The sequence below is a fragment of the Actinotignum sp. usb-actsch-213 genome (genome assembly GCF_059085665.1).
This window is the reverse complement of record NZ_JBHNSQ010000006.1, coordinates 1-46,639: the sequence shown is the minus strand read 5'-3', so window position 1 is coordinate 46,639 and position 46,639 is coordinate 1. Positions and strand designations below refer to the sequence as shown.

39 protein-coding genes and 1 tRNA gene are annotated in these 46,639 nt (G+C 57.7%); 30 read left to right on the top strand and 10 right to left on the bottom strand.

The annotated features are described in order from the left end of the window. Positions 1 to 61: 61 nt before the first annotated feature. Together AC5RK6_RS00705 and AC5RK6_RS00700 are read right to left on the bottom strand one after the other, a co-directional pair. Positions 62 to 1,441, bottom strand: a complete 1,380-nt coding sequence (locus AC5RK6_RS00705) for a sugar porter family MFS transporter (RefSeq protein WP_320755949.1) — start codon at positions 1,439 to 1,441, stop codon at positions 62 to 64. A gap of 212 nt (positions 1,442 to 1,653) precedes the next feature. Next, a complete protein-coding gene (locus AC5RK6_RS00700) occupies positions 1,654 to 2,682 on the bottom strand; it encodes a LacI family DNA-binding transcriptional regulator (protein WP_320755948.1) in 1,029 nt (342 codons plus the stop codon). Between the two features lie 314 nt (positions 2,683 to 2,996). Here AC5RK6_RS00700 and AC5RK6_RS00695 point away from each other — a divergent pair, with 314 nt between their 5' ends. The 3 genes from AC5RK6_RS00695 to araA all read left to right on the top strand — a co-directional run bounded on the left by AC5RK6_RS00695 (position 2,997) and on the right by araA (position 6,937). Beyond that, positions 2,997 to 4,655, top strand: coding sequence for a xylulokinase (locus tag AC5RK6_RS00695; RefSeq protein WP_320755955.1), 1,659 nt, complete (start codon positions 2,997 to 2,999; stop codon positions 4,653 to 4,655). Beyond that, positions 4,652 to 5,347, top strand: a complete 696-nt coding sequence (locus AC5RK6_RS00690) for an L-ribulose-5-phosphate 4-epimerase (RefSeq protein ID WP_320755947.1) — start codon at positions 4,652 to 4,654, stop codon at positions 5,345 to 5,347. Before AC5RK6_RS00695 ends, AC5RK6_RS00690 begins: the two co-directional genes overlap by 4 nt. 75 nt (positions 5,348 to 5,422) lie before the next feature. Further along, on the top strand, positions 5,423 to 6,937 hold the full coding sequence (gene araA / locus AC5RK6_RS00685; protein ID WP_320755946.1) for an L-arabinose isomerase: 1,515 nt from the start codon (positions 5,423 to 5,425) through the stop codon (positions 6,935 to 6,937). Positions 6,938 to 7,175: 238 nt separating this feature from the next. Here araA and AC5RK6_RS00680 read toward each other — a convergent pair whose 3' ends face one another. Next, on the bottom strand, positions 7,176 to 7,949 hold the full coding sequence (locus tag AC5RK6_RS00680) for a DeoR/GlpR family DNA-binding transcription regulator (protein WP_435716004.1): 774 nt from the start codon (positions 7,947 to 7,949) through the stop codon (positions 7,176 to 7,178). Positions 7,950 to 8,282: 333 nt separating this feature from the next. Here AC5RK6_RS00680 and AC5RK6_RS00675 point away from each other — a divergent pair, with 333 nt between their 5' ends. The 18 genes from AC5RK6_RS00675 to AC5RK6_RS00590 all read left to right on the top strand — a co-directional run bounded on the left by AC5RK6_RS00675 (position 8,283) and on the right by AC5RK6_RS00590 (position 28,513). Then, entirely contained in the window at positions 8,283 to 9,317 is a 1,035-nt protein-coding gene (locus tag AC5RK6_RS00675) for an autoinducer 2 ABC transporter substrate-binding protein (RefSeq protein WP_320755944.1), read from the top strand. Between the two features lie 132 nt (positions 9,318 to 9,449). After that, entirely contained in the window at positions 9,450 to 10,904 is a 1,455-nt protein-coding gene (locus AC5RK6_RS00670) for a sugar ABC transporter ATP-binding protein (RefSeq protein WP_320755943.1), read from the top strand. After that, positions 10,901 to 11,950 carry an ABC transporter permease gene (locus AC5RK6_RS00665; RefSeq protein WP_274733482.1) on the top strand — a complete coding sequence of 350 codons (1,050 nt, stop codon included), beginning with the start codon at positions 10,901 to 10,903 and terminating at the stop codon, positions 11,948 to 11,950. The genes AC5RK6_RS00670 and AC5RK6_RS00665 overlap by 4 nt, the downstream gene beginning before the upstream one ends. Further along, on the top strand, positions 11,947 to 13,017 hold the full coding sequence (locus AC5RK6_RS00660) for an ABC transporter permease (RefSeq protein ID WP_320757938.1): 1,071 nt from the start codon (positions 11,947 to 11,949) through the stop codon (positions 13,015 to 13,017). The genes AC5RK6_RS00665 and AC5RK6_RS00660 overlap by 4 nt, the downstream gene beginning before the upstream one ends. A gap of 26 nt (positions 13,018 to 13,043) precedes the next feature. Further along, a complete protein-coding gene (locus AC5RK6_RS00655; RefSeq protein WP_026428449.1) occupies positions 13,044 to 14,051 on the top strand; it encodes a dihydroxyacetone kinase subunit DhaK in 1,008 nt (335 codons plus the stop codon). Then, the gene (locus tag AC5RK6_RS00650) at positions 14,051 to 14,698 is read left to right on the top strand and encodes a DAK2 domain-containing protein (protein ID WP_320755941.1); all 648 of its coding nucleotides are present in this window, start codon (positions 14,051 to 14,053) and stop codon (positions 14,696 to 14,698) included. The genes AC5RK6_RS00655 and AC5RK6_RS00650 overlap by 1 nt, the downstream gene beginning before the upstream one ends. 289 nt (positions 14,699 to 14,987) lie before the next feature. After that, positions 14,988 to 15,968 (top strand): mevalonate kinase, encoded by a 981-nt coding sequence (mvk, locus tag AC5RK6_RS00645; RefSeq protein ID WP_016442369.1) that lies wholly within the window; start codon positions 14,988 to 14,990, stop codon positions 15,966 to 15,968. Next, positions 15,965 to 16,939: a diphosphomevalonate decarboxylase gene (gene mvaD, locus AC5RK6_RS00640; protein WP_320755940.1), complete on the top strand. Its 975-nt coding sequence runs from the start codon at positions 15,965 to 15,967 to the stop codon at positions 16,937 to 16,939. Before mvk ends, mvaD begins: the two co-directional genes overlap by 4 nt. Continuing rightward, the gene (locus tag AC5RK6_RS00635) at positions 16,936 to 18,039 is read left to right on the top strand and encodes a phosphomevalonate kinase (protein WP_320757939.1); all 1,104 of its coding nucleotides are present in this window, start codon (positions 16,936 to 16,938) and stop codon (positions 18,037 to 18,039) included. Before mvaD ends, AC5RK6_RS00635 begins: the two co-directional genes overlap by 4 nt. After that, positions 18,036 to 19,181 carry a type 2 isopentenyl-diphosphate Delta-isomerase gene (gene fni / locus AC5RK6_RS00630; RefSeq protein ID WP_320757940.1) on the top strand — a complete coding sequence of 382 codons (1,146 nt, stop codon included), beginning with the start codon at positions 18,036 to 18,038 and terminating at the stop codon, positions 19,179 to 19,181. The genes AC5RK6_RS00635 and fni overlap by 4 nt, the downstream gene beginning before the upstream one ends. Positions 19,182 to 20,517: 1,336 nt before the next feature. After that, positions 20,518 to 21,441 carry a transporter substrate-binding domain-containing protein gene (locus AC5RK6_RS00625; protein WP_016442376.1) on the top strand — a complete coding sequence of 308 codons (924 nt, stop codon included), beginning with the start codon at positions 20,518 to 20,520 and terminating at the stop codon, positions 21,439 to 21,441. Between the two features lie 95 nt (positions 21,442 to 21,536). Continuing rightward, positions 21,537 to 22,196 (top strand): amino acid ABC transporter permease, encoded by a 660-nt coding sequence (locus tag AC5RK6_RS00620; RefSeq protein WP_320757941.1) that lies wholly within the window; start codon positions 21,537 to 21,539, stop codon positions 22,194 to 22,196. Next, the gene (locus tag AC5RK6_RS00615) at positions 22,180 to 22,977 is read left to right on the top strand and encodes an amino acid ABC transporter permease (protein ID WP_320757942.1); all 798 of its coding nucleotides are present in this window, start codon (positions 22,180 to 22,182) and stop codon (positions 22,975 to 22,977) included. Before AC5RK6_RS00620 ends, AC5RK6_RS00615 begins: the two co-directional genes overlap by 17 nt. After that, the gene (locus tag AC5RK6_RS00610; protein ID WP_435730877.1) at positions 22,974 to 23,867 is read left to right on the top strand and encodes an amino acid ABC transporter ATP-binding protein; all 894 of its coding nucleotides are present in this window, start codon (positions 22,974 to 22,976) and stop codon (positions 23,865 to 23,867) included. The genes AC5RK6_RS00615 and AC5RK6_RS00610 overlap by 4 nt, the downstream gene beginning before the upstream one ends. Before the next feature lie 5 nt (positions 23,868 to 23,872). Further along, entirely contained in the window at positions 23,873 to 24,976 is a 1,104-nt protein-coding gene (locus AC5RK6_RS00605; RefSeq protein WP_274735112.1) for a hydroxymethylglutaryl-coenzyme A reductase family protein, read from the top strand. Beyond that, positions 24,977 to 26,152, top strand: a complete 1,176-nt coding sequence (locus AC5RK6_RS00600) for a hydroxymethylglutaryl-CoA synthase (RefSeq protein ID WP_320757944.1) — start codon at positions 24,977 to 24,979, stop codon at positions 26,150 to 26,152. A gap of 289 nt (positions 26,153 to 26,441) precedes the next feature. After that, on the top strand, positions 26,442 to 27,170 hold the full coding sequence (hemQ, locus tag AC5RK6_RS00595) for a hydrogen peroxide-dependent heme synthase (protein ID WP_155875828.1): 729 nt from the start codon (positions 26,442 to 26,444) through the stop codon (positions 27,168 to 27,170). A 74-nt stretch (positions 27,171 to 27,244) separates the two neighbouring features. Further along, positions 27,245 to 28,513, top strand: coding sequence for a ferrochelatase (locus AC5RK6_RS00590; protein ID WP_320757945.1), 1,269 nt, complete (start codon positions 27,245 to 27,247; stop codon positions 28,511 to 28,513). Here the strand turns inward: AC5RK6_RS00590 and orn are convergent, their stop codons facing one another. Next, a complete protein-coding gene (gene orn / locus AC5RK6_RS00585; RefSeq protein ID WP_320757946.1) occupies positions 28,514 to 29,179 on the bottom strand; it encodes an oligoribonuclease in 666 nt (221 codons plus the stop codon). 173 nt (positions 29,180 to 29,352) lie between these two features. Next, positions 29,353 to 29,425: transfer RNA gene (locus AC5RK6_RS00580), tRNA-Arg, on the bottom strand. A 102-nt stretch (positions 29,426 to 29,527) separates the two neighbouring features. Here AC5RK6_RS00580 and AC5RK6_RS00575 point away from each other — a divergent pair. The 6 genes from AC5RK6_RS00575 to ettA all read left to right on the top strand — a co-directional run bounded on the left by AC5RK6_RS00575 (position 29,528) and on the right by ettA (position 39,319). Next, complete coding sequence (locus AC5RK6_RS00575; RefSeq protein WP_320757947.1) at positions 29,528 to 31,072, top strand: GTPase domain-containing protein; 1,545 nt, start codon at positions 29,528 to 29,530, stop codon at positions 31,070 to 31,072. A gap of 20 nt (positions 31,073 to 31,092) precedes the next feature. After that, positions 31,093 to 32,508 (top strand): GTP-binding protein, encoded by a 1,416-nt coding sequence (locus AC5RK6_RS00570; protein WP_435730874.1) that lies wholly within the window; start codon positions 31,093 to 31,095, stop codon positions 32,506 to 32,508. A 60-nt stretch (positions 32,509 to 32,568) separates the two neighbouring features. Beyond that, positions 32,569 to 32,769: a hypothetical protein gene (locus AC5RK6_RS00565; protein WP_320758243.1), complete on the top strand. Its 201-nt coding sequence runs from the start codon at positions 32,569 to 32,571 to the stop codon at positions 32,767 to 32,769. Positions 32,770 to 33,026: 257 nt separating this feature from the next. Continuing rightward, a complete protein-coding gene (locus AC5RK6_RS00560) occupies positions 33,027 to 36,749 on the top strand; it encodes a YobI family P-loop NTPase (protein ID WP_320758244.1) in 3,723 nt (1,240 codons plus the stop codon). A 187-nt stretch (positions 36,750 to 36,936) separates the two neighbouring features. Further along, positions 36,937 to 37,506, top strand: a complete 570-nt coding sequence (locus AC5RK6_RS00555) for a single-stranded DNA-binding protein (RefSeq protein WP_320758245.1) — start codon at positions 36,937 to 36,939, stop codon at positions 37,504 to 37,506. A gap of 133 nt (positions 37,507 to 37,639) precedes the next feature. Next, positions 37,640 to 39,319, top strand: a complete 1,680-nt coding sequence (ettA, locus tag AC5RK6_RS00550) for an energy-dependent translational throttle protein EttA (protein WP_016442389.1) — start codon at positions 37,640 to 37,642, stop codon at positions 39,317 to 39,319. 226 nt (positions 39,320 to 39,545) lie between these two features. Here ettA and AC5RK6_RS00545 read toward each other — a convergent pair whose 3' ends face one another. The 3 genes from AC5RK6_RS00545 to AC5RK6_RS00535 are packed head-to-tail and all read right to left on the bottom strand — an operon-like array spanning position 39,546 to position 40,658. After that, positions 39,546 to 40,187 carry a hypothetical protein gene (locus AC5RK6_RS00545; protein WP_016442390.1) on the bottom strand — a complete coding sequence of 214 codons (642 nt, stop codon included), beginning with the start codon at positions 40,185 to 40,187 and terminating at the stop codon, positions 39,546 to 39,548. Beyond that, positions 40,165 to 40,395 (bottom strand): hypothetical protein, encoded by a 231-nt coding sequence (locus tag AC5RK6_RS00540; RefSeq protein WP_016442391.1) that lies wholly within the window; start codon positions 40,393 to 40,395, stop codon positions 40,165 to 40,167. Before AC5RK6_RS00540 ends, AC5RK6_RS00545 begins: the two co-directional genes overlap by 23 nt. Positions 40,396 to 40,430: 35 nt before the next feature. Then, a complete protein-coding gene (locus AC5RK6_RS00535; RefSeq protein ID WP_320758247.1) occupies positions 40,431 to 40,658 on the bottom strand; it encodes a hypothetical protein in 228 nt (75 codons plus the stop codon). Here AC5RK6_RS00535 and AC5RK6_RS00530 point away from each other — a divergent pair. The 3 genes from AC5RK6_RS00530 to istB are packed head-to-tail and all read left to right on the top strand — an operon-like array spanning position 40,561 to position 42,522. After that, a complete protein-coding gene (locus tag AC5RK6_RS00530; RefSeq protein WP_435730885.1) occupies positions 40,561 to 41,127 on the top strand; it encodes a hypothetical protein in 567 nt (188 codons plus the stop codon). The two genes, AC5RK6_RS00535 and AC5RK6_RS00530, sit on opposite strands and share 98 nt — an antisense overlap. Before the next feature lie 41 nt (positions 41,128 to 41,168). Then, on the top strand, positions 41,169 to 41,729 hold the full coding sequence (locus AC5RK6_RS00525) for a Mu transposase domain-containing protein (protein WP_320758249.1): 561 nt from the start codon (positions 41,169 to 41,171) through the stop codon (positions 41,727 to 41,729). Between the two features lie 10 nt (positions 41,730 to 41,739). Continuing rightward, positions 41,740 to 42,522 (top strand): IS21-like element helper ATPase IstB, encoded by a 783-nt coding sequence (istB, locus tag AC5RK6_RS00520; protein WP_435730871.1) that lies wholly within the window; start codon positions 41,740 to 41,742, stop codon positions 42,520 to 42,522. Positions 42,523 to 42,812: 290 nt separating this feature from the next. Here the strand turns inward: istB and AC5RK6_RS00515 are convergent, their stop codons facing one another. Both AC5RK6_RS00515 and AC5RK6_RS00510 read right to left on the bottom strand, forming a co-directional pair. Continuing rightward, positions 42,813 to 43,727, bottom strand: a complete 915-nt coding sequence (locus tag AC5RK6_RS00515) for an acyl-CoA thioesterase (RefSeq protein ID WP_039898682.1) — start codon at positions 43,725 to 43,727, stop codon at positions 42,813 to 42,815. A gap of 31 nt (positions 43,728 to 43,758) precedes the next feature. Further along, positions 43,759 to 46,509, bottom strand: a complete 2,751-nt coding sequence (locus tag AC5RK6_RS00510; RefSeq protein ID WP_320757885.1) for a class I SAM-dependent DNA methyltransferase — start codon at positions 46,507 to 46,509, stop codon at positions 43,759 to 43,761. Between the last annotated feature and the right edge of the window lie 130 nt (positions 46,510 to 46,639).

The window sequence follows — 46,639 nt, the reverse complement described above, 5'->3', positions numbered from 1 at the left end:
CTACTGCCAGTATGGGTGAGATTAGTCTCACTGCTAGGCAGGCGGTTTTACACAGGCAAATTTAGCGGCTGTGCTGGACTGTTGATTCATTTTCGATCTCTTCGAGCGACTTACCACGGGTCTCGGGGACGCAGAATCGCACGAAGAGAACACCAAAGACGCAGATAATTCCAAAGACGAGGAACACATATTCCTGCGCCATCTTGGCGGTCATAATCGGGAAGATGAGACCAACGACAAAAGATCCGATCCAGTTGAAGGAAGAAGCTAGTCCGGATGCCCGGCCGCGCACGGCCAAGGGGAAGATCTCGCCGACGAGAACCCAGGTCAACGGCGCCCAGGTAAATGAATAGAACGCAACGTACAAGCTCAGGAACGCGACGATGATCATGGGATGCGCACCTGGCGCGATCCAGTTAATGACGGCCGGCATGATGAACGAGAGCGCCATGAGCGTGCCACCCAGCGTGAGAAGGGTACGGCGGTTAAACCGCTCCGCGATGGCGATGAATACCAGGGAACCGGCGACCAAGATCACGCCTTGCACGATTGCCCACATTAACGCATCAGAAGCGGCCACTCCCGTAGCTTCTTCGACAATGAGCGGAATGTAGTAGAAGATCGCATTGGCACCTTGGAACTGCTGGAACGCCGCGACACCAACGCCGGCCATGACGAGGTAACGATAACGCGAGCTGAATAGCGTTCCCCAGCTCGAAGCTGCTGCATTAGCGCTTTCGATGGTTGCGGTATTCTTGATTTGCTCAATTTCCGCGTCGATTTCGTCGGCGTTGCGAACGTAGCTAAGGACTTGCCGTGCTTCTTCGATTTTTCCGCGGCGGACAAGGAAGCGGGGCGATTCGGGAAGGCGTAAGACACCGAAGAAAAGGATGACTGCGGGGACTGCTGCCGCGGTGAGCATAAGCCGCCAGGCGAGAGAGTGTTCCAGCCCCTTGAGTAAGTAATCCACGATGTAGGACAGGAGCATTCCAGAAACGATCATCGTCTGGTTCAATCCTGAGAGATTGCCGCGCAATTTAGCCGGGGCGAGCTCGGACATGTATGCCGGGACAAGTGCGGAGGCCGCGCCGACCGCGAGTCCCAAGAGAATCCGCATGATGATGAGGTAAACGGCGCCTTCATCCGGTGCGATACCGCAGAGGATTGAGCCCACACAGAAGATAACGGCAGCGGCGAGAATCATATTGCGGCGGCCAAATCGATCTGAAAGTTGACCGGCCAAAGCTCCACCAAAAATGGCACCAAACATAACGCCGGAGGTAATCCATCCCACGATAGAAGCGGAATCGGCCAGTTCCCAATCTGTAAGGAGGAATGGCAAAGCGCCGGTCATAACGCCTATGTCATATCCAAAGAGAATCCCGCCGAATGCTCCGAAGAAATAAATGAAGCGTCCAGAAATCTTTTTATCTGTAGTCATAACAGTCCCTCCGAGACTACGCAGTCTCCCTACGTCCCGCTCATGTCTTATGGCGAGAGGAATGCAGAATGTTAGCGCTAACGTCTACGCTGGTTTCAGCCTAAGAGAGTAGGGGATGCTTCGTCAAGGGCTTAAGGTCTTTTGGCGTAACGGAGGCTAGCTATCGTCGGTCCGCGTCGAGCAGTATTGATTCGGACTCCGTTTCGCATTGATTAGTCCGTCTGGGATACTACCGATGAAGTGGAGTCCCGCACGATGAGTCGTGCGGGAACCGGAGAAACATCGGGTTCTTTCCCGGAAATCAGGTCCAGGACTGCGTCGATGACGCGTTGGCCGAGCGTGGCGAAGTCCTGGCCGACTGTAGTGAGCGCCGGGGTGTAGTACTCTGTTCCGGATACGTTATCGAATCCGACCACTGATATATCTCGTGGGACGTTTATGCCACATTTATGCAAGGCTGCCAGGAGTCCTAGAGCCATCTCGTCATTTGCGGAAAAGACCGCGGTGGGGCGGTTTGCTGGTTCTTGGGTGGCGAGAGCGATTCCTGCTTGGAAGCCTGATTTGGCGCTCCAATCCCCTTCGGTTTCCTGGATTTTCACTCCGAGTTCGCTTGCCTGCGAAAGCGCGGCGCGACGCCGAAGTTGGGCATCTGTCCAGTCCTCGGGGCCGTTGAGGAGGAGGATGTGGTTGTGGCCAAGCTGAGCCAGGTGGCGGATAGCCGCCCGGGCGCCACCGCTTTGATCAACGCTCAAGGCTGATAGTGAATCAGTGCCTTCGACTTCGGGGCCGACCATGATGATGGGGACGTTGTTCTCAAATTGTTCGGCATAGCGTGACATGGATTCCCGTGCGGCAATAACAATAATGGCGTCAACTGAGCGTTCGAGGAATTGGTCGATGACTTCGCCGAATTCCTTCTCGTTGGCAGTGCGGATGGTGCCAAGCAGTGTGGTGTAGCCATGGTGGCGTGCGGCTTGTTCGAGGGAGGCGAGGGTGTGGGTGGGGCCGAAGAGGAAGGAGCCAACGGCGATAACCCCGATGAGGAAGGATTGGTTGGTGGCTAGAGTGCGTGCGGAGTTGTTCCTGCGGTAGCCGAGTGTGGTGATAGCGTCCTGGACGCGCTGGCGTGTTTCTGGGCGAACCCCGGGGAAATCGTTGACCACGCGGGAAACGGTTTGGTGAGAGACTCCCGCGATTTGGGCAACTTCTGCCATTGATGGCGCCCGTTTGATCTGAGCCACGAGGTTCTCCTTCGCATGTTGATAGGTGAATTCGCCATTACTGGTCGTGTCTTACGTTGTCACCCCGGCAGGCGGGGTGACGTCCGAAGATCAATGGAATGGCGAGTAATCGCACTTATGCAGTTTATATCGCCGCCAGAGTATTATCGCCCTTGCTATTTTTGAGTGTGCGACGTTAGACTAGCCGCAAGATGTTAGCGATAACATTCAGTGGTGGCAGATAGATGACACCCCGGATAGGCTCGTGCTGGATTTACTTGTGTGAAGTAAATCCGTAGACAATCTCGACTGCGTACTCGAAGGAGAGTGGCGTGATGGAACAACGTGATACCCAGGACTTGTTGCGTGGTGGCAAGGTTGGGCTTGGTATTGAGCTTGGTTCTACCAGGATTAAAGCGTGTGCTGTGTTGCCTGATGGGCGTCAGATCGCGCAGGGTGTTTTTGCTTGGGAGAACCATTTCAAGGATGGGCATTGGACGTACCCGCTTGCTTCTGTGTGGGAGGGGATTGCGGGTGCTTACGCGATGCTTGCTGGTGAGTGTGAGCGGAAATTTGGGGTGCGGCCACAGCGGTTTGTGGCTATTGGTATTTCAGCGATGATGCATGGATACCTCGCCTTTGATAAAAACGATCAGCTCTTGGTTCCTTTCCGGACCTGGCGGGATACCACGACGGGGCGGGCAGCACAAAAGCTGACGGGTCTTTTCGGTGTGACGGTGCCGTTGCGGTGGTCGATTTCTCACTATTATCAAGCCCTCCTCGATAAGGAAGAACATGTTGACCGGGTTGCGTTTTTGACGACGCTTGCGGGTTATGTGCATTGGCGCTTGACTGGTGAGAAAGTATTGGGTGTTGGAGATGCTTCGGGAATGTTTCCTATCACCGGCAGCGAGGATGCAGGCAAGGCAGATAGGCCTGGTTATGACCGGCGGTGTTTGGGCTTGTTTGAGGACGCGACCGGTGTTGATGTAGCGGGCTTGTTGCCACGTGTTTTGGTTGCCGGTGAGGTGGCCGGTGTGCTCACTGCTGAGGGTGCTCGGCTTCTTGACCCGTCTGGAGTGCTCCAGCCTGGTATTCGTTTTGCTCCACCGGAGGGGGATGCGGGTACGGGCATGGTTGCAACGAACGCGGTGCGCCCGCGCACGGGGAATGTTTCGGTTGGTACGTCTATTTTCTTGATGGCTGTCCTTGAGCAAGCGCTTACTTCTGCTCACCCGGAGATTGATCCTGTTACTACTCCGGTGGGTGATCCGGTGGCGATGGTGCATTGTAATAACGGTGCTGATGAACTGGCCCGCTGGGTAGAGTTGTTCGCTCAGGTCGCTCGCAAACTCGATGCCCCGAATGCGAGTCTCGACGCCGTGTATGCAGCAGTCTTGAGTGCAGCACTTGAAGGAGAAACAGACGCGGGGGGCGTTCTCGCTTTTAATAACCTGGCCGGTGAACCTATCGTGAGGTTGGATGAGGGTCGCCCGGTAGTTACCCGCTCCCCGGGAGCTGCCTTGACTTTGGGTAATTTCATGCGTGCCCAGGTGTATTCCACGTTCGCTGCCCTGGCACTAGGATTGCGGGTTTTGGATGGTGAGAATGCTGGGCTGGATGTTTTGTGTGCTCATGGGGGAGTGTTCAGAACGAAATTAGTCATGCAACGCCTGCTGGCCGCGGCGACCGGTACCCCGATTACTGTGCGTGAGGGTGCGGCTGAGGGTGGTGCGTGGGGGATGGCGTTACTGGCCTTGTTTACCGCGCGTGGGGGTGGGAACCTTGCTGATTTCCTGGACGAAGAAATATTTGCTTCTTCTACTGCTTCCACGATTGCACCCGCGCGGGCTGAGGTAGAAGGCTTTGCCAGGTTCCTTGGCCTGTACGAGAAAGGTTTGCCGATAGTGGGCACGGCGGTAGGTAATCTTCCGGCCTGGATGCCCGCAAGCGAGGACGATCTGGTGGTTGATAAGGAAGGGGACCTGTCATGAAACAGTTTTCGAGTGATGTGAGAGAGAAAATCGCGGTGACCCGCAAGGTTGTTAGTGATTTGCATGGTGAGTTGATTCGCTGGAATTTGGTGGTGTGGACGGCGGGGAATGTGTCCCAGAGAGTCGTTGTGGGGGAGGAGCCAAGCCTGGATGATTTGTTGGTTATTAAGCCGTCTGGGGTGCGGTATCACGAGCTTAGTCCGGAGAAAATGGTTGTCTGTGATCTAGAAGGAAACCTTGTCGAGGGGGATTATGCGCCGTCGTCGGATACCGCGGCTCATGCTTATGTGTATGCGCATATGCCCGAGGTTGGGGGGATTGTTCATACGCATTCGACGTATGCGACGGCGTGGGCGGCGCGTGGGGAAGAGATTCCTTGTGTGTTGACGATGATGGCTGATGAGTTCGGGGGTCCGGTCCCGGTTGGGCCTTTCGCAGTTATTGGTGATGATTCGATTGGGCGTGGGATTGTGGCGACGCTCCAGGGTTCGCGTTCGCCTGCGGTGTTGATGCAGAATCATGGGCCTTTCACTATCGGGGTGACAGCGGAGGCTGCGGTGAAGGCTGCTGCGATGGTTGAGGAAGTAGCGAAGACGGTGCATGTGGCTAGGAGTTTGGGAGAGCCTGTTGTGATCGCGGGGGAGGATATTGATCGGTTGTATGACCGCTATACCAACATCTACGGACAGTAAACCTGGCAAATAAATCGTGGCAAGGAACTACGAAAGAGTTTTTAACCAATACCAATCAGATACAAAGGAGTAACGATGAAGAATCCCTTCGATAACAAAGAGATCTGGTTCCTGACCGGGAGCCAATTCCTCTACGGTCCGGAGACCTTGGATCAGGTGGCATCCCAGTCGCAAACCATTGCGAATACGCTCAATGATTCACCGGATATCCCAGTGAAAATCGTGTGGAAACCAGTTTTGACAACATCCGAGGATATTCTCCGTACTTTCCTTGAAGCCGGCGCGAACGATAATGTTGTTGGGGTTATCGCCTGGATGCATACTTTCTCCCCGGCAAAGATGTGGGTACGCGGCCTGGAAGCATCCCGTAAGCCGCTCCTGCACTTGCATACCCAGATTGACAAGGTCATGCCTTGGGAACGCATGGATATGGACTTCATGAATCTCAACCAGGCCGCCCACGGGGACCGCGAATTCGGATACATCCTCACCCGTATGGGGGTGGCTCGAACAACAGTGGTCGGCCACTACACCGATAAGGAAGTCCATGAAGAAGTCGGCACCTGGGTGCGAGCCGCGGTGGGCTGGAACGAAGCACAACGCCTGCGGGTGGTGCGTTTCGGGGATAATATGCGCAACGTCGCGGTGACCGAAGGCGATAAGACCGAAGCGGAAATCCGTTTCGGTACCTCGATTAATACCTGGGGTATCAACGAGCTAGTCGAAGCCATCGATAAGGTCAGCGAATCCGATGTAGACGAACTCATTGAGGAATACCTTGATTCGTATGATGTTGATCCACAGTTGCGTCCGGGCGGGGAACGCGCCGAGTCGCTCCGGTATGGCGCTCGCCAGGAAATCGCATTGCGGGCCTTCCTGGAAGAAGCAGGTGCTGGCGCGTTCACCGATACTTTCGAAGACCTAGGAGCTTTGAAGCAGCTTCCCGGCCTTGCCGTGCAGCGTTTGATGGCCGACGGGTATGGCTTTGGTGCTGAAGGCGACTGGAAGACCGCTGTTCTCGTGCGCCTGGCGAAGGTTATGGGGTACGGGCTTGCGGGTGGTGCTTCTCTTATGGAGGACTACTCCTATAACTTGGTTCGTGGGCAGGAAAAAATTCTTGGTGCCCACATGCTCGAGGTATGCCCGAGTATTACGAACGACAAGCCGAGGCTGGAGATCCACGAGCTCGGTATTGGTGGTAAGGAGGACCCGGTTCGGCTAGTCTTCACTGCTTCTCCGGCTGAAGGCGTTGTTATCGCGATGTCGGATGTGCGAGATCGTTTCCGTTTGGTCGCGAATAAGGTGAAGGTTGTTGAGCCGGATAAGCCCCTGCCTAATCTCCCTGTTGCGCGGGCAGTATGGCAACCTCTTCCGGATTTCCAAACCTCAACTCGTTGCTGGCTGGAGACGGGTGCGGCCCACCATACCGCGCTTACCACCCAGGTCGGTATCGATGTGTGGCGTGCCTTCGCGAAGATCGCGGGTGTCGAGCTCGCGGTGATCGATGAGAACACCAAGTACAACTCCTTTAGCGAACACCTGCGCTGGAACTCGGTCTACTACCGAATCGAACAAAATCTGCAGGCGTAGCACATAGTCAAAGTAACGGCGGGCGGGCGGAAATGTTCGCCCGCCGTTTTCTGCAGAGATGAGATGAGTCGAAGCTACAAACTGGTGAGCACCTGACTCCATTGAGTCGCGTCAGGAAGTCGGGTTTCGTGTTATGTGGTGGGAAATATGAAGTGCCATGGTGAGCATTTTTATCCATACTTCACCATGGCCGTTCGTTGTCCGTGCTCATATCTGTGGCGGGCTCGGCCTCATCACCCTATTTCTCGTTTTCGGGTGAATCCTTTCCGTCATTTCGGAGAGGGAAGGGCGCGCGAATAAGTGGAATCGGATAAGAAGCCGCTTTGAGCGGATCCATGAGAGCATCCGTGATGCCAGCAGTAAAGCTTTCCAAACCTAGAACTTTGTAAAGCGCTTCGCGCCCAAACTTAGTCGAATCTGCGACGAAGAATGCTTCTGACGCGATGGACCGAATTTTCCGCAGAAGTTCGAGATTGTAGCTGGAATTTCCGTAGACTCCATTTTCCATCACCGAGCTTGCCCCAAAAACGGCAACGTTAACTCGGATGCGATCCAGCTGGTCCACGGCAACGGGACCCCACATATGAGTTTTCATGGGCAGGAGATCTCCGCCGATGAAAACCAGATTGAGGGATGGCTTTTTGAGGATTTCCATTCCGACCAGGAGGTCGTGGGTAACGACGGTCAGATTTCTATGTTGCAGTGCTTTCGCGACTTCCAGGCAGGTGCTTCCCGTGTCAATGAAAACCGTTTGCCCCTCGAGAAGCCTTTCGGCCATTGCGGGGCCAATAGCGCGTTTCTCTCGCAAGTGAGCAATGGGGATATCGTCGTCAGAATCATCCATGGCAGGTAGCGCGCCCCCGTGCGTGCGTTGTATTTTGCCATGTTCGGAAAGCCAGTCAAGGTCACGGCGAATTGTCGACACATTAACGTGAAAACGTTTTGCGAGCGAAGCGACTGATTGAAAACCCGTGTCTTGGAGAATTCGCAGGATCTGGTCTCGTCGACCCATAGCGCCTCCTAAAATGAATGGTGAGGTGCTAAAAACTCCATTTCCGCGCACCTCGCTTATGTTTTAACGTTTTTTAACGGGAACGTACCGCCACGCGGAGGAAGTAGTACGTCGTATCTATCATATCCGCCCTAACGGTACGGAAACGGATCACGTCGATAATTCTACAGGAAAACGAACTATTACGTGCACGAAATCGCGCAATAAAAAGCTGGTAACGGGCAAAAAGCTGTTGTAATATGACAACCGTGCGCAGTGGTGCGCGCATCGATTGAGGTCATAAAGGCGTGATCCGTTGGAATCAAGTGATTCCACCAAAATTAGGAGGTGCACATGAAGCTCCGTACATGTCTCGCAATGCTTGCCACGGGCAGTCTGTTCTTGTCCGCTTGTGGCTCGGTTGGCGGAGCGGGGAATAATTCTGGAGGGAATGCCGGTGCTGGCTCCCCGGATAACAAGACGATGGTCACCGTTGTCAAGGTGAAGGGAATCGCTTGGTTTGATCGCATGGATGAAGGTGTCGTCGAGTGGGGTAAGGAAAACGGTTACGATACCCGCACCGAAGGTGGCGACGACGTCAGTCCTGAGAAACAAATCCAGGTGATCCAGGACCTGATTGCGCAGAAACCCGCTGCGATCACCGTCGTTCCGAATTCCCCCGAAGCTCTATCAGCTGTTTTGGCGCAGGCTAAGCAGCAAGGAATTAAGGTGGTCGCCCACGAAGCCACCGGGATTCAGAATGTTGATATTGACATCGAAGCCTTCGATAACGTGAGCTACGGCGAACAGATCATGGAAAACATCGGGCAATGCACCGGTGGCGAAGGCAAGTACGTTCAGTTCGTTGGCGGGCTGACGGCTAAGACTCATATGGAATGGGTTGAGGCTGCCTATAAGTACCAGCAGGAGAAGTTCCCGAATATGCAGCGCGTCGAGACTCCTATCGAGAGTACCGACAACGAAACCGCCGCATACGAAAAGGCTAAGGAAATTCTTGGTAAGTACCCGGATATCAAGGCGTTCCAGGGCTCTGCGGGTAATGACGTGCCCGGAATCGCGCGCGCGGTAGAGGAAGCTGGTCTTCAGGACAAGGTGTGCGTGATGGGAACGTCCATTCCTTCCGCTGCCTCGAAGTACCTTGCTAACGGCTCTATTGACAAGATTTTCTTCTGGGATCCCGCTCTTGCTGGTAAGGCCCAGCTTGAAATTGCCAAGCGGCTCGCGAATGGCGAAACCATTGAAACGGGTACCGATCTGGGCATTGAGGGATATCGCTCCCTCAAGAAGCTCGAAGGGTACGACAACGTTTGGGTTGGTGATGCCTCAATCGAGGCCGATGCCGAGAAGGCTAAACAGTTCAAGTTCTAGAAGTTAATCGAATTGGTCGCGGGCCGAAGTTTCTTCGGGAAGTTACTTCGGCCTGCGACCTCACTAGGAGGAGTGTACGTGAACACTTCAGCTCAGTCTGATGCTTCTTATTTCTTAGAGGCAAGAGACATAGTGAAGACCTTCGATGGCGTTACTGCACTCGCCGGTGTCTCGTTGAAAGTGAAATCCGGTGAAGTACTGTGTTTGGCTGGCGAGAACGGTTGCGGTAAATCCACTCTTATCAAGGTCATTTCTGGAGTTCTCTCACCCGATAGCGGGCAGATTGTTGTCGAAGGGCATTCGTACAGCAAGCTGACACCGCTCGAGGTGATGGAGTTGGGAATCCAGGTTATTTATCAAGATTTCTCGCTCTTCCCCAATCTTTCAGTTGCGGAAAACATTGTCGTAACCCGCTCGGTATCGAAGCGTAGGAAGATCTTTAACCGGTCATCCGCTCGGGCTCGAGCCAAAGAAGTTATCGACAGCCTGAAGGTTCACCTCGATCTCGATGCCGAAGTGGAGTCTTTGTCCGTTGCGGATCGCCAGCTGACGGCAATTTGTCGAGCGCTGTGTTCGGATGCCCGGTTGCTCATCATGGATGAACCAACCACGGCATTGACGCAACGCGAGGTGAAGAGACTCTTTGCGGTGGTGGAGAATCTGCGCTCCCAGGGCGTTGCGTTAGTCTTCGTATCGCACAAGCTTGATGAAGTAACTCAGATCGCATCCAGGATTTCCATTATGCGATCCGGTGCGAACGTCGTCGAAAGCGCCGTCGAGGATTTCGATAACGAGAAAATCGCCGAATACATGACCGGCAAGACCCTCGATGTTTCCCGGCATGTGGTTACTCCCAAAGAAGGCGAACCGATGCTGCGGGTTCGCGGGTTGTCGTCGCCGGGCCGGCTCGCGGATATTTCCTTCGACGTGCGCGCCGGGGAGATCGTCGGTTTCACGGGTCTTCTTGGTTCCGGGCGTTCCGAGATCGCCGAAGCTCTCTTCGGCATTCTTCCCCATGACTCCGGGGAGATTTCGGTTGAGGGGAAGCCTGTAAAAATCACCTCGATTCAGGATTCCCTCAAAGCCCAGATCGGATATGTTCCTGAAGACCGACTCACGGAGGGCCTCTTCCTAGATAAACCCATTTCCGACAATATGATCGCGGCGTCGATTGATCGCCACACATCGAAGACAGGAACTCTTCAGAAAAAAGATATTCGCGAAACGATTGGCCAATACTTCAAGTCCTTGAAGATCAAGGCTCCGAATGTTGCGGCCCCGGTTCGATCACTTTCGGGTGGTAACGCACAACGCGTCGTCGTAGCGAAATGGCTTGCGCGGGAGCCAAAGGTTCTTATACTCAACGGCCCAACGGTCGGCGTGGACGTTGGTTCCAAGGCTGAGATCCTTCAGATTTTGCGCGAACAGGCGGAAAACGGAATCGCGATCATCATTATTTCCGACGACGCGCCAGAACTCGTTGCGTGTTGTAACCGCGTATTTATTACGACGGCGGGGCGCATCAGCAGCGAGCTCGTAGGCGATGAGGTGACGGTTGAGACGATCAGAGAGCGAGTAGTCGCATGAGAAAACAAATAACACGAGCGGGTAAAACTCCGATCTGGTCGCAGCTACGGGGCCAGAATAACGAGGGCATTCTCCTTGCTGTTCTCATCGTCCTCGTCGTCGTGATGTCAATTGTGAGTAGGGATTTCCTGCAAATCTCAACACTCTTCGCGATTATCAGATCGTCGATTGTTCCACTCATCTTCGCGCTCGGCGTTCTGCTCGTTATTATCTCGGGCGGGATTGACGTGTCCTTCGCGGCGATTGCGGTCTTCTCCGCCTATGCGACGGTGACTGCGCAGCTGACCTTTGCGGTGGATTTCGGTCTGATTGGTTCTTTCCTCTTCGCGATGGTGCTCGGAACCTTGCTGGGGCTCGTCAACGGTTACATCATCTCGAAATTCCGGCTCCCAACTCTCATCGTAACCCTAGGCACGCAGGGCATTTTCCAAGGTGTCCTCATGACTTATGTGGGCTCGCGGTATATTGCCGATCTTCCTGCGGGAATGGCAAGTGCCTCCACGGTTAACCTTGTTACCCTGCCTACTGCAAATGGCGTGGCGTTACTCCACGTCATGATTATTCCGGCGGTGGTACTCACTCTGGCGGTTAGCTGGCTCCTGAACAGAACCATGTTCGGACGGTTTATCTACGCCATTGGTGGTGACGAAGAATCCGCGCGGCGAGCAGGTATTAACGTCAAGAGTGTTCAGATGCGGGTGTACATGATCGTTGGCGTGATGGCCGCGATCGGGGGCGTTATCTACATGGTTATGGGGCGCTCCGCCAGTCCGAAAGAACTCATCGGCGGTGAGCTCGATATTATCGCCGCTGTTGTTCTGGGCGGCGCGTCAATCTTTGGTGGATACGGATCGGTCAAGGGCACCGTTCTCGGCGTGCTGCTGGTGCAGCTCATCAATAACTCCCTCATCCTCGTGGGTGTTCCAAGTGCGTGGCAGCGTGCAGCGGTCGGTGTTCTCCTCATCGTGGGTGTGAGCATCCAGGCCATCTCCGCTAAGCGCGCGCGGAAACAGGTTGGTGTTCTTCCGGAAGAGACAGTGAAATGATGACAGAAGTTAAGGATCCGACGAATAAGCTTTCGTCGCTCAATGAAAAGATCGACCGGTCAACAAAGAGATTTCACTCGACGTTCCGTATGAACCGATCTACCACTCAGATGCTATTGCTGCTGGTGGGAACCTTTGCGGTATTTGCTATTGCGAACCCGGAAACGTTCCTTTCCCTGGTGAACGTCCAGAATATGGCTCTTGCCGTTCCAGAAATTGGGCTGCTGTCCATTGCGATGATGATTTCTATGGTGACGGGTGGAATCGATCTTTCGCTGGTGTCCATCGCAAACCTCACCGCGATCACTATCTCAACGACGTTCACGGCGGTGGCGAATAGTGATCCAGCTATGGCTGAGAATCTGGGGATTCTCATTATCTTGCTCGGAATTTTGGTTGGTGTGGCAGCTGGTGCTTTCAATGGGTTCCTCATTGCGAAGATCGGAGTAACTCCGATTCTGGCAACACTGGGGACAATGCAGATCTTCAACGGTCTGGCGGTGGTGTGGACTGGCGGTAAAACGCTGTACGGCTCACCGAGCGCACTAACAGCTTTCGGGGTCAGTGCGGTTGCCGGCATACCTACATTGTTCTTTGTTTTCCTTGCCGTTGCCTTGGTTGTAGGGTTCTTGCTCAATCGTACACCTCTGGGCCTGCGCCTTGAACTGCAGGGCGCCAATCCGGTTGCGGCGCGTTATTCCGGAATCAAATCAAGCACGTTGCTGATGCGCAGCTATGTGCTGACCGGATTCATCGGTGCTTTAGCGGGCGTTGTGTTCATCGCGCGTAACCCAACTGCCTCAGCAGATTACGGCGCTTCCTACGTCCTACTCGTCATCGTGATCGCGGTGCTCGGTGGAACGAATCCTTCGGGTGGCTACGCCACAGTCTTCGGAGTTTTCCTGGCGGCCCTCACTCTTCAGATTGTGCGTTCTGGCTTTACCGCTATGCGGTTATCGCCATTCCAGTACGCGATTGCTCAGGGCGTCATTCTGGTTGCTGTATTGGTCATAGACAAAATCGACTGGAGGAAAGTTTTCCGTAGATCAACCCCTAAGAAAGTTTAAGTCCCCTTCCAACACAAAGGATTATCATGAAAAAGATTATTAATGATCCGAATAAGTTTGTCGATGAAATGGTCGAAGGCATCCTTTTAGCTGCGCCGGAAGACCTGAAGACCCCGGGCGATGATCTGCGAATTCTCGTGCGTGCAGATGCGCCAGTCGCCGGGCAGGTAGGAATTGTTACGGGCGGCGGCTCGGGCCATCTACCGCTTTTCAAAGGGTACGTCGGCAAGGGGCTGTGTTCGGGCGTAGCCATCGGCAACGTTTTCTCCTCCCCATCCTCGCAGCAATGCTACGAAGCAGCGAAGGCCGTAGACGGCGGTAAAGGTGTGCTCTTCCTGTATGGAAATTACGGAGGAGACGTCTTTAACTTCGATCTTGCTACCGATTTAGCTGAGCTTGACGATATCGAGATTAAAACGGTGCTCGGTCGCGACGACGTCGCTTCCCAGCCGAAAGAAAAGGCTGAAGACCGCCGCGGTGTTGCGGGAATCTTCTTCGCCTACAAGACCGCGGGAGCCTCGGCCGAACGTGGCGATGACCTTGAGACAGTCGCCGCAATCGCGGAGAAGACGGTGTCCCGGACCGCAACTATGGGTGTGGGGCTGTCTCCCACGATTCTTCCCACAACGGGCGAACCGAGTTTCGACCTCCCCGATGGGGAAATGGAAATGGGAATCGGGATCCATGGTGAACCGGGAATTCGGCGTGAACCGCTCCGTACCGCTGACGAAATCGCCGATGAAATTCTCGAGGCTATTGTCGCGGATCTGGAGATCACAGCGGGTGATCGGGTAGCCGTTCTCGTCAATGGCTTGGGAGCAACTCCCTTGGAAGAACTCTATGTTCTCTATCGCCGCGTGCATCAGCAGCTGACGGCCAAGGATGTTGTGATCGAACGCAAGTACATCGGCGAATACGCAACCAGTTTGGAGATGGCAGGAGCATCGATTTCACTCCTCAAGCTCGATGATGAAATTCTCGAGCTCCTCGACGCGCCTGCGCACTCGCCCTTCTTCGAACAAAAGGAACACTAATGAAAACTCCCGAACTTATCTCCACTATCAAAGAAGCATTGGGTTTGCTTATCAATTCTGCGGATGAATTAAGGGATCTTGATCAGCTGCTAGGCGACGGCGATTTGGGTATTACGATTTCGGCCGGTGCCAATGCCGTCATTGGCGCACTGGAATCGGCAGATCCCAATCAGAAGCCTTCGCAGGTGACACGAACCTGCGCCAAGGCTTTCGCGAATGCGAACCCATCCACTATGGCTGCGCTCGTTGCCGGTGGGCTTCTCGCTGGATCGAAGATCTGGGGCGATAAAGAAGAGATCTCGCGAACCGATGCTGAAGCATTCATGCGTGCTGCTGCGGAGAGTATCGCTCAACGCGGAAAGAGCAAGGTGGGGGACAAGACGATCCTCGATGCCATTGTTCCGGCGTGCGATGCGGTGCGCGATTGCCCGGAAGATGCGGATGCTACGGACGCAGCGATTAAAGCTGCTGCCGAAGCTGTTGTCACAACCCGTGATTTGCAATCGCGCCGCGGCCGCGCATCCTGGCTGCAGGACCGCTCAATCGGGCTTCAAGATCCGGGAGCTACAGCCTTCCTGAGGCTTTTGGAAGCCTGGCGTGATGCCATCGCCGGGGAAGTTTCCGAGCCTTTGGCACGCATGCAATAAACATACGAGTGCGGTGGGGGCGGAGCGATTGTCGTTCTGCCCCCACTTTTTCGATGCCAGATATCCGTGCCTTCTCTAGTAGAAACTCATTTGATCAACGCGTTCTCCACATAAACAAGGTGGAGCCTTACCCCGCGTGAAAGAGTGCGGAAAACGTGGCGCGCGCTATCCTCACCGTCACGCCACCAAATTCTCGGTACCATAGGGGAATGACCAGCGCGGAGCCGTGCCCCGCGCAGCAGGGCAAGTACAGGTAGGCCGCTCGCGGCCGTGACAAGGAGCCGCACAGTTGAGCCAATCGCAATCCTTCGCGTTCGATACCCAAACCCGTATCCCCAAGGTACGAATCGGGGTCGGTCGCGCGCACGGCAAGGCGATCCTATTCGGCGAACACGCCGTGGTTTACGGGGCCCCGGCAATTTCTCTCCCTGTTCATGTGCTTCCCGTTATCGCCAATGCCACCATCACCACCGGCGAATCCACGATTAGTTCCGAGCTTTATCGCGGTCCGGCCGCCTCCGCCCCGGAGCGCCTGAGTCCCGTGGTCGCCGCTATTGATGCCGGGCTCGATTTCGTGGCCCCGGGCAGCTCCGCCCACGTCACGATTTATTCCGATATTCCTTATGAGCGCGGGCTCGGCTCCTCGGCCGCGGTCGCTGCCGCGATTGTTTCGGCCATTGCCGACGCCGCGGGGGTGCGCCTTTCACCCGCCGAGCGTTTCCTCCTCATCCAGGTAGCCGAACGGGTGGCCCACGGTCGCCCCTCCGGCATGGATGCCCACGGCGTCGTCGCCGATACTGTTATTAAATTCCAGCGGCCGGACGTCACTCCGCTGATCGTGGCGCGCCCCCTTCACGTGGTGATCGGTGATTCTGGAGTGCCCGGCGCCACCCGGCAGGCTGTCGGCTCGGTGCGGGAGCTGCGTGAACAGTTCCCGGCGAAAGTGGAGACCCTGGTCGCGCGGCTGGCCGGATACGCGGCGGACGCGGAAATGCAGCTCGCGACGGGGGATTGGGCGAGCATGGGGGAAAATATGTGGCGCGCCCACGCGACCCTCGCGCAGCTCGGCGTCTCCTCCCCGGAACTCGATACTCTTGTAAACGCTGCTCACAGTGCCGGGGCGCTCGGTGCAAAGATGACCGGCGGCGGGATTGGCGGGTGCGTCATCGCCCTGGCAGAGAACAGTGCTCACGCGAAAGACATCGCCGCGGCGCTGAGCGCAGCGGGCGCGGCAAACGCCTGGTCCACCTGGGTGGAGGCCAGCAAATGAGCACCGCGCGCGCCCACCCGAATATCGCCCTCATCAAATATTGGGGGAAAGCGGATGACGAGCTCATGCTTCCCGCCGCACCTTCTGTTTCCCTCACCCTCGATATTTTTCCGACGACGACGACAGCCCGCCTCGCCCCCACCGCCCAGCGTGACCGACTCATTCTCAACGGCCAAGAAGCGAGCGAAAAGGCGCTTCGCCGGGTAGAGCGGGTGCTCGATGTTATCCGCGAACAGGCCGGGCGCAGCGAAAAACTGCTGGTCATCAGCGATAACGAAGCGCCGACCGGCGCCGGAATGGCCTCCTCGGCTTCCGGATTCGCGGCCCTGGCGCTCGCGGCCGCCACGGAATACGGGATGGATGTGAACACCGCTCACCTCTCTCGCCTTGCTCGGCGCGGTTCGGGATCGGCTTCGCGTTCGGTTATTAGCGGGGTGGCGCTCTGGCATGCCGGAACGGATGAAGAATCGTTCGCTGAGGAGATTCCGGCACCGCCGCTGGCCATGGTCTCGGTCGTACTCAACACTGCTCACAAGAAAATTACTTCCCGGGAAGCGATGGTCACCACCCGCGCTACCTCGCCGTACTACCGCGGCTGGGTGGAATCCACTCGCGATATGGCCGCGCAGATGGTGGAAGCCTGTAAGGCGGGGGATATGCGGCGCATCGGTGAGCTTACCGAGCTCTCCGCGCTGCGCATGCACGCCTTGATTATGAGCTCCGAACCGCCCATTCATTACCTGACGTCCGCGTCCTGGCGCGTTTTTGAGCTGGCCCGCACCCTGCGCGGCGTGGGTTTGGATGTGTATGCCACCGCGGATGCCGGCCCGAATGTGGTGCTCCTGACCCGCCCCGAGCTCGCCGCCGAAGTGGCACGCCACGCCGAAGCCCTCGGCGAAGTAAACATTGCTCACGCGGGGAACGGTGCTTACCTTGTAGCGGAACCGGAGTCTCACCGGGAGGTGCTGTGAGCGAAGCAGATAGCTTGAGCGGAGCAGATACAGAGCAGGCCTCCGCGCGCATCCACGCCAATGCGCCGGGCAAGCTCTACATCGCGGGGGAGTACGCCGTGGTGGAAGCCGGCCGGCCGGCAATCCTTATCGCGGTGAACCGTTTTATTGACGTGGTCCTCACCCCTGCGGAAGGCTCCGGCCTGGTGCGTTCGCACGGCAACGGTTTCGCGCCGCTCTACTGGCGCCACGAAAATGCACTTCCCGTTTTTGATGATATTGGTTCCGATTACGCTGCCAATGCCATCCGCACCGTGGAAGCGCTGCGCAGCGAACGCGGCCTGGAGGCCCGCCACTACAACCTCGATATCACCTCCGGCCTGGTGGAAGAGGACGGCCGTAAATACGGCCTGGGTTCCTCAGCTGCGGTGACGGTGGCCATCGTGGATGTGCTCAATCGTTTTTACGATCTCAAACTCACCCTGGAGGAACGCTACAAGATCGCGCTGCTTTCCGTTCTGGAGCGGGCCCCGCGGGCTTCGGGCGGTGATATTGCTGCTTCCACCTACCGCGGCTGGGTCTACTACCGCTCCCCGGACCGCGCGGGCCTGAGCGAATACGCGCGCAGCCACAGCGTGACCGAGACCCTGAGCGCACCGGCCTGGGATCCATGGGCGGTGGAATCATTGCCCGCTCCCGCCCGCGAAGAACTCCTGGTTGGCTGGACCGGCCTGCCCGCCTCCACAGAGCACCTGGTTTCCGGGGTGCAGGCCCGCTCGCGCGGCGCCTATTTCCCCGGTTTCCTGGACGAATACGAGGACGTGGTGGAACGCCTGGCCACCCAATTGCGCACTGGGGGCCGCATCGGCGCGGAGATCACCGCCGCGCGCCGGCTCCTGCGCCAGCTGGGCGCCAGCTCGGGTATCACCATCGAAACCGAGCGCCTGACTCATTTATGCGACGTCGCCGCCGAGCTGGGGGGAGCTGCCAAATCGTCCGGAGCTGGCGGGGGTGACTGCGGGATTGCCCTGGTGGGAAGCGATGTGGATAAAGACGCGGTATATCGGGGTTGGTGCGCGGGCGGCGTCGAACCGCTGAACCTCGCGGTGGTGGAAGGATGAGCACGGTGAATGCTGCCGGCGCGGCTGAGGCTAGCGCTTCGCGCGGTATGGGCCATGGAGCCAGTGCGCAGCAGGACACTTCCCGGGCCGCGCGTAAAGATGAGCATGTGGCCCTCGCGCGGGCTCAGGAGATCCGCCGTAATGATTTTGATTGTGTGGCGCCGGTTCATCACGCGCTTGGCGCGTGCGACGTCGCCGCGGTGGACCTGTCCACGCAGGTCGGGACCTTCACGTGGCCGGTGCCTTTCTATATCAACGGGATGACCGGCGGGACGGAAGCGACCGGGCGCATTAATCGGGTGCTGGCGATCGCGGCGCGGGAAGTGGGCGTGCCGATGGCCAGCGGATCGGCCTCGGTGGCCCTCGATGATCCGGCTACGGCTTCCTCGTTTACTGTGATTCGGGAAGAAAATCCGCGCGGTTTCGTTATGGGCAATATTGGGGTGGGGCGCAGCGGCGCGGATGCTCGGCGCGTGGTGGAGCTTCTGGACGCGGATGCCCTCCAGCTGCATCTCAATGCGGGGCAAGAAATTGTTATGCCGGAAGGCGAGCGGGAGTTTTCCGGTTGGCGCGCCTCGGTGGAGGAAATCGTGGCGCAGGCCGGCGTGCCGGTGATCGTCAAAGAAGTGGGATTCGGGATTTCACGGGAAACGCAGTGTGTGCTCGCGGATCTTGGGGTGCAGGTGGTTGATGTTGGGGGAGTGGGCGGCACGGATTTCGCCCGCATTGAAAACTCCCGGCGGGAAGCACGTGAATATTCGTATTTAGCGGGCTTCGGGCAGTCTGCCGCGCTGTGCCTGCTTGAGGCGGAGGCGGGAAGTGGGCTTGATCTGCTGGCTTCGGGCGGGGTGCGCAATCCTTTGGATGTTGTCCGTTCGCTTATTTTGGGGGCGCGTGCGGCCGGCGTGGCTCGCCAATTCCTTGAGCTGGCAGTTCAGGGGGATGAAGCCGCTGTGACAGGTTTGCGTTCCTGGCGGGATCAGGTGCGCGCGCTGCTGGCGCTGCTCGGGGCGCAGACGGTCAGTGCGGCGCGGCAGTGCCAGGTGTTTATTACCGGGGAGCTGGCCGAACGGGCCCGGCTGCGCGGCGTCGATCTTGAGGCGTATGCGCGGCGTGGACCTGTGGCAGATAACGTGGCCTAGTAAATAGCTCGGTAAACAGAGCTGATCGCTCATCGCTTCTCACATCGGGCCTGAATCCGGATATAGTGGAGCAAAATGAAGGTGCGGATCCCGGTTCTGTCTAGGCGTTTGGTTTGGCTGGTTGTGAGCCGACGGATCCCGTGTGGAATACCTTGTTTGGGGAGGATGAGCGACGTGATTACGGGGAAGGAAGCGGTACGCCTCGCTGCTGAGCGTAAGCGTAAGTATTACCCGAGATATACGATTTATTCTCATGGGTGGTTGGAAGACGACGAGTATTATTGTCCTATTTTATTCGTTAAATATCCGTCAAAAGGGCCGCCCCGTTTTCTTGTGAACAAGCAGACCGGCGAGGTTGAGGAATTTCAATATCTTCCTAATCGACCTATTGCTGCTCGGTTGAAGGCAATGAAGCGAACTAAGTATTTGTTCCGTAGGGTGATTATTCGCCCTCGACGATTCCCTCGGCGGCGTGAAGATTAAAGCGGTTCGCATGCTTGTGTGAAGTGTGACGGGTCGTCAGATCCTGGACCGGAGAGGCGCCGCTTTGGACACAGAGTGTCGATGCTGACCTTCATGATTTTCCTTCCTAAAATGTATAAGAAGTAGAAGATGTATAAGATGTAAAAAGTAGTAAAGGTCGAGATTTGCGGATAAGGATTGCGACTGATCCGTTCAGATCAACAGGTAATTTGAGGGCCGTCATATCATCTTCTCTTTGACTCGTCCGTAGTGGATAGCGCTGAGCTACTCGTTTCCTGCGGTATTTTCCGGGAACTGTACTGCGCTCGTACGACACGTGAAGTACATCTGTGAAAAACATACCGTCTCCCGCAGGGGCTCCTGTGATTGTTGGGGTACGTGAGGTTACCGCGTCTGAGCGTTGTGTCTGTGTAGAACGACGCCGCACCGCAGTCGCACTTGACCTGCCCTAATAACCCCACTCCCGCACCGCCTTATGAGATGTCCCACAGGGGTGCTTCTCTTATCAACTGGATTTCTGCGCGATGAGCGCCTAACGTAATCCCCATGGCGAACAGGACCACTCAGATGCACACCGCGATGCGCGGTGCCTGCGTGCGTACCTGCATGTGCCCCATGTGTTGCATGTGTTGCTGTCGCTAGTTCGCCAGCGGAACCCGAAAAATTAGTTGCCCCATACTGAAGACCGGGCATTTTCGGATAAGCCAGCGCGGACAAGCGGTACCCCGGTGTTCAATTCCCGGGGACTAACACAAATGTGGATAATGCGATGTCCGCGGTGGCACGGCCTTGCGTTTCGTTCCCAAAATCCCGCATTATCCACGGTCAACCCAACACCAAGTAAGGAAGAACCGTGGCAATTGCACAAACCTCACGTATTCGTCGTCGCGTCCTGGGCGGGCTGTCCGCCCTGGCGGCGCTCACCATGGCCCTTACCGGGTGCTCCAGCCCGGATCTATCCGGCTCGGGTGACTCCGCCCCCGGTACCGCCGCGGGTACCGGGGCCGGTGCGGAGAGCGCCACCGTGGGGGCCCGCACCCCCGAACAGATCAAAGAAGCCGGCTCGATTCGCATCGGCACCTTCGCGGACAAGGCACCTTTTGGCTCGCTGGTCGGGAAAAACACCTACGAAGGCTACGACATAGTTTACGGTGAGCGCCTCGGCAAAGACCTGGGTGTCAAGGTCGAGTGGGTCCCGGTGGATGCCTCCTCGCGCGTGGAATTCCTCAAGTCCGGAAAAGTCGATATTATTCTCGCGAACTTCACGGTGACTCCCGAACGCGCCGCGCAGGTGGACTTCGCCAATCCCTACATGAAGGTCTCCTTCGGTGCCGTTTCCAGCGCGAAGGAGCCGGTGCGTTCGGAAGCGGAACTCGCGAATAAAAATATTATTATCGTCAAGGGCACCAGCCAGGATGCATGGATTACCGCGAACCACCCGGAATGGAAGGTGACTAAGTACGAGCAATACACCGAGGCCACCAATGCCCTTACCGACGGACGCGGGGACGTGTGGATCACGGACAACACCGAGGCCCTCGCCTTCACCGAACAGAACAAGGATTTCGTGACCGGAATTGCTTCCTTCGGGGAAGAATCCACCATCGCTGCCGCCGTGCAGCAGGGAAATACCGAGTTGCGCGACTGGATCAATAACAACCTCGTGGATCTTGGCAAGGAGAACTTCTTCCACAAGGACTTCGAGCAGACCCTCGCCCCGGTCTACGGCACCGCGATCTCTCCCGATGAACTCGTCATCGAGGGAGGGGCTCGCTAACAGTTCCCTCCTCCCTCACGCGCGGGCCGCCCGGCCTCAGCTAGCCGCCCGGGCGGCCCGCGCCGGGGGAGAGTGAACATCAAGCGAGGATACCTATGGATCTATCAGTACTGAGCGAAGCGTGGCCCCTGTACTTGCAGGCCATGCTCGTCACGCTCCGCATCGGCGCCATTGGCGTGGCCGCCTCCCTCCTCCTCGGCTGGGTGTGCGCGGCGCTCGCGCATTTCCGGGTGCCTATCGCGCGCCAGCTCGTGGCCATCTACATCGAGCTCTCGCGCAATACCCCGCTTCTTGTCCAGCTTTTCTTCCTCTATTTCGGCCTCCCGAAAATCGGCCTCACCCTCACCGGGGAAACCTGCGCGATTATCGGGCTGACCTTCCTGGGCGGCTCCTATATGGCCGAAGCTTTCCGCTCCGGCTTGGACTCGGTGCCGCGCATCCAGCGCGAATCCGCCCTCGCCCTCGGGCTCACCCGCCGCCAGGCCCTCACCCGGGTCCTCCTCCCGCAGGCCGTCGCCGTGGCGATGCCGGCACTCACCGCGAATATTATTTTCCTCATCAAGGAGACCTCGGTGGTGTACGTGGTTGCCGTTCCGGACCTCATGTACCTGGCCCGCGAACATATGGGCCTGCAATCCACCACGCAGGAAGCGCTGTTCCTCCTTACGGTGTGCTACACGATTATTCTGCTCCCCATCGCCCTCGGAGCACGCTGGCTGGAAGGGAGGATGCGCCGCTATGCTGCCGTTCGCTAACGTCACCCTCGCTTCTGTATCCGCATATGTTACGACGACGCACGGCGCGCTCGCGTCCCTGCCCGCTCGCTTCACCTCCGCACCCGCGCCCACCGTTCCGATTAGCGGCGGGGAAGGCTGGCGCCCACTCCTCGATCCGGAGAATCTTTCCCTCCTTTTCCAAGGTCTGTGGGTCTCGGTGCGCATCGCCCTCATCGCGATGGCGCTGTCCCTTGTATTTGGCACACTCCTGGGCCTGGTTATGGACGTGCGTTCGCGCCTGGTCCGTTTCCTCACCCGCGCCTACGTGGAGGTGCTGCGCATCATCCCGCAGGTGGTGCTCCTCTTCATCGTCTATTTCGATTCCACCCGTACCTTCCACCTCGATATGTCCGGCGAGCTCGCTGCGATTATCGTTTTCACCCTGTGGGGGACGGCGGAGATGGGGGACCTGGTGCGCGGCGCCATTGCCGCCGTACCCGCCCACCAATACGAATCGGCCCACGCGCTCGGGCTGTCCACTCGGCAGCTCCAGCGCCACGTGATTCTTCCGCAGGCGATCCGCCAGCTCATCCCCCTCACCGTCAATCTCACAACCCGCATGATTAAAACGACGGCGCTTGTTTCCCTCATCGGCGTCATCGAAATCCTCAAAGTTGCCCAGTCGATTATCGACCGGGAACGCTTCGACTACCCGGATGCCGCCCTGTGGATCTACGGCGCGGTCTTCCTCATCTACTTCGTGGTCTGCTACGCGATCTCCGCCTATTCACGCCACTTGGAAAGGAAACTAGCACTATGACAAGCCCGGCATATTCCCAGCCCCTCGACCCTGAACTCGCCTCCGACTCGCGCTCCCTAGGCACCACATCCGCTCCCGGCCAGCGCGCCCTAGGCGGCGCATCCGCCCCCAGCCCGCTCGCTTTGCGTGGCGCGGCCGGGCACGCACAAACGCTGCGTTTAGTGGACGTTGATAAAACCTACCCGAATGGCGTGCATGCCCTGCAAGGGGTCTCGCTTGAGGTGGCGCCTTCCGAAGTTGTTGTCGTCGTCGGCCCATCTGGATGCGGCAAATCTACGCTGCTGCGCACCATTAACGGACTGGAGGATATCCAATCCGGAAGCATTTCCTACGGTGAGCAGAACCTCGCGGAACCGGGCACGGACTGGACCGCGGCGCGCGCCCGCATCGGGATGGTTTTCCAGAATTACGAACTGTTCTCGCACCTGTCCGTCCTCGATAATCTGCTCCTGGCCCCGCGGGTGGTGCGCAAAGCGCCCGCCGGACCCACGCGTGAACGCGCCCTGGCACTGCTGGAACGAGTGGGGTTGGCGAACCGGGCCGATGCGCGCCCCAGTCAGCTTTCCGGCGGGCAAAAGCAGCGGGTGGCGATTGTGCGCGCGCTCATGATGGAGCCGGAGGTGCTGCTCCTGGACGAAATCACCGCCTCGCTGGACCCGGAGATGGTGCGCGAGGTACTCGACGTGGTCCTCGAGCTGGCCGGCGGCGGGATGACGATGCTGCTCGTCACCCACGAAATGAGTTTCGCGCGGGCGATCGCGGACCGCGTGGTCTTCATGGACGCCGGGAAAATCGTGGAAATCGATAGCCCCGAGCGCTTCTTCACCAGCCCCGCCTCGGAGCGCGCCCGTGCCTTCCTCAAGACATTCGTTTTTGAGCCGGTAGACTGAGCGGCGTGACTGACTCGAGAATCACCCCGGACTCGCAGACCCCCATCCCCACTAAATGGGTGGGCCCTATTCACATCTCCGGCCCCGTCCTCAGCGGCGCCGTGGAGGTTCCGCTCGCCACCTACGAAACACCGCTGTGGCCTTCGTGCAACCGCGGCGCGGATGTCTCGCGCATGGTGGAGGGTGGCATCCGCGTGTGCGTGGCCGATGAGCGCATGTCTCGCTCGGTGCTTTTTATTGCCGACGACGCCGCAGCGGCTCTCCGCGCGGTCACCGACATCGCGGCGCGGCGTTCCGAGTGGGAACGGGTGGTGGCCGGGCAGTCGCGCTTCGCGCGCCTGCTGGATATCCACCCGGAAGTGGTGGGGAATTTGCTTTTTGTGCGTTTCGAATTCTCCACCGGGGATGCCTCGGGTCACAATATGGCCACCCAGGCAGCTGAAGCTCTTATGGGTGCAATATCAGCGGTGTGCCCGGAGCTGACCTACGGGTCCATTTCCGGGAATTACTGCATTGATAAAAAGCCCTCCGCCGTCAACGGGATTCTGGGGCGCGGGCGGCGCACCATCGCGGATATGTTCATTCCGGATGAGGTGATCGCCAAGCGGCTGCGCAGTGACGCGCACCGGATTGCCGAGCTGAATTACCGCAAGAACTGGGTGGGCTCCACGCTCGCCGGGGCGGTGCGTTCGGCAAATGCCCACTATGCCAATATGCTGCTGGCGGTGTACCTGGCCACCGGCCAGGATGCCGCCAATATTGTGGAAGGTTCCCAGGGCTTCACCCACGTGGAAGAACGCGCAGGCGGGCTCTATGTATCCTGTACCCTCCCGAATCTCATCGTGGGAACTGTGGGGAACGGCAAGGACCTGCCAGGTATTGAAGCGGTCATGGAACGTATGGATCTGGCGGATCGGAGCCGGCCGGCCGGGGAGAACTCCCGGCGCCTGGCGGCCATGATTGCCGCCACCGTGCTATGCGGGGAGCTATCCCTGCTGGCTGCGCAAACGAATCCGGGTGAGCTCATGCACGCGCACCGTAAATTTGAACGCGGCGGGGCCCCCGCGCCCCGTGCGGCTCAGCAGCAGCCACGCGTTAAGGAGAACTAAGTGAATATCGGTATTGACGCACTTGCCTGCGCTACTTCGCATTACTGCCTACCGCTCGCGGATATGGCGGAGGCTCTGGACGTGCCCGTGGGCAAGTACCACGTGGGGCTCGGCCAAGAACATATGAGCATCCCGGCCCTCGATGAGGATGCCGTCACCCTGGGGGCCCAGGCCGGGGCGTGCCTTTTGACCGCCACCGGCACGGAGGGAATCCGCACCGTCATTTTCGCCACCGAATCCGGGGTGGATCAGTCGAAATCTGCCGGGGTTTTCCTGCACGCGCTCCTCGGGTTGCCGCGCCATGTGCGCACCGTGGAAATGAAAGAAGCCTGCTACGGGGGGACCGCGGCGCTACAAAGCGCCCTCGGTATTGTGGCGCGCCACCCGAAAGAAAAAGTGCTGGTTATCGCCGCGGATATCGCGCGGTACGCGGCGGGCGGATCCGGGGAACCCACCCAGGGAGCCGGCGCCGTGGCTTTCCTGGTGAGCGCGCAGCCGCGCCTGCTGACTATCCCCGCGGTGAGCGGCGTTTACACCGCGGATATCAACGATTTCTGGCGCCCGAATGACTCCAGCACCCCGCTGGTAGACGGCCACCTCTCCATGGATGCCTATATGGATGCCCTCACCGGGGCCTATGATGACTACCTCGCCCAAGGCGGCATCCCCGCAGCTCAGCTGGCTCGTTTCGTGCACCACCAGCCCTTCGGGAAAATGGCTCGCAAAGCCCACGCCCGTCTTATGGCCCATACGAACGATCCGCGCGGAGATGAGGTGATCGAAACCGGCCTCACCTACGGGCGCCAGATCGGCAACTCCTACACAGCCGCCCTCTATATTGGCATCCTTTCCCTCCTCGGTACCGACCCGGCCGATCTGACCGATACCCCCATCGGGCTCTTCTCCTACGGCTCGGGGGCGGTGGCGGAATTCTTCGCCGGTATCCCGGTGGCCGGCTACCGGGAGCGGCTGCGGGAAACCGGGGCGGATGCCGCGGGAATCGCAGCGCTGCTCGCCGCGCGGGAAACTATCGATTTCCCCACCTACCGGGTTTTACACGGTGCTCTGCGCACGGATTCCGCCGATTTTTCGACGCCGCCGCAGACCACCGCACCTTTCCGCTTCGCCGGGGTGAGTTGCGGGGTGCGCCAGTACGAGGTGCGGGCCGAGGGGTAATACGCCAGGCCGGGGCGAAGCCGGCGCTCAAAATCAGGGCGGAGCCGCGCGCCACGTGAACACCGCTGGGCAGTGGGGAGTGGAGCGGGGCAGCGTCGTCGTACCAAGATGGCGACACCCACATGTACGGCACCCCGCAAAATAATCGTATGCCGTAGTGAAAGTCGACCATACTGGAGGTGAGCTACCCGCACCACCCCGGGCGAAACTCGGGAGTCTCCGAAATCTGATACAGTTTTTCTGCGCGTGTCAAGTGACGAAAGACTTAGGAGACAGTACGATGGGGAACATGACTCAACGACCCGCAGATGTGGAACCGAACTGGAGCGTCTCCGGCGGCGACCACCATCCTGATACCGAATACACGATTTACACAGTTGTTCATCGCCCGGCCGGTAGCCCGGCCCCCGCGGATCTTTCCAATGCCACGGCGCGCATTGATGAAGTTATTGCCGCGCACCCGGAAGTCACCCTGCGTGGCTTCTACGATCTGTCCAATTTGCACGAGCATGCCGATCTCATGGTGTGGGTGCACGGGAAAGACCTTGCCCCGCTCCAGGATTTCATGCGGGACCTGCGCACCACTCCGCTTTTTGAGAATCTTGATGTGACCTGGCAGGTTCCCGGTGTGCACGTGGCCGCGGAATTCAACCGCATGCACGCCCCGGCCTTCCTGGTGGGTGATAAGCCGCTGAGCTGGCTGTGTACCTATCCCTTCGTGCGGCACGCGGAGTGGTACCTCATGGACGGCAAGGAACGCGCCGTGCACCTGCGTGAACACGGCATGGCCGCCTCGAAATTTGAGGGCATCCTCGCCAATACCGTCGCGTGCTTCGGGATGTCGAATTACGAGTGGATGCTCGCTTTTGAAGCTGAAGATCCCACCCAGATTGTGGACCTCATGCGCGCCATGCGCTACACCCAGGCGCGGCGCTGGATGAAGCGTGAAACACCCTTCTTCTTCGGGCGCCGCTGCGAAACCAGCGAGCTCGCCAAGATTCTGCGCTACGAAGCCTAAACAGTGCTTATTCCGTGAGCGGTGTTTACCACCGCGGAACGTGCACGGATAAGCAGCGCTTACACAGGAGATTCATGGACTACCAAGCCAGTCAACAGACCAGCGCCGCCCTGGTGGCCGAACGGAAAGCTCCGCGTGCCACGCGCATCACCCGCGCTCCGGGCGAGCATATTTTGGCGGGAAGCCCCGCCGTGCAGCACGCCGCCGCGCGCGGGGAGCACTGGGTGAGTGAACCCACCGCCTATGACGCCATCGTGCTCGCTTCCTTTGGCGGGCCTAACGGTCAGGAAGACGTACTGCCCTTCCTCCGCAATGTCACGGCAGGGCGGGGCATTCCCGATGATCGCCTCGAAGAAGTGGCGGTGCATTATCGGCTCAACGGGGGCAGTTCGCCCATTAACGGGCAAAACGCGGCCTTGCGTGCCCGCCTGGAAAGCGAACTTGCCCGGCGCGGCCACAATATTCCCGTCTACTGGGGCAACCGCAATTGGGAACCCTATATTTGGGAAGTGGTGCGTGAGGCATACGAGGATGGCCACCGCACCCTGCTGGCGGTGCCTACCTCGGCGTATTCGGGATATTCCTCCTGCCGCCAGTACCGGGAGGATTTCGCGGACGCGCTCGAATACGCGCAGATCCCCGAGGATATGCGGGTGGATAAACTGCGGGAGTTCTTCGATCATCCCGGTTTCGTGGTGCCCTTTATTGAGGGCCTTGCGGCTGCCTATACGCAGATGCGGGAGCGCGGTTTCGCGGCGGAAGAGATTGAAGTCCTCTTCACTACGCATTCCATTCCCAACCGCGCCAATGAGCTTTCCGGCCCGCCCGAACTGGGCGGTGGGCTCTACCTGCGCCAGCACGAAGCGGTGCGCGATGCCATCCGTAGCGCGGTGGAGGATCAGGTGGGGGCTCGCCTGAGCTGGCAGATGGTCTTCCAGTCCCGTTCCGGCCCGCCGCATATTCCGTGGCTGGAACCCGATATTAATGATGTTATTGAAACGTTGCCGGGGCGCGGGCGGCGGGCTGTCGTCGTCGTTCCTATCGGTTTTGTATCCGATCACATGGAAGTGCTGTGGGACCTCGATAATGAGGCCCGGGCGACGGCGCAACAGTGCGGCCTAGCTTTCGCGCGGGTTTCCACCCCGGAAGAGCATCCGGCTTTCGTGGCCGGTCTGGCGGATCTGGTGGAGGAACGCCTGGAGGGGCGTCCGCGCGCGCAGCGGGCCCACCTCACTGAGATGGGCCCGTGGTTCGATCTGTGCCCGGCGCATTCGTGCCGGAATCCGCACCTGCCCGAATTGCGCGCCATTGGCGGCTTTATCGGGGAAGGCGTGGACGCGTAATTATTCGGTGGCCTCGGCTGCTGCGGTACCGGTAGCGCAGCTATCGCCGGCAGCCAGCCGTTTCGTTTCGCCTTCTACCTGGCGTGCGGCCTGCTGGGCAACCTCGGTGTCCACGCTTTCCGGGAAGAGCACCGCGCGGTAGTAGCGCAGCTCGTCGATGGAATCGTAAATATCACCGAGCGCCCGGTGGTGCCCGAACTTCTCCGGCGACACAAAATACGCCTTCGGGTACCAGCGCTTCGTCAGCTCCTTAATGGAGGAGACGTCAATAATGCGATAGTGGAGGTAATCGACCAGCTCAGGCATGTATGCGGTGAGGAAGGTCTTATCGGTCCCCACCGAATTACCGCCCAGCGGCGCCTTACCTTCCGGCACCCGCTCCTTGAGATAGGCAAGCACCTGGCTTTGCGCCTGCGCCACACTCACCCCGGTTTCCCATTCCTTGATGAGACCGGAGGAGGTATGCATATCGCGCACAAAATCGTTCATCTGCGCGACCGCCGCAGCGGAGGGCTTAATAATAATATCGATGCCCGCGTCCACCGGGTGGAGGTTGCCGTCCGTCACAACAACGGAAATTTCCACCAGCTCATCAACGCGGGGATCCAAGCCTGTCATTTCGCAATCGATCCAGACAATCGGATCGTTTAGATCGTGGTAACTCACCCCTCCATTCTAAGCACACGCGTGCGAGCGGGCGGATGCGGTCCGCGTGGGATGGGATAGCACGACGACGCCGCCAGCTGGCAGCGGGGACTGTGGCCACGCGGGCGGTGCTGCCGGGCGACCCGGTCACCCGGTGCTGCCGGGTGGTGCCGCGGAACAGCCCGAAACAAAAGCGCCCCCGAAAGGATTCGAACCTTCGACCGACGGATTAGAAGTCCGGTGCTCTATCCACTGAGCTACAGGGGCCTGGCGCGCTGCGCCTGGCGCAGAAGCGGCGCTCTTAATGTACCCGAATCGGCGGCGGGGTTAAAACTACGCGCCCGCGTCAAAATGGTGAACAATAGAGGGGTGGCTCAATATCGTGATGTTCCTCGTCTTATCGCTCGCACTATCGACGCGCTCGATAAAGCGCGCTTTCCCCTTGCCCTGCCCGGATCGCGCGATATCGAAGCGGAGCGCACCCAGCTCATCACCCAGCTGAAAAACCGGGTGCTCCCGCGGATGGAACGGGAAGCCACCCCTGCAGTGGTGGTGCTTGGCGGCTCCTCGGGAGCCGGGAAATCCACTCTCTTCAATTCGCTTTTCGGGGAGGAACTCTCCGCCGCCTCGGTGCTGCGCCCCACCACCCGCACCCCGGTGATCGCCGTGCACCCGGATGATGCTCCGCTCCTGGAAGGCCATGTGCTCACCACCCTGGCTGAGGTACGTGAAAGTGCCGGCGCAATCCCCGGGCTGGTGCTGGTAGACGCCCCCGATCTTGATTCCGTGGACGCGGATAACCGCGCACTGGCCCGTACCCTCCTCAATAGCGCGGACCTGTGGATTTTTGTGACCACCGCCTCCCGCTACGGGGATGCCACCGCCTGGTCGGTGCTCACCGATGCGCACGGGCGCGGGGTGACCACCGCGGTGGTACTTAACAGGGTCCCGGCCAGTGCTGCCCGCACGGTGCGCGCGGACCTGGCGCGCCGGATGGAAAACTCCGGGCTGGGGGACTCCCCGCTCCTCATCGTGGCCGATAACGGCCCCACCGCCGGGCTCCTTCCCCCCGCTAGCGTGGCCGAGCTGCGCCAGTGGCTCGAATCCATGTCCGAAACCGGCTTCGGTCAGGCCCTCATCACCCGGGCGGATGCCGCCATGTTCCCGCATATGGGCGAACGCCTGGAGCACATCGCCGCCGCGGTGGAAATGCAGGCGGAAGCCGTGGAACACCTGCGCTCCGTGGTGGAGCAGTCCGCGACCGCCCCGCGCGAGGCCCTGCGCAAAGCCGCCCTCAGCGGACGCTTCGGAGCCGGGGCACCCACCACCGCCTGGCTTTCCGCCGCCTCCAGCGGTGGGCCACTAGCAGGTATTAACCCGGCCGCCAGCCCCGGCCTGGGGGCGCGCGGGCGTATCGGGGCCCGCGACGCCGCCATGACCACCGTGTTTGAAGCGGTCCGCACCGCCGCGGATGTCACCCTCACCCAGCAGCTCAGCGATGCCAGCGACGCAATTCTTAACGCTTGGGCGGGCGGGGTGATTGACACTCGCGAACTCGCGGCAAGCGCTCGCGCCGCCCTCGATCTGGATGCCATCCGTTTCCGGGCCTTCTCCGCGTGGATGAGTTACCTGAAGGCTACCGCGCAGGCCGCACCGCAGAATCGCTGGTTCGGCACCGCCGGGATGGCCGCGGTACTCGGGGCCGCGGCCGGGGGAGTGAACGGGGCACGCAGCCTAGCCGACGGGCTCTACCGGGGCGGGGCTGTGCGCGAGGCCCGCGAAGAACTAGCCCGGCTCCTCGACGGGGCAATCACCGAGGTCACGGAAGTATTTCGTAACCAGCTTGGCGATGTGGAGCTCGGTTCGGGGCGCACGCTCCGGCTGCGTGCCGTCGAATTTAAAGACAGGTTCTAGTGGAGGAAGGGAAGAAGCTCATGGACACAGCCACCGTGACCGCGCGCTTGGAGCAGCTGCGCGGCGTCGTCGCTCAAGGAAAAGATCTATTCGATCCGTATGTGCTGCAGCGCGCCGAACGGGAACTGGAGGAAATCTCCGGGCGCCTGGAAGCTGGGCTCGGCCTGACGGTGGCGGCGCTCGCGGGTGGCACCGGTTCGGGGAAGTCCACGCTCTTCAATGCGCTTACCGAGCTCAATTTCGCGGACGCGGGGGACGTGCGGCCCACCACCATGGATATCACGGCCTGCGTCTGGTCCGCGGCGGCCCGCCCCGTGCTCGAGGCGCTCGGCGTGAAACCGGAGCGCACCATTTCCCATAATTCGCTGTTGAGCAGCTCGAAGCGCGAGCTTGATTCCCTGGTGCTCCTTGACCTGCCCGATCACGACTCGGTAAGCCTGGGTAATTCCGCGCTCGTCAACCGCATTTTGCCGCTCGTAGACGTGCTGGTGTGGGTGCTCGACCCGCAAAAATACGCCGATCACCTCATTCACGATTCCTATATCGCAGCGATGCGTGAGCGCGCCGACCGCATGATCGTGGTCCTCAACCAGATCGACACCCTCCCGGAGGGCGGCACGGAGGCCATCACCACGGATATCCGCAAGCTGCTGCGCGCGGACGGCATCGCTGATTCTGTCCCGATTTTCCCGGTCTCGGCGCTGCACCGGCGCGGGCTGGAGCCGCTGCGCGACGCCCTGGAGAAGGCAGCTGGGATTACCAATGCCGCGCTGGAGACCACCTCCGCGTATCTTGACGAGATCGGGGCGCGCCTGGGGGAGGGCCTCGAGGCCGCGCCGGTGCATCTGGAGGCGGAAAAGGCCGAGGAGATCGCACGCGGGCTCTCGGTGGCTTCCGGGGTGCCGGCGGTGGCCGAGGCGATTGCCGGGGTGGGCTGGCATGCCCGCGCGGTGGCGCCGCCCGAACAGCCCGCCGCCGCGGTGGTGGATGCGCATCGCGAGGCCTGGCTCGCGCACGCGAGCAGCGGCCTGCCCCAGCTGTGGGCGCGCCGCGTGGATGAGCAGGTGAGCGACGCCGCGTCCCTACGCCGCGCCATTGGTGGTGCTTTGCGCGCCGTTCCGGTGCGCGGTGGCGGGCGCGGGGCCCTGCTGGGCGGTGTGCTCGCCGGGATACTGCTTGCCGCGGTGTGCGTTGGCGCGGGCGTCGCGGCGCTGGCGCCGTGGTGGGGGGCGGTTCTTGGTGCGGTGGTTGCGGTGCTGTGCGGTTTCGCCCTGGGATGGTGGGCACGACGCCGCAGCGCAGCTGCCCGGGCGCGGGCCTACCAGCGCGCGGTGAATAAGGAGCTGGGCGCGGTGGTGGAGAAGCATTGCGTTGCTCCGGCGCGGGAGGTGCTTGACCAGTACGCGCGCGTGCGCCAGGTGGTGCGCGGGGAGTAGCGACAGCAGTGCGTTTAGCTAAAGCTTCCCCACGAGTGGGCTAGGCAGTAGGGTTGGGCTATGAGTGTGAGTCGCGTTGATGAAACCCGTGAGCGCGCTGCCGAGCTTGCGGGCGATTATGTGACCGTCGCGGCGCAGGAAGCTATCGAAGATATCCTCGATGTTGTCGAAGCGGAAAACGCATGGGCTGATATTGAGTCTGGTAAAGAACGCCTTATACCTTTTGGCGAGGTTATGCGTTCACTTGAGCTGGAAGATTAGCTTCTGCACCTAGGATTGAGAGAATCCATCTTCCCTCTCCTCGGGTGGGAGGTGCCAGTTCCGGATGTGCCAGCCTGCGTATCACGGGAGCCTCGGGTTTAGGTGATAATTTCGATTAGTTATCATGGCCCATAGGACAATGTTTACCCAAACGCTGGGACGATCATGCTTGTTCGTTAGGTTTGGCTTTTATGGTGCCCGGTGCTGGGTTGTGCGTTGACCTACGAAGTGCGTTTTGCTAAGGGGGCCTCATAGTTATGAGTCAAGCCGATCAGAAATCAGCCCAGCAAGCTTCTGCTGCGAATGATTCAGCTAAGCGGGAGCCCGCTAAGCAGCCCTGGAACTTGATTCCGCTTACGCCGGAATATCTCGAAGCTGAGCATGGCGTCTACGTTGAGGCACTTGAGGACGCGCTGGAAAACAGAGCTATCCGCAATATCGCGCTATCTGGGAACTATGGCGTTGGAAAGAGCAGCGTTTTGCGTGAACTTGGACGGCGCCTTGACGGTCGCGTTGTCGAGCTCTCGCTATCAACGCTCGCTCCCGTGAAAGTCTCGAAGGATGATGTGGAGGTACCCCCTCAGGCGCTAACCCCAACCAACCGGATCCAAAAAGAGATCGTTAAACAGCTCCTCTATCGGGAAGATCCTCGGAAGACTCCAGCTTCAAGATTTCGCCGTATAGAGACTTTCCACTGGTGGAGAGAAGCTGGCATTGCCGCACTATTAGGTTTCGTTGTTGCCATTATCTTTCTACTGACCGGGTGGACTTCCAAAATAGTTTCGGCCATTCCTGCACTGGTTGGTTTAAACGCTTGGGTGCATTTGGGGGTCTGGGCTGTAGCTACTGGAGTGGTGCTAAGTACTCGTCGACTTTGTTATGGGAAGCTTCGCATCAAGCAATTCACAGCAGGCGCCGCGACGGTCACTCTTGACGATACGTCTGTTTCTTATTTTGATCAGTACCTCGATGAGATCGTCTACTTCTTCGAGGCATCGGATCTTGATGTTGTGATCTTTGAAGATATTGACAGATTCAACGATTCACACATCTTTGAGACACTACGGACTCTCAATAATTTGTTAAACACCTCGCCTCAGATCAAGGAGCCAATACGCTTCATCTATGCCATTAGGGATAGTATCTTCGACCGAATTTGGTTGAAAGAAGAAGGTCGTGATTTTGAAACGAGTCCATCTGCAACTGAGGATTCAGCTCTTGCGGAGGCGGTGCGTGCCAATCGAACTAAATTCTTCGATCTCGTGATTCCGGTGGTTCCATTCATCACGCATCGCAGTGCGCGGGATCTAGCGACCCAGGTGATGGCGCAGATTGACCACAAAGTAGATCAGGGATTGCTTGACCTGGCATCCAAGTATGTTCCTGATATGCGACTCCTGAAGAATATCCGCAACGAATTTATCGTTTTTCGTGACCGAATCTTCTCCGGCGAGGGGAAAGAGCTTGACCTCAGCGAAACAGAGCTTTTCGCCATGATGCTCTACAAGAGCACCCATCTCACAGACTTCGAGAATATCCGGCTCGGTAAGAGCAATCTGGATGTTCTCTACGAGCTCAGTCGTAACCTGGTAGCTGAGAATATCAAGCAAATCGAGACTGATTGCTGGCTCCTACGATATCGACTCGATCAGATAGATGGGGTGAAAAATCATAGTGAAGAGCTCGGTAAATGGTTGCTTGGGCATATGCTGAGGACTGCGAGGGCTATCGGATATGATGATCCAACGTCAACGGGATCGTTCGAATTTGATGGTGAAACCTTCGATAGCATTTCGGATGCAGAGTTTTGGAAGAGCTTCTTTAATGCCCCCGGGGACCCTGAGCTCAAGTGGAACATGCGACCCCAATGGGGGCGGACGTTTACATTTATTCGGAGTGACATCGTGGCAGCTTTTCGAGACCGATTGATTCGCGATGTTTTGGATGCTGAGGATGAGGCTGTGCTCAACGAAAGGCTCACGCAGAATACCAGGGACATTGATTTTTTGGGCAACGCCGATCTTGTAGACCTTCTGGCCCAACCAAAGTTTCCCGTTAACTATAAAGGAAAAGCTTGCAAACTAGATTCCGTGGCCGAGGAACTTCTGGGCTGTGGACTCGCATATAAGCTTATTCGCGCAGGATATATCAATCGGAACTTCACTCTGTATACGTCAACTTTCCATGGTGATCGAGTGAGTTCAGTGGCGACTAACTTCATTATCCACCATGTCGAACGAGATTTGATGGATATGCACTTTAATCTCGAAGCGAGTGATGTTGACGCCATCGTGGAGGAATGCGGCATAGAAGAACTGGAAAAGCCAGCATTCTATAATATTTCGATCCTTGATCATCTTCTCGCGGGGTACAACACTGATGCGGGGACTAGTCGGGCAGCCGATATCATGATTCGTTCATTCGACAAGCTTGAGGAGCGTCAGATCCAGTTCCTGGATACATATTTGAGTATTGGCGAGAACGCATTACAGCTTGTCCAGCTTTTTGCAAGGCTGTCTCAACGGGTGCTTTTGTATCTTCTCAGTCGAACAGAGCTAGAACTGAGTGAGACTTTGAAAATCGAGCTCGTAGATACTGCGTTGGCAAATCTCTCCTCAGATGTACAAGATACTGATGCGAATGTCGTTAACTATCTGCAAGCGCATTGTGTAGAATTCCCCGTGCTTACTGACTATGGGAAGCCCGACCAGGCAGAGCGGGTTGCCGAGCTTTTTGCTGCGAAAAATATTGTGATCCCTAATCTGAAATCTCTGTCAGCTAGTGCCCGTACGTCTTTCATATCGCGGAATCTCTACGAAATTACCCATGAGAATCTGAGCATTGTCATTAACAATGACGAAACAGTGGGCCTCGATACCATCCGCGATGTAGACAGAAATGTTTACGGTTACGTCGTTGATAATCTTCATGCTTACCTGGATGCGGTGGCTGATTCGTCTGCGACGATTGATGATTGTGAACAGTTTGGCATAGTGCTTGAGGATTTGAGTGAACAAGAACTTCCTCTTCTAGATACCGTAATTAAGCGGGCTTCTTCATCCTGTCAAATCGCCGAACTTGGTAGTGTCCCAGAGCGTTTGTGGCCAGTGTTGGCGCAGGATCAGCGTTTCCCCGCAACGTTCAGCAACGTGAACCTGTATGTTGGTTCGCAGGGCATTGATGAATCGCTTTCTTTGTTGCTTTCTCGAGCGGGTGAAATTAGTAAAACGGAATCCGTGGATGAAGAGGATAAGGTTACTTTAGCTACCAAATTCCTTGAGGCGAGAGAGCAATTGCTTGACGCTAAACTGCGCGTGGATCTGGTCGTGAGTCTAAGATTCAACGCCCATCTCAATATCGGAGAAATCACCGCGGAGAAGGGCGAGTTATTTGCTTTGCTAGTCAAACACGACGTCATAGAAGACAATGCGGAGGTCTATCAGCATCTTATGTCAACAGATTGGCTAACGCGGAAACTAATCATTTGCGACTCGTCTGAATTTGAAAACTATATGACGCCACGATTGGTGGAGGGAGACCTGACGAGAATTCTCGAGGATGACGGTATTCCAGAGGTAATCAAGCGTGCGATTGTCAAGAAAGCCGAAGACTACGTCGAAGTGGCGGATGAAAAGGCGCTGGTTGAAATCGCGCGATGTGCTGTCGATTACGAGGAGCGGATTCCGTTAGATGTCATAACAACGATGGTAGCGGGAGGTGTCCCATCGGAATACATCGTGGTCCTCCTTGAATCGCATCTCCAGACTATTGAACGTGTAGATCTTTTTGAGATATTAGATGCTCTAGGTGGGGAATACTCAAAATTGACGTCTGTGGGCGCGGAGGTTGTCCGCGTCCCAAATACCCAAGCAGATCGCGCACTTCTCGACGGCTTGAAAGAACATGGAATTGTTAACACATACACATTGAGTAAAGATGAAGTGAAGATCAAAGTTAACCGTAAACGTAAGAGTAAGTAACGCTAAATGTTTTGCGACGGGGTCTTACTTGCTTCTCGGATCCGATTCAGTCTTATTTGAGGAATTATCCACACCTTGCCGAAACGCAGCGGTTATCCACAGCCAAGTCAAGGGTGCTCGCCGGGCGAGCGTGAGCGGGTCATGATGGTGTCCACCGCCCGCCCGGGGCGGTGGAAAGGACAGCATCATGGTTAATGACACCATCGTCGCGGTACGTGGATATGCCGGTGGCAACCCGAAAGTTTATGAGAATGCCACCAGTGGGGATGTCACCACGGTCAATCTTGGGGTGACCCCGCGCTATTTCTCGCGGGAAACGAACCGCTTTGAGGACGGCAATACTATTTGGTACACGGTGCGGGCGCGCGGTACCCTCGGCCGTAATATCCAAACATCGGTGACTACCGGCACTCCGCTGCTGGTGCGCGGGCGGCTCGATATGCGCGAATGGACCGGTAAGGACGGTTCCACCATGCGCGGTCTCACTCTCTTTGCCGATGCTGTGGGAGTCGAGCTCACCACCGGGCGGGCCAGCTTCGTTAAAGTTCGCCCCGATCCGGCTGCGGAAACGAATGGCGGAACCGCTGGCACGGTGAGCTCCGCGGATACAGTGGCCGGGGAAAGCACTCCGGGGGATAGCCGCTGGCTCATCGAGAATTCCGATCCTGCCGAAGTGCTATCACCGGATGAAGCTCCAGACGAAAGCATCGGCGTGAACGTTTTCGAAGCCCTGGCCGCGCAACGTTCTTCTGTCTGAGAAAATCCCATTCCTTCCCGGTTCCAGTCACATCGGGGGGACTTTTCGCGGGCGGCTCGGTACACTGGTCTGGGCCGCTCGCGCAACACCTAGCGCGATGCGCGGCACTGAATCGCGAATCAGGACGGGATAAGTGGCTGAATACATTTACCAGATGATCCACGCTTCCAAGCGTGTGGGGGATAAGACCATCCTTGACGACGTCACCATGGCGTTTTTCCCCGGAGCCAAGATCGGCATGGTCGGTCCGAACGGTGCCGGTAAATCAACAATCTTGAAGATCATGGCCGGGCTGGATGAGCCCTCCAACGGCGAAGCACGGCTCTCCCCGGGCTACACGGTGGGTATCCTCCTCCAGGAACCTCCCCTCGAAGAGGATAAGACCGTCCTGGAAAACGTGCAGCTGGGCCGTAAGGACATTCTGGAGAAGATCACCCGTTTCAACGCCATCGGTGAAGAAATGGCGAATCCGGATGCGGACTTCGATGCCCTCATGGAAGAAATGGGCAAGCTGCAAACGGAAATTGATGCCGCCAACGCCTGGGATCTGGACTCCCAGCTGGAGCAGGCCATGGCCGCACTACGCTGCCCTCCGGGGGATACCCCGGTGTCCGTGCTTTCCGGTGGGGAACGCCGCCGCGTGGCCCTGTGCCGCCTCCTGTTGGAAGCCCCGGACCTGCTTCTCCTTGACGAACCGACGAACCACCTGGATGCCGAATCCGTGCTGTGGCTCGAAAAGCACCTGAAGTCTTACGCGGGTGCGGTTATTGCCATCACGCACGACCGGTACTTCTTGGACAATATGGCGCAGTGGATTGCGGAAGTGGACCGCGGCCGCCTTTACCCCTATGAGGGCAACTACTCGACCTACCTGGAAACCAAGAAAGATCGTTTGGAAATCCAGGGCAAGAAGGACGCCAAGCTCGCCAAGCGCCTCAAGGATGAACTTGAGTGGGTGCGTTCCTCGGCGAAGGGCCGCCAGGCCAAGTCGAAGGCACGTCTGGAACGCTACGAAGAAATGGCAGCGGAAGCCGAACGTACCCGCAAGCTCGACTTCGAAGAAATCCAGATTCCGCCGGGGCCGCGGCTGGGCAATGTGGTTATCGAAGCGAAGAACCTCAAGAAGGGCTTCGGGGATCGCGTGCTTATCGATGGGCTGTCCTTCTCGCTGCCGCGTAACGGCATCGTGGGTATTATCGGCCCGAACGGCGTGGGTAAAACCACCCTCTTCAAGACCATCGTCGGCCTCGAACCCCTCGATGGCGGGGAGCTGAAGATCGGGGAAACGGTGAAGATCTCCTACGTGGATCAGAACCGCGCCGGTATCGACCCGGAGAAGAGCTTGTGGGAGGTTGTTTCTGACGGTCTGGATTACATCCAGGTCGGCCAGGTGGAAATGCCTTCGCGCGCTTACGTTTCCGCATTCGGCTTCAAGGGTCCGGACCAGCAGAAGAAGGCCGGGGTGCTTTCCGGTGGTGAACGCAACCGCCTCAACCTCGCCCTCACCCTCAAGCAGGGCGGCAACCTGCTGCTCCTTGACGAACCGACCAACGACCTGGACGTGGAAACCCTGTCCTCCCTGGAAAACGCGCTTTTGCAGTTCCCGGGTTGCGCCGTGGTCATCACCCACGACCGCTGGTTCCTTGACCGCGTGGCTACCCACATCCTCGCTTACGAAGGCACCGATGAGGATCCCTCGAAGTGGTACTGGTTCGAAGGCAACTTCGAAGGCTACGAGAAGAACAAGGTGGAACGCCTGGGTGAAGCCGCACTCAACCCGGGTGCCGGTGCTCATCGTAAGCTGACGCGCTAAAATCTAGCTGCTATTCGGCCCGCTCGCAGATAGCGTGCGACGCAGGCGAGTCCCGCGCCACACTAATGCGTAGGAGCCTGCTGGATGCAGGCGGGAGCGCGCGGATTAGTTTCGCCGGTTAGCAGCGATAAATATACGGATATGAGGTAGCTGTTCGGTTATTGTGATAGCCGAACAGCTACCTCATTCGCTGTTATGGTCAGGTATCGATTTAAGTGCGGGTGGTTCATGCTTCGAAGGCTTGGAGTGCGATGGTGGGGTTATTGCGTACCGCGGCTCTCAGCTGGTTCTCATCCCATTCCTGGATACCATGCTGGAGTGCTTTGCGTGCTTGCGGCGTGCACGCTGCTCCGAATTCATCAATAACAAAAAGGATGATTTCTTCCAGGCAGGGCCGGAACCTGCGCCCACCCACCGGGAAATGAACATCAGCAATACGCGGAGTGCGAGCATTATTCTTAGTACGCCGGCGTGAGCGGCGAGAATGATTACCACCCAGGAGTAAAGCGTGCGTCCATTCATCGCGGTGGGAATGTACCTGGACATGTGCGCAGGGGATATTTGAGCGTGGTGAGCGAATATAATCCCAGCGCACCAGGGGCTCTTTTCCAACCCTGCCATGAATCACCGAGAACGTGGACTCATTGACAGCTAGTAAACCGGTTTCCTGATTGAGGAAAACTTCGTAATCGAAACGGATAGTGAGCAAATGAGCAACGTGAATATCACCCGACAGTCTTATTGCCGGAAAGGCTGCTTTTGCGACCGATTGCCTCGACAGCGAGAACCCGGGCTCAATCAGCTCCCCGATCCGCTGTAAGTGTGCGGCAAATTCATTAGCACGCTCATCCAATCGTGCGTTCACCACGGTACAACTCCTCGAAGCGATCCAGACCTACCATTTCGAAGTAGGCGTTAGTTTCTTTTGGCCCGAGCTGGTAGTTATCAGCGCGTAGGTCGAATTCTTCGCGGGTCATTCTGACCTCCTGCAAGATCTCTTCCTTGCGCTTGAGAACATCTTCAAGCGATGTGAACGTTAGATCTGGAAACAATTTACGTTCCCTATCAAAACTCATAGTGTCACTCCCTCAATCGCCTAGTGGCGAAGTGGTTACTTCTCCTTTTCCGCCATTCTTGCATGGCTGTTAGCGGCGGTCGAAAAGTAGCCCAGAACCAACGGTCGAAAAGTAGCCCAACCGAGAAGAATTGGATGGGTGATTTCGATGGAAAACTGGGCGCAGATCAGGATATTACGCAAAGAGGGTTTATCAATCCGTAAAATCGCATCCACGGTAGGATGCGCGAAGAAAACAGTGGAGAGAGCACTAGCCTCGAACACACCACCTGCCTACCAGCAACGCGAGTCTCAAGCTAACGCGTTCACGCGAGTAGAACCAAGAGTACGCCAGATACTCCAAGCCACGCCCGACCTGGCTGCCACCGTGATAGCTCAACGGATTGGTTGGCAAGGATCTATGTCCTGGTTCCGGGAAAATCTGAGGAAAATCCGTCCCGAATACAAGCCCCACGACCCGGTGGATATCCTCAAGCATCTACCAGGCGAGCAAATCCAATGCGATTTAATGTTCCCGGCCGGCGGGATCAACGACGGATACAGCACACCCGCAGCTTTCCCGGTCCTGGTTATGGTGGCCTCGTACTCACGTTTCATGGCCGCTCGCGTATTACCCACGAAGACGACAGGTGACCTGGTCGCCGGGATGTGGCACCTTTTAGAACACCACTTCCAAGCAGTGCCCCAGCACTTACTATGGGACCACGAAAGTGGTATCGGGCAAAACGCCTAACCGACCAGGTCGTTAGCTTTTCAGGAACGTTGGGTACCAGGGTGAAACAAGCCCCACCAAGAGACCCGGAAACCAAAGGAATCGTTGAGCGGCATAACCGCTACCTGGAAACCTCGTTTTTCCCCGGACGGCATTTCGATGATCCTCATGATGCTCAATCCCAGTTAGATGAATGGATTGAGCAAGTCGCTAACCGTAGGAAACACGCGACCCTCAAGGAACGCCCGGTAGACCGGTGGGTAATCGAACATGAAGCAATGCGGGGACTGCCGCCCTGTGCGCCGACCGTCGGGTTACATACCCAGTTACGCCTGCCACGTAACTACTATGTGACTGTTGACACGAACAGGTATTCCGTCAACCCGAAAGCTATTGGGCGTTTAGTGACAGTCAAAGCAGACCTGGAAACGGTGCGTGTTGTTGATAATACGTCATTTGTTCTTGCCACTCATGCCCGTAACTGGGGAAGAAACCAGGTCATCACGGACGCTAAACACCTTGAAATGGCCAAGTGTATGCGTCAAGAGCTTGCCCGGCCTGTCCAGCTGTCTCAGGGCGTTGAACAAGCCGATCTGAGTGTTTATGACGGCCTAACGAGATAGGGAAAAGATAGTGGTTAAAGAACATAAAGAGATTGATTCAGAGTTGGCGTATATCACTCGCGTGTTGAAAGCACCGCGGATTCGGGATAACTATCAGGTGATCGCCGACCAGGCTCGCGCCCAGAATTGGAGTCATGAGGAATATTTAGCCGCGGTCTTGTCCGTGGAGTCTTCCGCGCGTCGGGAATCAGGGGCTAACGCGAGAGTGAAAAAGGCGGGATTCCCGCACCTGAAAACTATTGAGGACTACGATTTTTCAAGCCAGCCGGGGATTGACCGGGCGCGGATTGCGAGGTTGGAGACCTCGGCTTGGATTACGAATGCGTCTAATGTGGTCTTTCTTGGCCCGCCCGGGACGGGTAAAACGCATCTTGCGATAGCTTTAGGGGTTTTAGCTGCCCGGCAGGGCTACCGGGTTCTTTTTGACACGGCCGCTGGCTGGGTTCATCGGCTTGGGAGTGCTCATGACCAGGGGCGTGTTCACCAGGTGTTGGCCAGACTTTCTCGTTATGACCTGTTGATCATTGACGAGGTGGGATATCTTCCTATCGAGGCTGACGCAGCGAATCTGTTTTTCCAGCTTGTGTCAGCTCGTTACGAGAAGTCTTCCTTGATTTTGACGTCGAATTTAGCGTTTTCGCAGTGGGGTGAGTGTTTCGGTGATGTGAGCGTGGCAGCAGCGATGATTGACAGGATCGTTCATCACGCCGAGATTTTCACTCATAAGGGCACTAGTTATCGCCTTACCGGTCGGGAGGGCGTTATCCCGTCGGTAGCCGTTGGGCGTGAGTGACGGTTATACTGACGACACCAAAAAATTTTGGGCTACTTTTCGACCGCTGCTTACAATGGCACAGAGCCACAAAAAAGAGCTATTTACCGACCTGTGGAAAAGCGCAACGTGAGCCGATTTTGTGGATAATTTCTACGCCGTTGCTTACAGCTAGGGAAGGAGGGAGCTCGTAGTGTTTTCGCTGCGAATATGGCGAAATATCGCGCGTAGCCGGCACCTGCCTCCTGATGTTCTCCCCTCAAGGCGCGAGATTACGACAGGCCATCCTGGAATCAGGTGTATTGCTTTCCTTAGTTGAGGGCCGGTAGCGGCACCCGGACCATGCCTTCTTGGCTCATGGAGGCAATATGGCGGCCGTCCTGGAAGAACTTTGCGTTCACCAGGGCGCGCCCGTTCTGCGCGGAAACGCATTCCATCTCCGCCAAAATCCACTCCGACATATCAAAATTGCGATGCCACCAGATCGCGTGATCAAGGGTTGCCACCGAAATCCCGCGGGAAAGCCAGGCCAAGCCGAGGGCCCGCAAGGCCGGTTCCAACATGAACTGATCCGCCGAATAGCCGAGCATCGCCCGCTGGAGGGTGCGTGAGGTTCCCTCCGGCATCGGCGAACGCGCCCGCAGCCACAGGTGCTGGCGCGGGGACCGCCCCGGATCCGGCCGCAGGTAGATATCGCCTTCCACCCGCCGCATATCGATCCCGTTCGTGGACGACATCACCTTCGCGAACACATTATCGAGTGCCCCGAAGAAATCCACCGACGAAGGCAGCCCCTCCGGCCCGGGAACATCCGGCATCGGGGAAGCCAAGGTAGGCCCGGGCTGGCGCAGTTGGAACGACACCCGAGCCGTGAAAATCAAACGGTCACCCTGATACGCGGTGACATTCCGGGTAGAGAAGGACCGCAGATCGTTGATCTCCTCCACCTGGAACTCGATAGGCTCATCCAGGTGCCCGGCCCGCTGGAACGCCGCGGTAATGGAATGCGCTAGCCGCTCATCCTCACCGATGCCGAGCGAGCGCTGCACATCATCAGCCGCCGCCATCGTGGCCTGCCCGAGCACCTGCCCGCCATACACTTTCCCGGTGATCTGCACCAGGTTCTGGCCGCGATACCGCCCCGTCCCGCAGCGCTCCAGCCGCAAATTATTGAGAATCGACGCCAAGGGCTCGGTGTGCGTTTCCGGTATATCGATGCGGTGCATATCTTCCTCACTCCCGGCGGCGCGCGCCACGCTACTTCCCCTCCGCCGCAACTAGCTGCTGATATTTCTCAAATAGGACGGCCAGCCGCTCCTCATCAGAGGCAAAGGGCTTGTTGCGATAAAGTCTATCGACTGCCTCGTCAATTTTTTCGTGCGCTTCGCGGAGGTTGCGCGGCATGAGGTCTGGAGCGTAGAGCTCGGCTAAGGTTTTTTCGCAGTGGTATTCGCGTACATCGAGTACGCGTAGCGCACGTTTCGTGAGTTCTTCTTTCGACGACGCCGATAACTCTGGCACGGGGAAAGTGTTATAAACCAAGGTATTCGAGTAACGTAGCCGGGTTTCGAGCTGACCGCCAACAGCGCGTAGCCAGGCCATGTGCATCTTCGAGGTCAGCAACGCAAACAACCACGGCTCAGCATCATAAACAGCAAAGGAAGCATCGGAGATGACAGTGTTCGAATCAAGATATCCGATGGGTACATAGGATCGCCGTTCGGAAGAATGCCGTGGAACGATGATTGAGTCGGTTGGCTTGTAGCTCGTGAATTCAAATTTCCACGGGTACTTAGCGAGATTTTGAGTTGCTGTTTTCCTGCTTGACAACCGGAATTTCGCGACGCGATCAAGATGCTTCTTCACGAAAGCGATGTCGCCGAATTTCGGGACATCTTCTTGCTCGATCCAGAAGCAGAAGCGATCTTTCCCGTTAATGAAGTCATCAGCCCCTACAAACGCTTTGATAACTTGGTCGAGTTCAGGGTTTGTTGTCAAAGCTTCTTCGGTCTCATCAGGGGAGAGGATGAGGTTTCCTCCGTCAGTAGGTTTTGAACCGTTGGTCATTTTCGGCAATGTGGGTGAAAGGACTGTACGCCGGGAAGGGACACAAATATCCGGCCCGTTGATAAGGTAGGCGTTAATATTCTCCACCCTGTTTTGAACGAGGCCGGTGAAGAGGTATTTGGGCTCGGAGGATTCATTGCGCAGGCCAATAACTGCCACGGTTACCCCGGCATTATGGGAGGCATTATTGCTCCACTTGAAGGAGGTGTAGGCGTAGCCGATCTCTATACCGCCCGTGAAGACATGGGGGTGGAGCAAGGCAACCTGCTCGCCCTGAGTGATGGAATTCGTGGTCACGAAAGCGAGCCTGGCCCGGGTACCGCGAATATAATTGGCACCCTTAATGAACCACAGGGCAACGTAATCGAGCTTCTTCGGGTACTTCGCGCTATCGAAAACATAGGCGAAGTCCTCTTTTTGATCCTTGGTCTGGTACGTACTTCCTACATAAGGTGGATTTCCGATAATGTAAATTTCATCTGTTCCATTATTGGGGCAGACCTCATTCCAGTCGAGGCGGGTGGCATTCCCGTGCACAATATGCCCGGTTTCCTTGAGCGGGATGAGGGGAATATCCACGCCGAATTTCTCCGCGAATTCCTCATTCATCTGGTGCTTAGCGATCCACAGGGAAAGAATTGCCATCTCCACCGAGACGTCATCGATTTCGATGCCGTAGAAGTTCTCAATATTGATAACCGAAGAAGCCAAACCCAGGGTAGCCGCACCCAGCTTTTCCTCCTCACCCATCCCCAGCAGCGACCAGGAGCCCGAGGTGGAAAGACTATCGATACGCTCCAGGATTCTATGCTCCAGCTGGCGCAGCGCTTTATAAGCAATAACCAGGAAATTTCCGCTGCCGCACCCGGGATCGAATACCTTAATGCTTTGGATACGAGCCAGCAGATCCCGCAGTTTCTTCACCGAGTTAGCGGCGGCATCGTATTGCTTTTCCAGCTCGTCCAGGAAGAGCGGGCGGATGGTTTTGAGAATATTTGGAACCGAGGTGTAGTGCTGGCCCAGGTTGGCGCGCTGCTGCTTATCGACCACGCCCTGGAACATAGAACCGAAAATATCCGGGTTGATTTCTGACCAGTCCAGGGTGCCGAGCCGCAAGAGGGAGTCCCGGGCCGCCATGGTGAAGTGGGGGACCGCCAAAGAGGCGTCGTCGTCGTTATTAATACGGAAAAGGCGACCGTTGACGTACGGGAAGTCTTGCAGGTAGACGGGTTTGTCCGCAGCGTTCGGGGTGTCGAGGGCGCGGAAGAGCGTGCGTAGGAATTCCGCGGTGTCCGAGCCGTCGCGGGCGGTGAAGGAGCCGATGGCGCTGGTGAACTGGCCGCGCGCGAAAATGCCGGTGTCCTCCGCGAAGAAACAGAAAAGGAGGCGGGTGAAGAAAATATTGAGGCCGTGGCGGGACGCGGCGTCGGTGAGCATATCGGGGCTGGCTTCGAGGAGGTCGTCGTAGAGCTTGCTCATATGTTCGGCGGCGCGGCGGTCCGCTTTGGTATCCGAGGCGAAATCGCGGCGCTCCATATTCGCCCACGGCAGGAAGAACGTGATGTTTTTGTCGATCTGCGCGAGCGGGGTGATGAGGGAATCACCCGTTTTCGTATCGAAGGCGGCGAGGCTGGCGTAATCGGTGGCAATGACGAAACGGGTGTTGTAGCGGATCGCGGTGTCACTGGTTTTGAGGTCGAGGGCCGCGGCGGCGAGGTCGCCGGTGGTTTCACGGATATACAGCTTGTTTTTCCACGCTATTTCGTGTTCTCGGTCGGCCGCAACGTTGATCGAGCTGGCGGTGGTGGACCGCAGGCGGGCGATGGAAGATTTTGAGATACCGTAAGCGCGCAGCAGGTCAAAGAAGAAATCGCGGGTATAGCTGGGTTGGCCCGCCAGCGCGCGCACGCTTTCCTCGATGGTGGATAGGGTCAGTGCCACGCGCGGCTCCTTTCACGGCGGGCCCGGGCACGCGGGTGCGGCCGGGGTGGTATGGGACTATCTTAGGCGGTGCGTTTCGACGGGGTGGATACATGTGAATTCCCGACGAGAGCAGTTGGTGATAACAGTT

Excerpts from the sequence above, each read along its gene's own strand:
- AC5RK6_RS00615 (WP_320757942.1), top strand. The coding sequence starts at position 22,180 with ATGCTGCCGTTCGCTAACGTCACCCTCGCTTCTGTATCCGCATATGTT.
- AC5RK6_RS00675 (WP_320755944.1), top strand. The coding sequence starts at position 8,283 with ATGAAGCTCCGTACATGTCTCGCAATGCTTGCCACGGGCAGTCTGTTC.
- AC5RK6_RS00610 (WP_435730877.1), top strand. The coding sequence starts at position 22,974 with ATGACAAGCCCGGCATATTCCCAGCCCCTCGACCCTGAACTCGCCTCC.
- AC5RK6_RS00665 (WP_274733482.1), top strand. The coding sequence starts at position 10,901 with ATGAGAAAACAAATAACACGAGCGGGTAAAACTCCGATCTGGTCGCAG.
- AC5RK6_RS00555 (WP_320758245.1), top strand. The coding sequence starts at position 36,937 with ATGGTTAATGACACCATCGTCGCGGTACGTGGATATGCCGGTGGCAAC.
- AC5RK6_RS00660 (WP_320757938.1), top strand. The coding sequence starts at position 11,947 with ATGATGACAGAAGTTAAGGATCCGACGAATAAGCTTTCGTCGCTCAAT.
- AC5RK6_RS00655 (WP_026428449.1), top strand. The coding sequence starts at position 13,044 with ATGAAAAAGATTATTAATGATCCGAATAAGTTTGTCGATGAAATGGTC.
- AC5RK6_RS00620 (WP_320757941.1), top strand. The coding sequence starts at position 21,537 with ATGGATCTATCAGTACTGAGCGAAGCGTGGCCCCTGTACTTGCAGGCC.
- hemQ (WP_155875828.1), top strand. The coding sequence starts at position 26,442 with ATGACTCAACGACCCGCAGATGTGGAACCGAACTGGAGCGTCTCCGGC.
- AC5RK6_RS00540 (WP_016442391.1), bottom strand. The coding sequence starts at position 40,395 with ATGAGTTTTGATAGGGAACGTAAATTGTTTCCAGATCTAACGTTCACA.
- AC5RK6_RS00515 (WP_039898682.1), bottom strand. The coding sequence starts at position 43,727 with ATGCACCGCATCGATATACCGGAAACGCACACCGAGCCCTTGGCGTCG.
- mvaD (WP_320755940.1), top strand. The coding sequence starts at position 15,965 with ATGAGCACCGCGCGCGCCCACCCGAATATCGCCCTCATCAAATATTGG.
- araA (WP_320755946.1), top strand. The coding sequence starts at position 5,423 with ATGAAGAATCCCTTCGATAACAAAGAGATCTGGTTCCTGACCGGGAGC.
- AC5RK6_RS00570 (WP_435730874.1), top strand. The coding sequence starts at position 31,093 with ATGGACACAGCCACCGTGACCGCGCGCTTGGAGCAGCTGCGCGGCGTC.
- AC5RK6_RS00565 (WP_320758243.1), top strand. The coding sequence starts at position 32,569 with ATGAGTGTGAGTCGCGTTGATGAAACCCGTGAGCGCGCTGCCGAGCTT.
- AC5RK6_RS00560 (WP_320758244.1), top strand. The coding sequence starts at position 33,027 with ATGAGTCAAGCCGATCAGAAATCAGCCCAGCAAGCTTCTGCTGCGAAT.
- fni (WP_320757940.1), top strand. The coding sequence starts at position 18,036 with ATGAGCACGGTGAATGCTGCCGGCGCGGCTGAGGCTAGCGCTTCGCGC.
- AC5RK6_RS00680 (WP_435716004.1), bottom strand. The coding sequence starts at position 7,949 with ATGGGTCGACGAGACCAGATCCTGCGAATTCTCCAAGACACGGGTTTT.
- AC5RK6_RS00690 (WP_320755947.1), top strand. The coding sequence starts at position 4,652 with ATGAAACAGTTTTCGAGTGATGTGAGAGAGAAAATCGCGGTGACCCGC.
- AC5RK6_RS00705 (WP_320755949.1), bottom strand. The coding sequence starts at position 1,441 with ATGACTACAGATAAAAAGATTTCTGGACGCTTCATTTATTTCTTCGGA.
- AC5RK6_RS00695 (WP_320755955.1), top strand. The coding sequence starts at position 2,997 with ATGGAACAACGTGATACCCAGGACTTGTTGCGTGGTGGCAAGGTTGGG.
- AC5RK6_RS00650 (WP_320755941.1), top strand. The coding sequence starts at position 14,051 with ATGAAAACTCCCGAACTTATCTCCACTATCAAAGAAGCATTGGGTTTG.
- AC5RK6_RS00590 (WP_320757945.1), top strand. The coding sequence starts at position 27,245 with ATGGACTACCAAGCCAGTCAACAGACCAGCGCCGCCCTGGTGGCCGAA.